The organism is Ruminococcus sp. J1101004sp1_RTP21198st1_B9_RTP21198_201120 (assembly GCF_040924245.1).
GTDB lineage: Bacteria > Bacillota > Clostridia > Lachnospirales > Lachnospiraceae > Blautia_A > Blautia_A faecis.
Window position 1 is genome coordinate 1 of the sequence record NZ_JBCOMI010000007.1, and the last position, 57,671, is coordinate 57,671.

At 43.4% G+C, this 57,671-nt stretch carries 54 protein-coding genes and 1 pseudogene (1 of these 55 running past the window's edge); 9 read left to right on the forward strand and 46 right to left on the reverse strand.

The window, feature by feature from the left end:
- On the forward strand, nt 1–329 hold a 329-nt coding region (locus AB5618_RS05950), incomplete at its 5' end, for an aspartate carbamoyltransferase regulatory subunit (protein WP_347088166.1).
- Nucleotides 330–596: 267 nt separating this feature from the next.
- Here the strand turns inward: AB5618_RS05950 and AB5618_RS05955 are convergent.
- The 4 genes and pseudogenes from AB5618_RS05955 to AB5618_RS05970 all read right to left on the reverse strand — a co-directional run.
- Nucleotides 597–1,379, reverse strand: coding sequence for a ZIP family metal transporter (locus AB5618_RS05955; protein WP_173770888.1), 783 nt, complete (start codon nt 1,377–1,379; stop codon nt 597–599).
- Nucleotides 1,380–1,732: 353 nt separating this feature from the next.
- On the reverse strand, nt 1,733–2,776 hold the full coding sequence (locus AB5618_RS05960; RefSeq protein WP_368366580.1) for a hypothetical protein: 1,044 nt from the start codon (nt 2,774–2,776) through the stop codon (nt 1,733–1,735).
- Nucleotides 2,777–2,867: 91 nt separating this feature from the next.
- The gene (wecB, locus tag AB5618_RS05965) at nt 2,868–3,593 is read right to left on the reverse strand and encodes a non-hydrolyzing UDP-N-acetylglucosamine 2-epimerase (protein ID WP_368356826.1); all 726 of its coding nucleotides are present in this window, start codon (nt 3,591–3,593) and stop codon (nt 2,868–2,870) included.
- A gap of 14 nt (nt 3,594–3,607) precedes the next feature.
- Nucleotides 3,608–3,961, reverse strand: a pseudogene (locus tag AB5618_RS05970) (response regulator transcription factor); the annotation flags it as partial.
- A gap of 326 nt (nt 3,962–4,287) precedes the next feature.
- Here AB5618_RS05970 and AB5618_RS05975 point away from each other — a divergent pair.
- Nucleotides 4,288–4,521, forward strand: coding sequence for an alpha/beta-type small acid-soluble spore protein (locus tag AB5618_RS05975; protein WP_118584211.1), 234 nt, complete (start codon nt 4,288–4,290; stop codon nt 4,519–4,521).
- A gap of 110 nt (nt 4,522–4,631) precedes the next feature.
- Here AB5618_RS05975 and AB5618_RS05980 read toward each other — a convergent pair whose 3' ends face one another.
- From AB5618_RS05980 to AB5618_RS06000, 5 genes are all read right to left on the reverse strand, one after another.
- Nucleotides 4,632–5,372 (reverse strand): hypothetical protein, encoded by a 741-nt coding sequence (locus tag AB5618_RS05980; RefSeq protein ID WP_195409587.1) that lies wholly within the window; start codon nt 5,370–5,372, stop codon nt 4,632–4,634.
- Nucleotides 5,366–6,076: an ABC transporter ATP-binding protein gene (locus AB5618_RS05985; protein ID WP_118584213.1), complete on the reverse strand. Its 711-nt coding sequence runs from the start codon at nt 6,074–6,076 to the stop codon at nt 5,366–5,368. The genes AB5618_RS05980 and AB5618_RS05985 overlap by 7 nt, the downstream gene beginning before the upstream one ends.
- Before the next feature lie 16 nt (nt 6,077–6,092).
- Nucleotides 6,093–6,449, reverse strand: coding sequence for a GntR family transcriptional regulator (locus tag AB5618_RS05990; protein ID WP_195409586.1), 357 nt, complete (start codon nt 6,447–6,449; stop codon nt 6,093–6,095).
- A gap of 175 nt (nt 6,450–6,624) precedes the next feature.
- Nucleotides 6,625–7,875, reverse strand: coding sequence for a DNA polymerase IV (locus AB5618_RS05995; protein WP_173770408.1), 1,251 nt, complete (start codon nt 7,873–7,875; stop codon nt 6,625–6,627).
- A gap of 214 nt (nt 7,876–8,089) precedes the next feature.
- Entirely contained in the window at nt 8,090–9,325 is a 1,236-nt protein-coding gene (locus tag AB5618_RS06000) for a galactokinase family protein (protein WP_195409585.1), read from the reverse strand.
- A 306-nt stretch (nt 9,326–9,631) separates the two neighbouring features.
- Here AB5618_RS06000 and AB5618_RS06005 point away from each other — a divergent pair, with 306 nt between their 5' ends.
- Nucleotides 9,632–10,513 carry an AraC family transcriptional regulator gene (locus tag AB5618_RS06005; RefSeq protein WP_195409584.1) on the forward strand — a complete coding sequence of 294 codons (882 nt, stop codon included), beginning with the start codon at nt 9,632–9,634 and terminating at the stop codon, nt 10,511–10,513.
- A gap of 32 nt (nt 10,514–10,545) precedes the next feature.
- Here the strand turns inward: AB5618_RS06005 and AB5618_RS06010 are convergent, their stop codons facing one another.
- Nucleotides 10,546–11,028, reverse strand: coding sequence for an Ig-like domain-containing protein (locus AB5618_RS06010; protein ID WP_173715589.1), 483 nt, complete (start codon nt 11,026–11,028; stop codon nt 10,546–10,548).
- A 384-nt stretch (nt 11,029–11,412) separates the two neighbouring features.
- Here AB5618_RS06010 and AB5618_RS06015 point away from each other — a divergent pair, with 384 nt between their 5' ends.
- Nucleotides 11,413–11,802, forward strand: a complete 390-nt coding sequence (locus AB5618_RS06015) for a hypothetical protein (protein ID WP_148462567.1) — start codon at nt 11,413–11,415, stop codon at nt 11,800–11,802.
- 93 nt (nt 11,803–11,895) lie between these two features.
- Here AB5618_RS06015 and AB5618_RS06020 read toward each other — a convergent pair whose 3' ends face one another.
- From AB5618_RS06020 to AB5618_RS06030, 3 genes are all read right to left on the reverse strand, one after another.
- Nucleotides 11,896–12,435 (reverse strand): EutP/PduV family microcompartment system protein, encoded by a 540-nt coding sequence (locus AB5618_RS06020; RefSeq protein ID WP_148462568.1) that lies wholly within the window; start codon nt 12,433–12,435, stop codon nt 11,896–11,898.
- Nucleotides 12,436–12,560: 125 nt separating this feature from the next.
- A complete protein-coding gene (locus AB5618_RS06025; protein WP_118578381.1) occupies nt 12,561–12,989 on the reverse strand; it encodes a BMC domain-containing protein in 429 nt (142 codons plus the stop codon).
- A gap of 11 nt (nt 12,990–13,000) precedes the next feature.
- A complete protein-coding gene (locus AB5618_RS06030) occupies nt 13,001–13,366 on the reverse strand; it encodes a BMC domain-containing protein (protein ID WP_118578382.1) in 366 nt (121 codons plus the stop codon).
- 372 nt (nt 13,367–13,738) lie between these two features.
- Here AB5618_RS06030 and AB5618_RS06035 point away from each other — a divergent pair, with 372 nt between their 5' ends.
- On the forward strand, nt 13,739–15,109 hold the full coding sequence (locus AB5618_RS06035; protein ID WP_368366581.1) for an MATE family efflux transporter: 1,371 nt from the start codon (nt 13,739–13,741) through the stop codon (nt 15,107–15,109).
- Between the two features lie 166 nt (nt 15,110–15,275).
- Here the strand turns inward: AB5618_RS06035 and AB5618_RS06040 are convergent, their stop codons facing one another.
- From AB5618_RS06040 to AB5618_RS06105, 14 genes are all read right to left on the reverse strand, one after another.
- Nucleotides 15,276–16,292 (reverse strand): M14 family zinc carboxypeptidase, encoded by a 1,017-nt coding sequence (locus AB5618_RS06040; RefSeq protein ID WP_226814801.1) that lies wholly within the window; start codon nt 16,290–16,292, stop codon nt 15,276–15,278.
- Between the two features lie 257 nt (nt 16,293–16,549).
- On the reverse strand, nt 16,550–18,835 hold the full coding sequence (locus tag AB5618_RS06045) for a hypothetical protein (RefSeq protein WP_226837600.1): 2,286 nt from the start codon (nt 18,833–18,835) through the stop codon (nt 16,550–16,552).
- A gap of 88 nt (nt 18,836–18,923) precedes the next feature.
- Nucleotides 18,924–20,174 (reverse strand): glutamate-5-semialdehyde dehydrogenase, encoded by a 1,251-nt coding sequence (locus tag AB5618_RS06050; protein ID WP_195982832.1) that lies wholly within the window; start codon nt 20,172–20,174, stop codon nt 18,924–18,926.
- Nucleotides 20,175–20,735: a 5-formyltetrahydrofolate cyclo-ligase gene (locus AB5618_RS06055; RefSeq protein WP_173719506.1), complete on the reverse strand. Its 561-nt coding sequence runs from the start codon at nt 20,733–20,735 to the stop codon at nt 20,175–20,177.
- On the reverse strand, nt 20,713–20,934 hold the full coding sequence (locus AB5618_RS06060) for a DUF896 domain-containing protein (protein WP_118578386.1): 222 nt from the start codon (nt 20,932–20,934) through the stop codon (nt 20,713–20,715). Before AB5618_RS06060 ends, AB5618_RS06055 begins: the two co-directional genes overlap by 23 nt.
- An 84-nt stretch (nt 20,935–21,018) precedes the next feature.
- Nucleotides 21,019–21,876, reverse strand: a complete 858-nt coding sequence (gene proB, locus AB5618_RS06065) for a glutamate 5-kinase (RefSeq protein ID WP_118578387.1) — start codon at nt 21,874–21,876, stop codon at nt 21,019–21,021.
- Nucleotides 21,877–22,219: 343 nt separating this feature from the next.
- The gene (locus AB5618_RS06070) at nt 22,220–23,233 is read right to left on the reverse strand and encodes a DUF3048 domain-containing protein (protein ID WP_226814800.1); all 1,014 of its coding nucleotides are present in this window, start codon (nt 23,231–23,233) and stop codon (nt 22,220–22,222) included.
- Nucleotides 23,234–23,604: 371 nt separating this feature from the next.
- On the reverse strand, nt 23,605–24,102 hold the full coding sequence (gene ybeY, locus AB5618_RS06075) for an rRNA maturation RNase YbeY (protein ID WP_226814799.1): 498 nt from the start codon (nt 24,100–24,102) through the stop codon (nt 23,605–23,607).
- A gap of 171 nt (nt 24,103–24,273) precedes the next feature.
- A complete protein-coding gene (locus AB5618_RS06080) occupies nt 24,274–25,293 on the reverse strand; it encodes a PhoH family protein (protein WP_118578388.1) in 1,020 nt (339 codons plus the stop codon).
- Nucleotides 25,294–25,369: 76 nt separating this feature from the next.
- Entirely contained in the window at nt 25,370–26,569 is a 1,200-nt protein-coding gene (locus AB5618_RS06085; protein ID WP_148462571.1) for a sporulation protein YqfD, read from the reverse strand.
- Nucleotides 26,570–26,586: 17 nt separating this feature from the next.
- Complete coding sequence (locus AB5618_RS06090; RefSeq protein ID WP_368356834.1) at nt 26,587–26,661, reverse strand: hypothetical protein; 75 nt, start codon at nt 26,659–26,661, stop codon at nt 26,587–26,589.
- A gap of 17 nt (nt 26,662–26,678) precedes the next feature.
- On the reverse strand, nt 26,679–26,945 hold the full coding sequence (locus AB5618_RS06095; protein ID WP_118578390.1) for a YabP/YqfC family sporulation protein: 267 nt from the start codon (nt 26,943–26,945) through the stop codon (nt 26,679–26,681).
- A 74-nt stretch (nt 26,946–27,019) separates the two neighbouring features.
- Nucleotides 27,020–27,568, reverse strand: a complete 549-nt coding sequence (locus AB5618_RS06100; RefSeq protein ID WP_118578391.1) for a DUF2284 domain-containing protein — start codon at nt 27,566–27,568, stop codon at nt 27,020–27,022.
- A gap of 79 nt (nt 27,569–27,647) precedes the next feature.
- Nucleotides 27,648–28,589 (reverse strand): tRNA-dihydrouridine synthase, encoded by a 942-nt coding sequence (locus AB5618_RS06105; RefSeq protein WP_118578392.1) that lies wholly within the window; start codon nt 28,587–28,589, stop codon nt 27,648–27,650.
- Nucleotides 28,590–28,998: 409 nt separating this feature from the next.
- Between AB5618_RS06105 and AB5618_RS06110 the strand changes: the two genes are divergently transcribed.
- Nucleotides 28,999–30,156: a pyridoxal phosphate-dependent aminotransferase gene (locus tag AB5618_RS06110; RefSeq protein ID WP_195379699.1), complete on the forward strand. Its 1,158-nt coding sequence runs from the start codon at nt 28,999–29,001 to the stop codon at nt 30,154–30,156.
- Between the two features lie 241 nt (nt 30,157–30,397).
- Here the strand turns inward: AB5618_RS06110 and rlmH are convergent, their stop codons facing one another.
- The 13 genes from rlmH to AB5618_RS06175 form a co-directional block, all read right to left on the reverse strand.
- Complete coding sequence (gene rlmH / locus AB5618_RS06115; protein WP_118578394.1) at nt 30,398–30,877, reverse strand: 23S rRNA (pseudouridine(1915)-N(3))-methyltransferase RlmH; 480 nt, start codon at nt 30,875–30,877, stop codon at nt 30,398–30,400.
- Nucleotides 30,878–31,180, reverse strand: a complete 303-nt coding sequence (locus AB5618_RS06120) for a Dabb family protein (protein WP_118578395.1) — start codon at nt 31,178–31,180, stop codon at nt 30,878–30,880.
- Between the two features lie 151 nt (nt 31,181–31,331).
- Nucleotides 31,332–34,493, reverse strand: a complete 3,162-nt coding sequence (locus AB5618_RS06125) for a DNA translocase FtsK (RefSeq protein ID WP_173769122.1) — start codon at nt 34,491–34,493, stop codon at nt 31,332–31,334.
- A gap of 70 nt (nt 34,494–34,563) precedes the next feature.
- The gene (locus tag AB5618_RS06130; RefSeq protein WP_118578397.1) at nt 34,564–35,439 is read right to left on the reverse strand and encodes an undecaprenyl-diphosphate phosphatase; all 876 of its coding nucleotides are present in this window, start codon (nt 35,437–35,439) and stop codon (nt 34,564–34,566) included.
- 271 nt (nt 35,440–35,710) lie between these two features.
- Entirely contained in the window at nt 35,711–37,108 is a 1,398-nt protein-coding gene (gene gltA / locus AB5618_RS06135) for an NADPH-dependent glutamate synthase (RefSeq protein ID WP_148462574.1), read from the reverse strand.
- Complete coding sequence (locus AB5618_RS06140; RefSeq protein ID WP_118578399.1) at nt 37,108–37,995, reverse strand: sulfide/dihydroorotate dehydrogenase-like FAD/NAD-binding protein; 888 nt, start codon at nt 37,993–37,995, stop codon at nt 37,108–37,110. The genes gltA and AB5618_RS06140 overlap by 1 nt, the downstream gene beginning before the upstream one ends.
- Before the next feature lie 199 nt (nt 37,996–38,194).
- The gene (locus AB5618_RS06145) at nt 38,195–38,929 is read right to left on the reverse strand and encodes a ClpP family protease (protein WP_226814796.1); all 735 of its coding nucleotides are present in this window, start codon (nt 38,927–38,929) and stop codon (nt 38,195–38,197) included.
- 53 nt (nt 38,930–38,982) lie between these two features.
- On the reverse strand, nt 38,983–39,711 hold the full coding sequence (locus AB5618_RS06150; RefSeq protein ID WP_118578401.1) for a YebC/PmpR family DNA-binding transcriptional regulator: 729 nt from the start codon (nt 39,709–39,711) through the stop codon (nt 38,983–38,985).
- On the reverse strand, nt 39,681–41,036 hold the full coding sequence (locus tag AB5618_RS06155) for a hemolysin family protein (protein ID WP_173773237.1): 1,356 nt from the start codon (nt 41,034–41,036) through the stop codon (nt 39,681–39,683). The genes AB5618_RS06150 and AB5618_RS06155 overlap by 31 nt, the downstream gene beginning before the upstream one ends.
- 159 nt (nt 41,037–41,195) lie before the next feature.
- Nucleotides 41,196–41,546, reverse strand: coding sequence for a type II toxin-antitoxin system PemK/MazF family toxin (locus AB5618_RS06160; protein WP_021926628.1), 351 nt, complete (start codon nt 41,544–41,546; stop codon nt 41,196–41,198).
- A 211-nt stretch (nt 41,547–41,757) separates the two neighbouring features.
- A complete protein-coding gene (alr, locus tag AB5618_RS06165) occupies nt 41,758–42,924 on the reverse strand; it encodes an alanine racemase (RefSeq protein ID WP_368366582.1) in 1,167 nt (388 codons plus the stop codon).
- A gap of 74 nt (nt 42,925–42,998) precedes the next feature.
- Nucleotides 42,999–44,555: an NAD(P)H-hydrate dehydratase gene (locus AB5618_RS06170; protein ID WP_173773235.1), complete on the reverse strand. Its 1,557-nt coding sequence runs from the start codon at nt 44,553–44,555 to the stop codon at nt 42,999–43,001.
- Nucleotides 44,556–44,634: 79 nt separating this feature from the next.
- Entirely contained in the window at nt 44,635–45,288 is a 654-nt protein-coding gene (locus AB5618_RS06175; RefSeq protein ID WP_173715574.1) for a redox-sensing transcriptional repressor Rex, read from the reverse strand.
- Between the two features lie 278 nt (nt 45,289–45,566).
- Here AB5618_RS06175 and AB5618_RS06180 point away from each other — a divergent pair, with 278 nt between their 5' ends.
- Nucleotides 45,567–47,480, forward strand: a complete 1,914-nt coding sequence (locus tag AB5618_RS06180; RefSeq protein WP_118578407.1) for an ABC-F family ATP-binding cassette domain-containing protein — start codon at nt 45,567–45,569, stop codon at nt 47,478–47,480.
- A gap of 153 nt (nt 47,481–47,633) precedes the next feature.
- Here the strand turns inward: AB5618_RS06180 and AB5618_RS06185 are convergent, their stop codons facing one another.
- The 3 genes from AB5618_RS06185 to AB5618_RS06195 form a co-directional block, all read right to left on the reverse strand.
- Nucleotides 47,634–48,839: an NADP-dependent isocitrate dehydrogenase gene (locus AB5618_RS06185; protein WP_195982829.1), complete on the reverse strand. Its 1,206-nt coding sequence runs from the start codon at nt 48,837–48,839 to the stop codon at nt 47,634–47,636.
- Nucleotides 48,840–48,893: 54 nt separating this feature from the next.
- Nucleotides 48,894–50,285, reverse strand: a complete 1,392-nt coding sequence (locus AB5618_RS06190; protein WP_118578409.1) for a 2-isopropylmalate synthase — start codon at nt 50,283–50,285, stop codon at nt 48,894–48,896.
- Between the two features lie 176 nt (nt 50,286–50,461).
- Nucleotides 50,462–51,298 carry a S8 family peptidase gene (locus tag AB5618_RS06195; protein ID WP_148462581.1) on the reverse strand — a complete coding sequence of 279 codons (837 nt, stop codon included), beginning with the start codon at nt 51,296–51,298 and terminating at the stop codon, nt 50,462–50,464.
- A 241-nt stretch (nt 51,299–51,539) separates the two neighbouring features.
- Between AB5618_RS06195 and AB5618_RS06200 the strand changes: the two genes are divergently transcribed.
- Nucleotides 51,540–52,826, forward strand: a complete 1,287-nt coding sequence (locus tag AB5618_RS06200) for a chloride channel protein (RefSeq protein WP_368366583.1) — start codon at nt 51,540–51,542, stop codon at nt 52,824–52,826.
- Nucleotides 52,827–53,010: 184 nt separating this feature from the next.
- The gene (locus tag AB5618_RS06205) at nt 53,011–54,387 is read left to right on the forward strand and encodes an NCS2 family permease (RefSeq protein ID WP_148462583.1); all 1,377 of its coding nucleotides are present in this window, start codon (nt 53,011–53,013) and stop codon (nt 54,385–54,387) included.
- 230 nt (nt 54,388–54,617) lie between these two features.
- On the opposite strand, the gene eno is transcribed toward AB5618_RS06205, so the two are convergent.
- From eno to AB5618_RS06220, 3 genes are all read right to left on the reverse strand, one after another.
- Nucleotides 54,618–55,916, reverse strand: a complete 1,299-nt coding sequence (gene eno / locus AB5618_RS06210; protein ID WP_148462584.1) for a phosphopyruvate hydratase — start codon at nt 55,914–55,916, stop codon at nt 54,618–54,620.
- 309 nt (nt 55,917–56,225) lie between these two features.
- Complete coding sequence (locus tag AB5618_RS06215) at nt 56,226–57,077, reverse strand: serine hydrolase (protein WP_148462585.1); 852 nt, start codon at nt 57,075–57,077, stop codon at nt 56,226–56,228.
- Nucleotides 57,078–57,191: 114 nt separating this feature from the next.
- Nucleotides 57,192–57,671: the final stretch of an APC family permease gene (locus AB5618_RS06220; RefSeq protein ID WP_202031464.1), read on the reverse strand. 945 nt of this gene lie beyond the right edge of the window; the window shows 480 of its 1,425 coding nt (coding positions 946–1,425); the start codon falls outside the window, past its right edge; its stop codon occupies nt 57,192–57,194.

Sequence of the window (57,671 nt, forward strand, 5' to 3'; positions counted from 1 at the left end):
AGAAGCAGTCCATTGCCCTACTGCAGTCCGTAAGAAGTGAAAAATACGGCTGTAAAGATCTGATTAAAATAGAGGGGCTTACAGAGCCTGAGCGTCTTGAAGTCCTTGGTTATTTAAACGATGGAGTCACTTTGATCGTAATTCGTGATGGAAAGGTGGTAAAAAAATATCATCCTGTTCCGCCAAGAACTTTAAAAAATGTAATCAAATGCAAAAATCCCCGCTGCATTACCAGTACGGAAGCAAACTGCGAGCATATCTTCAAATTGTCCTCCAGTGGAAAATATAGATGTATTTACTGCAACCAGGAAGCTTCCCTCTTAAGATAGAAACTACCAACCCCTCCCTTGTATGTCGCTTAAGAGGAAAATACCCTTTAGGTTTATTTCTATTCCTAAAGGGTATTTAAAAAAATATTTAAATGCATTAGCAGTCATGGCAATAATAGGGATCGTCTTTGCCAGTTCATGGGAACTTCTGCGGATTGCTTTCGTTGCCTCATAGCCATTCATAACCGTCATCTGCAAATAAAGTCGCATACAAGGATCCAATCACACCCGCACCATAAATCAATATTCTCATAAGAAACATTCCTCTTACCCCAGTGCCACATCCAGGATCATCATCAAACTAAATCCAAGTGCAAAGAAAAGCGTACCAATATTCGAGTGCTGTCCCTGAGACATTTCCGGGATTAGTTCTTCAACCACGACATACAACATGGCTCCTGCTGCAAAGCTCAGTAAATATGGTAATGCCGGGATTACCAGCTGTGCAGCAAGAATCGTCATTACTGCTCCAATCGGTTCAACCACTCCTGAAAGTACACCTCCCAGAAATGCCTTTCTTTTACTTTCACCCTCTGCCCTAAGCGGCATGGATATAATCGCTCCTTCCGGAAAATTCTGGATAGCAATTCCAAGTGATAAAGCAAGTGCACTTGTTGCTGTAATCTGTGCATTTTCAGCAAGAAATCCTGCATACATTACACCAACTGCCATACCTTCAGGGATGTTATGCAATGTAACTGCCAACACCATCATCGTAGTACGGCCAAGTTTGCTTTTCGGTCCCTCTGCCTGATCACTTCCAACATGAAGATGCGGAATCAAATGATTAAGTGCGAGCAAAAACAATATACCCATCCAGAACCCAACAACTGCCGGAACAAACGATAAAGTTCCCATATTCTCAGATTGTTTAATTGCCGGAATCAGAAGACTCCAGATTGAAGCAGCAACCATTATACCTGCTGCAACCCCTGCAAGTGCACGTTGCACTGACTTGCTAAGTGTTTTTCTCATAAAAAACACGCATGCTGCACCTAGCGTTGTTCCAACAAATGGAATCAGTATACCTTCAAAAATATTTATTAGCATAAAATTTCCTTTCATATATGCTCGAAAAAATTTATTGGCAAAAGTAATTATCTTCAGCGATATAGTATTTATTCTATAGCTTGTTGATTATATTCCCTAATATCTATTATTCTATAATTTGTCATATTTTTATCGTGTTAGACAAAACTAACTATCTAATTTAAAGGAAACCGTGCAAAAAGCAAGCTGTAATTTCACACGGTTTTCTTGTACTTAAGTATATCATTTACGTAATCATGTAACAATAGAATTTTTTCAACAATGCTTTGATTTTTTTCTGGACAATTGAAGTCATTGTCTAAAGAGTACATATTTAATATTCTGCAGCAATTTACAAAAAGCCGGAAGCCCGGTCAAACCAAAAATCCTGTTTTTATTTTTCTTTCATATAAACTATACAATTTCTCACATTCCATACAAATCCATCCTGCTTCGCCTGTATATAGCGGGTATTTTCGGTTCTCGCAGTATTCTGTTTCATAATTTCTTATCAATTCCAAAAGGTTATTGATATCCCCCATCTGCGCGGCAGCCATTCCTGTCATTGCCCACAAAAAGCCATTTCTTTTTTTATTCAGCTTCTGCCACTGAAACTTTTCCGTAAACTGCTCATATAATATCTTTTGCTTTTTCTTCTCTTTTACTGGAAATTCATAGATCAGCGGATAAATCTGAGCAACTCCATCCGGATAAAAGTCTTTCTGGTGATACAGATCACTGTTTTCGATAATTCTCCATCTTTGATTCGCATCATCCCAGAATAATTTTTCAATCTGCGCCTGTAGCTTTTTACGCATTTCACTGACTGCCTGCATATCTTTTAGTCCTGCATGTTCCAATTCGTACAGGCCTTTCCATACTTCCAGATTATCCATCAGATAAACTGTTGTATTTTCTCCTGAGACCTGTGTAATTCCATCCTGCATCAGGCTTTGAATCTTTTTTAATGCAAGGCTGATTCCATTTTTCCAGTATTCCGGCAGGTCTGTACTTTCTGTCTTTTCCAGATATTTTCCCATAAGAAAAAGATACATACCAAGATATCCGTCTTCGGAATCAGCCTTTTCTTTATAAATAAGTTTCCCACTCTCTTTCCTGTAGATTCCCATTTTTCCATCTGTTTCCAGCAAAATCCCGGTATGCCAGTCCAGATACCTGTTAACAGCTTTTTTCTCTGTTTCAGTAATGAGGCAGTTCTTGGTTTCTGCCAGAAGCCCCAGTGCAGCCATACATGCAAAGTAAGGATTAACATCTCCGGCTTTACTTCCATTCATGTAAAATTCACCCTTAGGGCCCTGATTCTCAAGAATCCACTTTTTTTCTCCGGCCAGGACTGTTTCCAGCCATTTCTGCCGGGCATCTATTTCTTTTCTCAGGTTCTGATAATAAATGAACATAAGTGAAATTCCCACAGTTATGCAAAATATAATAAGTTTCATCACGTTCTTTCGATGTTTTACTTTTCTTCTGCATTGATTGTGTTTATGCTCATGCATCTATATTCTCCAGGATTTTTCTGATTTTGATACTTGCAGTCCCATCACCATAAGGATTTCTGGCCTCACTCATCCTTCTGTAAATTTCAGGTTCTGTAAGAAGTTGCCTGCATTCTCTGTAAATATCCTCCATCTTCGTGCCTGCAAGCTTTAAGGTTCCTGCTTCCACACCTTCCGGACGTTCTGTTGTATCTCGCATGACCAGCACAGGTTTTCCCAATGCCGGAGCTTCTTCCTGAATTCCGCCACTGTCTGTCATGATCAGATAACTGGCTTTCATCAGGTTATGGAATTCTACCACATCTAGCGGTTCGATCAGGTGTATTCTATCACATCCACCGAATTCCTCATCTGCGATTTTTCTGACCTGCGGATTCAAATGTACAGGATAAATAACCTTCACATCTGTAAATTCCTCCACGATCCTGCGTATAGCCCGGAACATATCACGCATGGGTTCTCCCAGATTTTCCCTTCTGTGTGCTGTCACAGCAATCAGTCTGCTGCCTTTTGCCCATTCTGTTTCCGGGTGATAAAAATCATTTCGCACCGTATAGTGCAAAGCATCAATTCCTGTATTTCCTGTGACAAAAATCTGCTCTGGATCCTTACCCTCTTTCAGCAGTGCATCCGCTGCTTTCTGGGTCGGTGCAAAATGCAGGCTGGCAGTAAGTCCAATGGCCTGCCTGTTAAATTCTTCCGGATAGGGAGAGTTCATAGAAATGAATAAGCGCGTCTCAACAATGCCTGTACTTTTGCCGTTAATACATTCAGATCAAACGGTTTCTCTATAAATTCGTCTCCACCCATGTTCATTGCCATCACAATATTCATGTTATCATTCATTGATGATAGAAAAAGAATCGGTACTTTTGAGATTTTACGTATTTCCTGGCACCAGTAAAAACCATTGTAAAATGGCAGTCCGATATCTAAGAGAACAAGTTGAGGAGCAAACTTCAGAAATTCTTCCATTATATTTTTAAAATCTGCAATCTGCTTTGTCTCATAATTCCAACGATTAAAATGCGCTGCAATATTTTTGGCAATAGTATCATCATCTTCTATTATTAAAATCCGGTACATCTTCTTTCACCTCACAATACTTCCATTTCATTCCTGCAAATCTTGTTGATCATAACATCATTTTTTTAATTCAAATTTCATATAAACCGGATCGTGGTCGGAATAGGAACAGCCTGAAAATTAGAGTAAAACAGCTCTTTTCACAATTATTTTATTATAAATTATTATCGAGTACAGCGTCAAGTTAAAACATTTTGCTGTCCGGCATATTTATTGTTGTCTGTTTTTGATCACCCCATTTATTCCCAGTGTATTTTCATTTTCAGAGTACATACTAGCAATGTAACATCAAACAAAACAACAATTAACCAAGGAGGAAAATGATTATGTCAAACAATACTTCTTCTAACAAAGCAGCTGTACCAGAAGCAAAGGGCGCATTAAATCGTTTCAAATTTGAGGTTGCAAATGAGCTGGGTGTGCCGCTTACAGACGGATACAACGGAAACCTTACTTCCAAACAGAATGGTAGTGTAGGTGGTTATATGGTTAAAAAGATGATCGAGGCGCAGGAAAGATCCATGTCCGCAGGACAGAGCGGCCAGAGTGGTCAGTACTAATTCAAAAAACGCCTGATTAAGTAAAAAAATACAGGGTATTACTTACTCCTCAACGAGAAGCAGGTAATGCCCTGTTTTGAAATAGATCTTTTCTGATCCTGTGTTTTTTATTATACGCTTAGCTTCTTCTCCATGATCCAGCCGCTGATTACATACAGCACTGCCGCAATGGCAAATGATGCTGCAATATACAGGACAAAAGTAAGTTCCATACTTTTCAGAACCGGAATGAGATCCAGCAGCTTTCCAATAACAGAAGATATTACCAGGAAGATAAGGAAGCCGGCGATGCCGCTGCCTTTTTTGCCTGCAAGGACACTGGCGGATAAGATCACGGACAGGTCAGCATTCACAATGAAGACGATCCAGCTTGCCAGAAGACCAAAGAAATAGAAAGCTGCTTCTGCCGGAGTAAAAGTCACGGACCAGTTTACTTCCATAAAGGAACTCACCAGATTGATCATCTCTTTCAGACCGCCAATGTAAAGAGTTGCAACTGTCACATCAATGGCTGCCAGCGCTGCAAAAAATGCGCCTGCCATGATAATGGAAATTCCATTTTCCAGGATCTTGGCTCCCAGAATCTGATAGCTGCTCTTTGGTGTGAGAAATAACATATAACTCTGTTTGGTATTCAGGTCACGATGGAGAACATTTACACTCTCTATACCAATGTAGATAACACCAAATATTGTACACATGACCAGGAAAATAATTCCCATTGCCAGAATATTATCCTTTTTCCAAAATACACCTATTAAAAATGCAATTTCTGCAATTGCTGTGATCACTAACAGAACCAGTTTGGAAAATGCGGTTTTCCGAAGCTCATATTTCATCAACTTTAACATACTTCTTCTCCTCCATGTCCATAGATTTCACGGTACAGATCCACTACGGATTTGTGTTGATTAATCCGAAGCTCCTCTACCATGCACTGATTTGCCAAAATACCATCTTTCATAAAAATGGCTGCATCTGCTACACGTTCCAGTTCGTCTACGAGATGACTGGAAACTACCAGTGTCACATCTGGATCTATGGCTTCCAGAATGCTCTTCATGATCTGGTCTCTTGCAAGAAGGTCAATGCCGTTCAACGGTTCGTCAAGCAAGTACAGCCTAGCCTCCCTTGCCATGGTAACTGCAATTTTCAGCTTGGCCATCATACCAGAGGACAGCTTCTTCGCTTTCATGTCCTCTGTAAGCTCCATTCGGGAAATCATCTGTCTGTATTTCTCCATGGAAAAATCTTCGAAAAAGTCCTCATAATATTTTCCCACATCTGAAACTGTCATCCAGTTGTAGAAATAAGGCTCCGTGGACATATAAGCAATTTCTTTTTTACTCTCTTTTCCAATGGGAGTTCCCTGATAAAGGATCTCACCGTTGGTAGGCTTTACAAGTCCTGCCACCATTTTCATCCAAGTGGTCTTGCCGCTTCCATTGGGGCCAAGCATGGCGTATACAAGGCCTGGCTCCAATTGTAAAGATACCTGATTCACAGCAGTCTTACTGCCGTATTTCTTCGTTACTTCTCTGCTCTCTAAGATCATTTTTATACACTCCTCGTCATTCCGACTGTTCTTTCTCCAGAAGTCCGATTGCCTGAGCTCTGGAAAAACCAAGCTGCTCCATTCCTTCCAGGAATTCCCGGATCAGGGCTCCTGCCATCTCTTCCTTCAGCTGATGCACCCGTTCCGGATCTTCTGTCACGAAGGTTCCCATCCCGCGTCTGGTAAAGCAGACGCCTTCCATCTCCAATTCTTTATATACGCGGCTGACCGTATTGGGATTAATGGTATATTCTACCGCCAGATCCCGCACAGATGGAAGCTTCGCACCAGGAGACAGCTTACCTGTTACAATATCCCGCTTTATAGAATTTGCTGCCTGGAGATAAATTGGCAGCGATGAATTATATTCCATGTTTACCTCTCTTTCTGCATTACTGTCATAGTTGTATAGTACACTAGAATTGTGTTTTCGTCAAGTGTTTTTTTATATTTTTTCACATAAGGAACAAAACCGTGTTTCCTGTGCAAAAAAAAGAACATTGCACTTCCCTGCAAAGGAAATGACAATGTTCTCTTTTCTATTTCTTTTAGAATCTTTTTCCATTTTCTTCGTTTTCCATCTGCGCCTTGGCTTTTCGCCCGATTCCTGCATTGCTGTTCATAATGCTGGCCCGGGTGATCTTGTCGTTTCCAAATTTCATGCGGATGGCATCCATCGCTGCATCCAGCTTCTGGCGCTGTTCCTTTTTCGCACAGTCCTCAAACAGGGACATCTGTTCGAATCCGTCCTCAGTAAGTCCGGTGAGTGCCACACCGATCAGACGTAATGGCTGCCCTTTCCAGAACTCTGCGAACAGTTTTCTGGCATTTGCGTAGACTTCATCGGTTACATCCGTAGCACTTCCAAGCTTCATCTGATGGGAACGATTCTTAAAATCCAGAGTGCGGAAGGTGACAGAAATACAGGTACATTTCTTTCCTTTCCGCCTCATTCTGGTGGCTACCACATCGCATTGCTCCAATAAAATAGGCTGGATCTGCTCCATAGATACAATATCATCATTGAAAGTCTTCTCCACGCTGAAGCCTTTACTCTCCTCAGGCACTTCCAAAACCGGAGAATTGTCAATGCCTCTGGCGTACTGGAAGAGCTGATGTCCGGTCTTTTCTCCCAGAAGTGTCTGAATAGTGGACTCCCTTTCCCGAGCCAGTTCCCCTATGGTGCGGATACCGAAATCAACCAGCTTCTTTTCCGAAGCTTTTCCCAGAAATAACAGATCTCTGATGGGAAGAGGCCACATTTTTGCCGGAATTTCTTCCGGGAAAAGGGTGTGCACTTTATTTGGCTTCTCGAAGTCCGAGGCCATTTTCGCCAGCAGCTTATTGGTGGAAATTCCCACATTTACTGTAAATCCAAGCTCCTGATAAATCTTATCCTTTATCTCACAGGCTGTTGCTATGGGATCCGGGTAGATCAGGGAAGTTCCAGTCATGTCCAGAAATACCTCATCAATAGAAAAGGATTCCATTGCAGGAGCATAAGATTTACAAATTGCTTTAAATGCCTGGGAATTCTTCGTGTAAAGGCGAAAATCACTAGGTACCACTACCAGATTCGGGCATTTTCGAAGGGCCATTGCCACGGGCTCACCAGTCTGTACTCCGTATTTCTTGGCAGGAATGGATTTCGCAACTATGATTCCGGTACGTGTCCTGGGATCACCGCCTACTGCAGACGGAATTTCCCGCAGATCCGGCTCACCTGCCTTTACTCTGCTCGCTGCCTCCCAGGAAAGAAAAGCGCTGTTCACATCAACATGAAAAATCAATCTTTCCATCTGATTCTCCTTCTTTCGTATTTTCCTTTATTTCCGAAAATTCTGTGATAGACTCAATATAGCACGTCAGAAGGAAATATGTCCAGATTCTTTATGTATATATTACGCAAATACGGTAACACAAAAAGACTGTAAAAGTTCTAAACTGGCTGTCATAGCGAAAAGCTGCTGCGAAAAAGGTCACCTTTAGTTCAGATAACTCAGAATATTGTCATTATCCAATGTGAACAGCTCCAATTGCGCGGATATCCATTGGATAAACGTTCTCTCTGCCAACATACTGGGAAATGTATTCTACATAATTCTCCATTTCATTTTCCGGTACAACAGCTGCAATAACACCGGCAAATCCGCCGCCATGTACTCGGCAGATACCGCCGCCGATCTTGTTCAGGAACAGCTGGGTAAGAGCAAGAACCAACGGGATCTTCTGCTCGTGGCAGTCTTTCATGCAGTAGCAGTTCTGAAGCAGTTCCCAGGACGATCTTCCGGATTCATCCATCAGCTTCAAAAATTCCTCGTAATCTGCCTTACCAATTGCCTCTGCTGCCCGTTCTACACGGGAAGTCTCTTCAAAGAAGTGAATGGAACGGAGAATTGCTCTGTCGTCCTGAATCTCGTTTACATGTGCAAGCAGATTTTCAAGAGTAGTCTCATGAAGAAGCTCTGCACCAAGTACCTTGGCTGCTGCTTTCATCTCACCTGGAATCTCAGAGTATTCCTGGCTGAGATCTGCATGGCCTTTTCCAGTGTTTACAATTACCAGTTTGTGACCAAATTTTCCATAGGAGAAGTCCAGCTTGCTGTATTTCAGATCATTTCTGTCTGCAAAGTCGAAGAGAACCGGACCACCAACTGCACATGCCATCTGATCCATCATTCCGGAAGCTTTATCCCAGTATACGTTCTCTGCGTACTGACCAATCTTTGCATAGTCTGTGTAAGTCATCTTGCTGTTGTTAAAGAAGTAATCGATGATTACGCAGATCAGCATTTCAAAGGATGCAGAGGAACTTACTCCTGCTGCTGCGATCACGTTGGTGCATACATAGGCATCAAAACCAGCTGTCTGAAAGCCATTCTTCTTCGCACCTTCCATCATACCGGCAACCAGGGCAAAGGTTCCTTTCGGATAGTTGGCTCTGCTGATCTTGTCAAGATCAACTACGATCTCATCTCTGTAGCCTTCACTTGTAATGTGGATCACGTTGGTTCCATTCGGTGCAGCTGCGCCGATGGTATCCAGATTGATACTTCCTGCGATTACCTTGCCACCGTTGTGGTCAACATGGTTTCCGATGATCTCTGTTCTTCCAGGGGAAGTAAAGAAATCTGCATGGTCATGTTTGTAGATTCTGGCAAAGTTGTCTGCAAGACTCTGGAAACGAGCTACGCAGGCACTGCTCTCTCCATAGATTTTCTCAAGTTTTGCTTTTTCTGATAAATTCATGGTCTCATTCTCCTATTTTTGTTAATATTGTTATAATTTTACATTCTGTACTCCAGCTGCCTCAGTGCATATTTTCTGCTTCATCTGTGCTTATCCGGATCTCTCATCAAGTTAATTTCATTTTACATGCATTTCCTTTGCATTACCTTAAATAACTTGCGAAAAACAAGTAATATATTGCGTTTTTATCTTTAACAGATGTATAATACAGGTAAATTTATGCGTTTTATTGTAGTTCTCTATTTTTGAACATATGGAATTCTATACAGTCCACAGGATATGAAATTTTTTCTCGGGAGGTTTGGCATGCAGATCATAACCAATCAGTTTCAAAAAGAATTAAAACAGCACGGCAATGAACAGTTTCCATTTCTGGTCAGCTACCAGAAACTTTCAGAATATGAGTCTGGTTCCTTTATGTGGCACTGGCACCCGGAAATAGAGATTACTTATGTGCAAAAAGGCACTATGTGCTACAAGGTCAACCATATAGTTTACCACTTAAAAGAAGGAGATATTGTATTTAACAACTCCGGTGCCCTTCACTCTGGCACAATGGAAAATCAGAAGGACTGCGCTTATATTCCTGTAACCTTTGATTCCAGGCTGATTTATGGATTTTTCCAAAGCACTGTCAACAGCAAATATGTAGATCCTGTCATTCAGGATTCTATGCTCCCTGCCATCTGTATCGACCAGAGTGAGCCCTGGCACAAGCCTTTTCGCGAATATCTTCTCCGCATTATTGATCTGGATGAAAAGAAACCGGATTTTTATGAGCTGGACATTACCATCTGCCTGCAATCCATGTGGCGGCTTCTTCTGGAGCATATTACCTACGAACCCCAGGCTTCCAGGGAAAACTCTCTGGAATACGACCGAATCAAGAAGATTCTGTCCTACATAGAAGAAAATTATCAAAATAAGATCACCTTAAATGACATCGCCGGACACATCCACCTGTGTGAAAGCGAATGTACCCGGCTTTTTAAACGTCATATGAATACTACCTTGTTTGCCTTTTTGCAGGAATATCGGATCGAGCGCAGCCTGGAGTTTTTGCAGGATGACCAGCCTGTCAGCGCGGTGGCTGACAAGGCTGGATTTTCAGACCCCAATTATTATTCCAAAGTTTTTGCCAAAATAAAGGGATGCAGTCCCCGGGAATATCGAAATCATAGATTTTAAGTTGAACTGGTGGTTGCTAACTTATTTTCCAATTATTGCACCAATATCTGATATAATATGATCGGTGAACCGTCGGTGGGGATTCCTGCTACCCAGGCGGTTCCGGATTTTAAGCCCATAACAGTTCCCGTGTTGGATACCACGATTACGGACGGATCTGTGCTGCCCCAGCTGATATTATCAGAACTACTATCTGTTGTTAATTCTGTGGTTTCTCCTACTGCTATTTCTATTTTAGGAATTGCAATTTCAGGCTCCGGTTCCTCTTCCGGGGGATTCACGCTGTCCCGCCTGACAGCCTCATAGTTTTGATCCAGTAGCCCCACATAATGGTGACCTTCAAAGTTTATCTGAACACTTACATCCAGTCTTCCATTATCTTTAATCACAATAGGACAATATACATATTCCCCTTCTGAAATTTTATACTCGTACCAGTTTCCATTTACTGGAACCTCCTGTGCATCTACCCGAACAGAGCTTGCCTCTGCCCATGCCATTTCTGGTACACACATTAAAACTGCTATTAATCCAATTATCATTCCAAACTTTTTCATCATCCTCAGTTAAAAAATGACATCCAATAGGTTGGATCATTCCGCCTCGATTGATAGAATCGGTATCTTTTTCTGAACAGTCAGGCAAATAATAGTAGTTCTCTACTTTTCCCTTAGTCCTTCTTCCATCCGAATTATAGAAATAGGCTGCTCCCTCTCCATCCGTCAAATAATTCAAAATTGTATAAATCCCTGCATTCGGATAATATCCTTCAAACAATTGCAGAAGATCAAAGTACTGCCCAGGTATTCAAAAATGAGCCTTTAGTGTTTTATTATCGGAATTACTTTTTATCTCTGGTTCAAAACTGCGAGCTTTGGGTACAATGCAGTTCCAATATTATGGATGTGCTGCAGGAGTATCTTACCGGAACCAGTCCTGACAGACTGCAAATCCTCATGGCGCATCCCTGTCCCGGCAGGTATATCACTCCTGGACTTATAAAAAAATATATGAAGGCACCAAACCTGCCTTATGATACCATGTTCCACCTTGTTGAAAGACATTTTTCCGTATTGCGGAACATTCAGAAAAATTATGTAACGATTTTCTCGGAAAAAGGATTGTCAACTTTTATCCAAAATGGAATTCTTCAGGATTTACCGCCCCAATATGTTCCTCCTCTGGAACCTTTGGATGTAAAAATGATGTTAACAGAATTGTATAAAGAAACAGAAAACGGCACGATCACCAGTCTGATCGTCCGAAGGAAGAAACCCTCTGTCTGTTAAAGCGGTACATTTCTTTAATACCGTAATTTACATAAGCAACATACCATATAAAAATTCCCATCCAGATAACAGGAAAATCTGAATGGGAATTTTTTATAGCATATTCTCTTTTTCTTCCGGATAAGCCACTCCCTCTGGAAGAGGATCCCACTCGTTCAGACCAAGGCTCTGTTTGAATTTCGCCTGTTCCAATGTAAGCTTCGGGGTATCCTCCTGCAGATATTCCATCAACTCATCAATTCCCTCTCTGGTCACATTATTCACCATAAAAATGCGTTCACATCCAGCGTTGATCAGCCATTGTCTCACCATAGGGATATTGGCATATGGTGAATCAATTTTTGTGATAATGCCAATAAGAGGACGAAGGATAAAAGAGCGGCAGCTTGCACCAAACAGATTAAATGGCTCATCTGCAGCCTGCACAATTGCCACCACATCTGCCTCAAAGGAAAAACATGCAAGTCCTACACTGAATCTTTTTGACTCTGCATACTCCCCCGGAGAGTCAATGGTATCGTCATTGGAATTGGTATATTGTGTTTTTATATAATGAAGCTCCTCGCCTTTTAGTGCCTGCGTCAGTGAGGTCTTGCCGGCCTCACTTCTTCCCATCAAAAAAATTTTCTTCATCGAATTGTATTTCCCCTGTTTTCAATAAACCTTACTTGTAAAAATACAGCAGTGCAGTATTTTTACATTTGCATATCATAATATCGTATCCATAAGCTGCTGTTCCCGCAGCCATAAGGTATCTGTCAGCTTCTGTGAACCGCGCATGTTTTAAAGCCTAACTCTCTGTCAAAGAAACGTACGACCTCTTCCACAGCAGTCTGCACCTGGGACAATCCTCCTGTAATGATCAGAGAACCGCAAAAACGATCCATAAACCCGATCTGTACATCTGCACTCTTCATGGCAACATCTGCAGCTACCACAACCGCTTCCCAGGGAGTAAAACGGATCAGACCAATGGATTCTCCTGTGTGGTCTTCCCCCTCATGAACTCCAATATGCAGTCCCAGATTTTCATAAATACAAGATTGGGAAGGACTGATCACATGAGCAAGACAAACTTCCTTTCCCGGTACACGCACACGAGTCATACGAAGCTTCTTCCCCTTCAGATGTTCATAATCATCATGGAATAGCATTTCCAGCAGCTCTTCCTTCGTTATTCGCTCCATGCTTCTACTTCCTATCGTTTCGTAATATTGCAGACCACATATCCCAGAGAATCCCGGAAATAATTTACGATTTCAGTCATTGCAGACATTACATCAGAAATCTCTCCTGTAATGATCAAAGTCCCTGTAAACCGATCTGCAAATCCAAGATAAACATTACCGCTCTTCACCGCAATATCAGAAGCGATAACTGCGGATTCCGGAGGTGTCATATTCATGATTCCAATTGCAGAGGAACGATAATCCAGCTGCGGATTCAACCCAAGCTTCTGATAAATGATCGGTGCCGGTCCTCCCATTACATGGGCAAAAGTAATCTCCTTACCAGCCACAGTCTCCTGCACGATTCTGATCTGTTCTCCATGTTCATTTGCCATTTATATGAATGCCTCTCTTTCAAAAAAATATCTTCACGTTATATTTGATTTTACCATTTATGAGAGCAAATAGCAAGCAAAACCAACATATCAGTCAAAATTCCTAAACATTTTTTGAGAAAAAGTGTGGTTTCTTGAACATTATGGCATTAAATGCCTTTAAAATAGTCAAAAATAAAATAGTGACAGATAATCCGCAGTGTGATAAAATAATTTTCGCTTCCAGAGTATGTAAAAAAATGCAATCTGCAAAATGTGCGTTATATTTTGTGGGAATGATTTTTCAAACAGACTCTGATACACTCTAATATGTAAGTAATTTAGTAACACTTTTTATTTACGATTTCTATATTTCTCAATAAGGAGTTTTTTATGGAAAAAGATATGACAAAAGGCCGGCCTTTGCCGGTAATCCTGAAATTTATGCTTCCTCTTATTATTGGAAACATTTTTCAGCAGCTCTATAATATGGCAGATACGATTATTGTAGGACGCTATGTAGGCGCGGATGCCCTTGCGGCAGTCGGATCCACCGGAACGATCATGTTTCTTACTGTGGGCTTCTCGCAGGGAATCACAGCTGGTTTCTCCGTACTCACCGCTCAGCGCTTCGGTGCCAAAGATACCGAAGGGGTAAAGATCAGTGTAGCTAACGGAATTCTTCTTTCCCTGATTTTTACCGTAATCATCAGTTCTTTAAGTTTGCTGGGCATGCGCCCTCTTCTGAAGCTGATGAACACACCTGACAACATTTTTCAGGATGCATATACCTACATTATGATCATCAGCGCCGGAATCATCGCCACTATTTTTTACAACCTGTTTTCCTCTTACCTGCGTGCAGTTGGAAACAGTAAGATTCCGCTGGTATTTCTTGTATTTTCCGCAGCTTTAAATGTAATTCTGGATCTGGTACTGATTATCAATTTTAAAATGGGCGTTGCCGGAGCAGCATGGGCAACCATTATTTCTCAGGGCGTTTCCGCAATGCTCTGTTTGGTCTACATCTATATACGTATGCCTTCTCTTGCCCCAAACAGAAGACATTGGAGGCTTCACGGCCAGGAGAGCCGTAACCAGCTGGCTATGGGAATTCCTATGGCATTGCAGTTTGCAATTACAGCTTCCGGTACTATGGTCATGCAATCTGCCATCAATCTTTTCGGTTCCGATGCCGTTGCCTCTTTTACGGCAGCCAGCAAGGTGCAGAACCTGGTAACCCAGGGAATGATGGCTATGGGACAGACTATGGCGACATATAGTGGACAGAACTTCGGAAAGGGTGATATCAAGAGAATCCGCCAGGGTGTTAAAGCGTCTCTGGAAGCTTCTGTTGTATATGCTCTTGCAGCAGCCGTGCTGGTTTGTATTCTTCTGAAACCAGCTCTTGGACTTTTCTTCACTGGAAATGTGGATATGAACAGCATGCTTCCATGGGCAAAAACTTACATTTATATGAGTGTGATCTTTTACATTCCTTTAAGCAGTATTTTCGTATTCCGAAATACCATGCAGGGCTGCGGATATGGATTCCTGCCTATGATGGGTGGTGTTTCTGAATTGGTTGCACGTCTGGTTGTAGCAATGATTTCCATGGCGGTAGGAAGTTATGCACTTGCATGCTTCTGTGACCCGGCAGCATGGGTTACAGCAGCAGTATTTACTGGTGTTTCCTATCTTTTTGTGATGAAAGATATCCGCAGGAAATACGAAAAACCGGAAACAGCTGCTTCTGAAAAATAATCATTTCGGATGCGCATGGCAATCTTCTCTGCGTTTCGTAAACGTCTAAAAACAAATCATATACTAAAAGGAGATGTTTCGATTATTTCGGACATCTCCTTTTATGGTTACCGGCCAGCTTTCTCCGGTAATTATTTTACAAAAGCTCACCTGCAAACAATAACATTTAATTGTCTAATGAAAATATATATTCCAATGGAAGCAAATGTATTTCCTCATATACTGCTTTTTTATCCTCTTCAACGCCTCTTCCATTTCCACTTTGAGCTGGTACTTTAATACGAAATGCCGGCTGTTTTTTCGTTTGAATATAGTATTGTTCCGGGGTTCCCATTCCCTTAAATTTTTCCCTGGCCGATTCGGTCATCTGTTCCCTTTCCAGATGATAGGAAGAAGATTTCTGCATATGTCTTGCCAGCCGGTAGGATTTCGGAAGACTTCCCACTCCCTGCTGACAGTGATAATAAATGATTTCCCTTCCGGATTGAGCAAACGTCAAAAGTCCTCTTCCATCATATTCCTGAATGATCCGGATCAATGCCTTTGTCTCATTCTCGCTGGCTGGTTCCTCTCCCATACGTGAACGGATATAATGAACCGTTGGAAAATTATGTGAAATATCCATTCCACGGGCATTATATCCAAAATCCTCAGCAGGAATGCTTTGCATACGAAGCATTTGACGGTAAACTGGATTTCGAATAGCACCAAAGCCATTCTGGCGGATTTCATAACCATCCGGGTTTAGAATCGGAATCAGACAGATCCTTATTTTATCAAGGAGTTTTTTCACTTCATAAAATTCATCCAGCTTCCAGCCGCATTCGTAGGCCCTGCAGTATTCTCCTGCCATTTTCAGAAGAAGTTCCGGCAAAAGAGCCTGAGTTCCATTAATTCCAGCCACACAGAAGATCATCTGTGCCCCGGTGCCAACTTCCAGCATTGGGATCATTCTCTCGTCATGACTGTTTCCAATCACGCGAAACTGGCAAAAGCTGCTGTAGCGTCCAGCTATTTCCCATAAAGAATAATATATGTTTTCAAATGACAGCGATGTTTGTACCATATCTGCATCTGTCGGTTGTACTTTCTTTTGTATATTTACCTTCGGCATGTCACTGACAGCCGTTTTATTCTGTGGGAACAATTCTTTTCTGACTGACAATACGCTTTCTGACAACATATTTTACCTCCTGCAGCAGGAAAAAACTCAGGCGGCATTTCATCTCTAGAGCGTGTTTGAAAAATCATTCCAACAAAGTGTAACGTACATCTTGCAGAAGGCCTTTTTTTACACGCTATAGCCTGTCCCCCCGCTGCCTGTATTATTATATGCAAAAAGGCAGGTCAAAAGACCTGCCTAATGTATGTTTCTTATTATTTTGTTGTCAGAAAAACTTCTGATCAAAATGCATGGTTATTCATATGCCATAGATTTTCTTAGATTTCTTTTTTTCTCTTTCTGACGATAACATAACCTCCAGCTACCAGAGAAAGACTTGCAAGCATCATCATAGTGGCAATCGGGGAGTTATCGGCTGTTCTCGCGTTTGTTGCAGATGTAGAACCGGTATCGCTGTCTGTTCCGTCATGGTTCTCTGCATCATCGCCATCTGTTCCATCTCCATCGCCGCTACCTGTTCCGTTATAATCATAACCGCCGGAACCAGAACCGGCTGTTGCAGTTGGCGTGATTGTGCCGGATGGAGTTACTGTGAAGTCGATTGCCTTGGACTTAAATTCTGTAGGGAGAGCTTCCTTCACGCCGGTAGCTTCCCATTCGGATCCATTGTATATGTACTTCTGGAAGAAGATATACATTCTAAAGGTCTTCGCCTGCTTGATACCATTTACATTTCCGATAGACCAGCTCTTCTGATATCCGGTGTCAATGTTCTTCGCGGACATGCTCCAGCCATACGGGATCCACTTGGTATCACCTTTAACCGGGTTTGTATTGTCAGTTCCGGCGCCAGTTACTGTGAAATTGTACATCTGCTTCGGGTAGAATGCCAGTGCTTTTTCAAGACCGGTTACCTTGCTTTCGCTGACAGACGGGTTAATGGTTGCACGAGTGGTTGGCGTCGGTGTGGTAGTAGCCGGAGCTTCTGTGGGAGTACTTGCTTTCGCCTTTAATGTGAGTACAAGTGGCGCAACTGCTTCAAGTCCCTTGGAATCCTCAGCATATACAACTACTTTAATGGCTGTATCATAAGCTACATCTGTCAACTGTACGCTTGCAGAGCTAGCAATATCTCCAGAGCTCTTATAATTGCTCTTTACTGCTTCGAATCCAGGTGTAGAATCAGATTTCTTCACCCAAGTCACATAATATCTGCCTCCAACACCAGCATCATTGGTATGGAAAGTCAGATCAACAGTATGCTCATACGCCTTGTTCCAGGAAATAGAATCTGCGGTCAGCGTCATAGTACTAACAGGAGCTGTAACAGACTCAAGTGCTCCAGTCTGGCTGTTAATGGTATACTCTGTAGTGTCCAGATAATGAACATGTGCCAGAATATTCTCCATAGTAGTAAGTGCAGTACCAGTCGCATCCGTACCGACCTTTACAATAATCTTTCCGGCAGCTGCGTCACTTCTTCTTACCTGAAGGTCTGCTGTTTCAGCAAGCTGGCCAATTGCTGCGATACATGCGTTATCACCGCCTAAAACAATACTGTTATCATTAAGACCATCGTCCTTGTTATCCTTTACAATTACAGCACCGGAAACACGGATCTCGCCCAGACTGTAAATAGCTCCACCTGTAATTTCAGCAGCTTCATTTACAATACCTTCAGACTGGTTTCCTGTGATAGTACCACCTGCCAGTCCGATGCTTCCGCCAGCATTACAGATTGCAGCTCCCGGCGCACTGGTTCTGTTTCCTGTCAGAGTTACACCATCGGACATTCCGAAGTAACCGCCCTCCACAGAAATAATAGAGCCTGTTGCATCCCCCTGGTCAAGTGCTCCTGTTACAGTCAGATTTAAAACAGTCTCACCATCCTTGCCTGTACCAAACTGGAAAGAAGTGGACTCATCTTTTACTTTAAACATATCTCCTAAAAATCCGGCTGCACGTTTAATAGTAGTTCCATCCGCAGCTGCTGCAATGGAGATATTCTTATTCTGATCGATCACAACAGTCTCACTGATCTCTACAGTTCCGGTTACAAGGATCTGGGTAACTTCACCATCCTTGCCAATATTAACCGGTGCTACCGCAACTGCCTCTGCCAATGTGGAATAGGATGTCTGGGTTCCATCTGCTGCCTTCAGGATAATCTGACCAGTGGTCTCAGGAGTAGGAGTAGGTGTAGCACTCTCCTCTTTCTCCAAAGTCAGCTCAGCAGTATCTCCGCTGTTAAAGCCATCATCCACAACCGCATCCGCTGCCTGAGTTGGTTCTGCCGCCGGTGTGTCAGCAGCTGCCTGGGTTGGTTCTGCTGCTGGTGTATCTGCAGCTGCCTGGGTTGGTTCTGTGGTCGGCGTATCTGCTGCCTGTGCAGGTTCTTCCACAGGTGTATCAGCTGCGGTATCTGAAATATCCTGCACTGGTTCAGCTGTTGCTTCTCCTTCTTCTGACTCTGCGGCAACAGCTACTGTGTCCTCTATTGTCACGGTCTGGGTATCTGCCTCTGCAAATGCCATTGTCACCGGAGACATTCCGGCTGCAAGGCTTCCCGCCATAATGAATACCAAAAGTTGCTTTTTCTTCATTTTAAAAAGTCCTCCTTATAAATGAGTCCCCCATATTAAATATTAACATCGAAGTCTAGTATAACATATCTCGGTTCAAAAATCAAACCTAAGGACGAATCTGTCCGTTTCCATAAATGATATATTTTGTGGAAGTAAGTGCCAGAAGTCCCATGGGGCCACGGGCATGAAGCTTCTGGGTACTGATTCCGATCTCGGCACCAAAACCAAACTCAAAACCATCCGTAAATCTTGTAGAAGCATTCACATATACAGCAGCTGCATCTACTTCATCCAGGAATTTCTGGGCATTATTGTAATCTCTGGTAATAATTGCCTCTGAATGGCCTGTATTGTAGCGATTAATGTGGCGAATCGCTTCATCTGCAGATCCGACTACTTTTATAGAAAGTATATAGTCCAGATATTCTGTACCCCAGTCTTCTTCAGTGGCAGTAACTGCGTCCGGAATCAAAGCCTTCGCTTCCTCGTCAGCACGCATCTCCACATTCTTTGTCCGAAGGCGCTCTGCAAGAACAGGAAGGAAAGCATCCTTTACTTTCTCATGCACCAGAAGAGACTCACAGGCATTGCAGACACCCACCCGCTGTGTCTTGGCATTCATTACAATGTCTGCCGCCATCTGAAGATCTGCGCTCTCATCCACATAAATATGGCAGTTTCCGGTACCTGTTTCGATTACAGGAATCGTGCTGTTATTTACTACTGCTTTAATAAGACCTTTGCCCCCTCGTGGAATCAGCACATCCACATATTCGTTCATCTTCATGAATTCTCCGGCAGTCTCTCTTGAAGTATCAGAGATCAGCTGGATCGCATCTTTCGTAATTCCATTCTCATCCAGGGTTCTGCGGATGCAATCCACAATAGCAGTATTGGAATGGATGGCATCACTACCACCCTTTAAGATCACCACATTGCCTGTTTTAAAGCAAAGGGCAAAAGCATCTGCTGTCACATTTGGTCTTGCCTCATAGATGATTCCGATCACTCCAAGAGGGACTCTCTTCTGTCCGATGAGAAGTCCGTTGGGACGTTTTTTCATCCCGGTCACTTCTCCGACAGGATCTTCCAGTGCCGCAACCTGACGAAGCCCCTCTGCCATACTTGCAATTCTGGCTTCTGTCAACATCAGACGGTCCACTAGTCCTTCTGGCATCTGATTCTTCCTGCCATTCTCTACATCAATGGCATTTGCTGTAAGAACTGCTTTCGAATCTGCAACAAGGCTGTCTGCAACAGCCTCCAGCACCTGATTTTTCTTAGCTGTATCAAGGTTTCGAAGAACGATTTCTGCCTCTTTGGCATTCCTGCCAAGAGTTTCCAGCATTTCATTCATTTATAAGTCCTCCCTCCGGTAAACTTTACTCTGTGTCACAATGATCTGAGGACAAATGTCCGTAGGTTCTGTGGGCACCAGATCAAGGATCTGAAAATCAAAAGCCACTGCCAGTCTGGTAATATCAGGATGTTTTTCTAAAAAGCGGTCATAAAAGCCGCCGCCATATCCCACTCTGTTGTTCTCAGGATCAAAAGCTACACCAGGCATGACCATAAGAGCATCCTCCCACTTCACGATCTCGCCTCTGACAGGCTCCGGAATTCCAAAATATCCAGGCTCTAGCTGAGAAAAATCAGTAAGGCGGTAAAAAACCATATCCTTTCCCACAACCTTCGGGACTGCCACTTCTTTTCCGGCTTTCCAGGCCTCCTCAATGATATATCTGGTCATTACTTCATGATTGTAATCTGCATAAGCCAGAATATGATTAGCCTTCATAAACTCTGAGAGTTTCAGCACCTGATCTGTAATCTGATGGCTCCATTCTTCTACCTGTGCATCACTGCACTGCTTTCTGGCTGCAAAAATCTGCTTTCTAATGAGTCTTTTTTCTTCCATATCTTTCTCCAAGATTTACAACCGTACCATCGGCTTCCTTTACATCAATATTGTCCAGCTGATTTCTAAGGTTCATCTTAATGGTGGCAATGTACTCCTTGCGCAGCTCTGCCTGTTCTTTTTTCTCTTCTTCTGTAAGGCCTACACTCTGTGCCTTATGGTGAAGGGTGTTGATTCTGTCGATTTTTGTGCTGTCCATAATATACTCCTCCTGAGAATGTTCTGTGTAATTTTAATTTATACAAAAACTTAAAGCAATTGTAACCGTGAAGATGCTGAACAGTTACAGCAATTTTTCAATATAATCGATCAGGAAAAACTCTTCCTTTTTCTTTCCGACAAACAATGTACCGCAGGGGTCGCCCTCCACAATGCGGTGAATATTATGAAAATCGCCGCCATTGGCAATTACCATGTCGGTACCGGCAGCTGTGGCAATTCTGGCAGCTGTAAGCTTGGTAGCCATTCCTCCAGTGCCCACTTTGCTTCCGGAGGAGCATTTTCCCATGTTAAGAAGTTCATCGTCCAATGTTTCTACCGTGTCAATAAATTTCGCATCTGGATTTGTATTCGGATCATCTGTAAAAAGTCCGTCTATGTCTGACATAAGGATCAGAAGATCTGCCCCTATAAGAGCAGCTACCACTGCAGAAAGGGTATCGTTGTCTCCGAATTTTTCCAGAGACTGAAGCTCATAGGTGGAAATAGAGTCATTCTCATTAACAATAGGGATCACACCCATGGATAAAAGCTCATTAAACGTGTTCTCTGCATTTTTGCGGTTGGCGTTGTTTACCATGGTATTTTTGGTCATCAGGATCTGACCTGCCATCTGATTGTATTCTCCAAACAGCTTCTGGTAAATCATCATAAGTCTGGCCTGTCCAACCGCTGCACATGCCTGTTTCTGACGAGGCTCCTGTGGCTTCTCTTTAAATCCAAGAGCTGCTGCTCCAACAGCGATGGCACCTGAAGATACCAGAACCACATCTTTACCCTGATTTCGAAGATCGCCCAATTCCCTTACCAGAATCTCCAGTTTCCGAAGATTCAGCTTGCCAGTTTCAGCATGGGTAAGAGAGGAACTTCCAATCTTGATTACAATACGTTTTTTATCTTTCAGTCTTTCCCGATCATTCATTTTATTTGTCAACTCCGTTATTATGTTTCCATGTAGTTTTTCATACATATCAATTTCTTATCTTACATCATTTTTTTCATTTCGTCCATGGTTTCAGGTAAACAGTTCTTAATTTCAGAAAAATTTCACATTTTAACGTGTAGAATTATTGTTTCTGTAAAATATTGCATAATCTGAAAGAGCTCTACCGTGTTTTGATCGTCCTATCACTTTTGCAAATCAAGTCAAAACGCGTTCATTTGCATCATGCGCTCGTGCAGACAGGCTCTAGAGCATGTTTTTCACGTAAATACAAAAGAGGAACGCCTTATCTTATGACGTCCCTCTCCATTTTTAATTTATTTTACTGTAAAGACACAGAACCTACAGAATCATTCAGCACGATCTCGACCCATGTTTTTCCAGGATTCAGCTGAATCTCCTGATTATTGGAATCATAATAATGAGTGATTCCCCACTGGGAATCCTTTGTCCAGTGGATGTCGATTGCCTTGCCTCTGGTGATGTATTTGCCCTCACCTCCGGACTGGGTATCTACGTTCAGATAACCATTTGGATCATATGGAACATAGTTGGAATACTGTAAAATAATATTCTCACATGTCAGCTGATTACCTGTGTTCTGGTCAATATGCGGTGCATTAAACTGGAAGCGGCTGTACTCCTTAGTCTCTGCATTGTACTCAAACCACGGATGGTTATAGGCGAAATTATCAAGCTTCACAACATTTGCAGAAACTCCGTCATCCAGGGTTGTCTCAGTTCCTTCCGGTGCAAACTGGAAATGACCATTATAGTCCTCTTTATAATCCTGGCTATAGCCCTGGCTCTGGATTCCTGCCTGAAGATGGGAGAAATCAGTGTAAGCATTGTGCGGTGCTACACGGTCTGTGCTGCGATAGTAAGCATTTCCAAGTGTAAGTCCGTTCAGATTGTCGATCAGGTGCTGGTCCAGATACTGAAGTGCATATACAGCCTGTCCATAATGAGAATAGATGGCATCATACTCATTTGCATAGAACAGGAAGTAATCACGGCAGCTTCGCACAGAACCGATCCTTGGAATATTGTCATAGTCCTCGATGATCGCCATGAGACGGGTGATGCTTCCCTCTACCGGTGCTTCATAAATAACTCCTGCGTTCTCAGTTCCGCTCTGTGGAGCGCCATTGGTATCGTTGCCAAGCATAACTGCGATGGGACGTCTGTGGCCAATGCCGACAGATACATCCTCTCCGGTAAGATAACTCTTCACGGTATCTGTCCCGGCTTCCTCTGCCTGTACCGCTACTGTGGATCCTGCAAGTGCGCAGGAAAGCAACATTCCTGTGAGAAGTTTAAATATTTTTTTCTTCATGTCTTCTCCTCCTTATGCATATATATTTAACCTTCTAACTGAACAGAAACTGCAGAAACCGCCACTTATAAATACATCCGGAATGGTAATGCCACCTGCTGATGACATCACCTTATATGAAAATCAGTCGCTTTGCAACTGCCATCCGGAACTTTCATAGTAACTTATTCACGGCAAACGTTACTGTTCACTCCGTTCACAGTAACGCGCTTCGCGATGCACAGAAATCATGCTTTGCATGATTTCGCGCCGCAACTCTCGGGTTTTCTGTGAACTTTGTTCACAAAAAACACCTCGCGGAACGTTACCAGTGAACAGTAACCGGCAAACAGCAAAAGCCTCTCCAGTTATAGGGTCATGCACAAAAAAATTTAACGGGTAATTCCAAGTTCCTCCAGTGCCTTCGCCTGGCGTGCTTCCATATCTGCGGCTTCCTCCGGAGTCATGTGATCGTATCCCAGAAGGTGTAGCATACTATGTGCAACTAGGAAGCAAAATTCCCTCTTTACACTGTGTCCATACTCTTCTGCCTGGGCAGCAACACGTTCTGCAGAAATCATAATATCTCCCAGAAGAAGCTCTCCACTGTCAAGATCAAAGCAGGACTCATCATCTTCAGCCACAGAATAATCTGCCGGTGTTTCAAATGGCAGCATTGGAAAAGAAAGAACATCAGTAGCTCTCTCAATGCCACGGAACTCTGTATTTACCCTTTTAATCTCTTCATTATCTGTGAGAACCAGATTTACCTGTGCATCCCATGGACATTTCTCCATGTCAAGCACCTTCTCTGCAACCATCTTCGCAAGCGCCGGACAGTCAAGTCCAAGGTCAAAATCGGTCTCGCATTCGTATTCTATTGTTACCAAAACTTATTCCTCCTGTATGACATCTGCCTGATTTCTCAAACAGGCGACACCATATGTTCAATTTTACTATTTTGTTTGAATTATTCTGTAAAATTCACATTTCAGTTTCAAATTAATCTTCCCACAGGATATTGATTGTCATTTACTGAAAATTTTGTCCTGGCTTCCCAATTACCGGCTTGTCCTCCGAACTGCCCGCTTCTGGGTCTTTTCCTGGGCTTTCGCTTCCTCTTTCTCAAATGCTTTAACAATGTCCTTCACGATCTTGCAGCGGACAACATCACGGTTCGTCAGGGAAATAGTAGCAATATCGTCTACATTTTTCAAAATAGAAGCACACTTCTGAAGTCCGGAATCCGTCTCTTTGGAAAGGTCGATCTGTGTTACATCGCCGGTAAGAATCATCTTAGAACCAGTACCAATACGGGTAAGTGCCATTTTCAAAATAGGAAGTGTGGCATTCTGGCTCTCATCAATGATGATCATACTGTTATTCAAAGTACGGCCTCGCATATATGCAAGAGGTGCAACCTCAATGATTCCCCGTTCTCTTAACTTCGCAGCCTGATCCGGCCCGAATACGTCATTTAGTGCATCGTAAAGCGGCTTCAGATAAGGATCAACCTTCTCCTGTAAATCTCCCGGGAGGAAACCAAGCTTCTCGCCCGCTTCAATGGCCGGACGGCTGAGAATGATTCTCTCAATCTCGTCATTCCGGTACAGCTCTGCCGCATAAGCAACTGCCAGGTATGTTTTACCTGTACCGGCAGGTCCGATACAGATAGTAACCGTATTGTTCTTCAAAGCAGTGATATAATTTTTCTGTCCGATTGTCTTAGTTCGAATTGGAATATTCTTATAATTCAAAGTCACTGCATCCCCCAGCACCTTGCGGGTGCTGTCTGCAATATCCTCCTCGCTGTCATCCTCTTCCTCGGTCTCATCCAGAAAACGATGGATCATATCCACGGAAAGCTGCTGCTGTTTTTCAAGAGCTTCCTTCATGGCTTCAATAATATTCACAGCTGAATGTATCCTGCCGTCATTAGTCCCACTTACGGTAATGCAGGAATTTCTCTGGGTAATGGATACGCCAAGACGATTCTCAATCACCTTGATCAGCTTATCATTGATTCCAAAAAGCTCCTGTAAAATATCTAATGAGTCAATCTCTATATTCGTGGATTTCAAAAACTGCTCCTCCTTGTGTCTGTTCAAAAATATCTCTGGGTAAAAGTATACCACTCTAAAGATTGTTTTTCAACACTTATGATTCCTGACTGAATTCTATATTCTGCTTCTTTCCGCTTTTTTCGTCTACTGTCAATGTACCCTGCACAGTACAATTTGTACTGTCAAATGTGACTGACAACCGGGAATCTGCAATCCGGATTCCTTTATTCAGAAGTTTTTGTTCATATATTCTCAGCTGCTGTACTGCTTTCTTCTGAGCCTGTTCTTTCGTGTAAACTGTGCTCTGTATCTTATAAGGTGTTCGGGTGATTTTTCCCAGGGAAAAAGGAAGGACGAAATTCTCGGTAAGTTTCCAAGGGATTTCTTCCGTTGAGGTTATATATCTGGATTTTTTTCCTGTATCTGCGCCAAAAACGAAGTCACCAACACGAAAATACCAGCTGGTTTTTGAAGTGCCGCTTTGAACCTTTTTTTCATAGGAAAGGGGGACCTCCTGATAATAGGCAATCTGATGACGCACATAGATGTCTGCGTCTGCCGGAACGTATTCCACACGTACAACTTCCTGACTGTCGTTCAGGATCGGCACCTCGCCAGATACCAGAATATCACCCTGTTTGCAAATGTCTCCAGTTTTAACAAGTGGAGTTCCATTTCTGATAACCATATTCACAATTTTTCCATCCAGGTCGGAAATCAGATTGCATGGGGAGTTGGTTTGCTGGATATCTTCTGTGAGGTTTTCTTCCTGAATGGTAAGAAGAAGCCGGGTACCCTGAACCCTGGCAGAAACAAAAGTAATATCCGGGTAGTTTTTCCTGAGAAGGTCGGCAATCCGGGTACAGTTAACCTGATTTTTACGGATCCCATGAGTAATTCCCTGCTGGTCCAAAAATTCCAGAAGCTGAGGGGTGGAATTTTTTACATTTCCATCAATGTGGATATTCCAGATGTGGCCAGAGAGCCAGAGCAGCAAGACCACACAGAGAAGGAACCCGGCTGTAAAGCACTTGCGTTTTTGGATTCTGAGCAGCAAAAACGGCAAACCTATTTTTTTCAGAATATGGATACGGACTCTGGTCTTTCTATGTATGGGAAGGAGTTTTCGGAAATCATTTATGGAAATGCGAGTTGTTATCTTTTTTTCTGACAGATAACGGATTCTTTCCAAAGAGACAGCTCTGGCGTGGCACAAATTCAGGAAGCGTTCCAGCTGGTCACCGGATACTGAAAGTTCTAAAAATCCATGGAGTATTTTTTCGGGGTTATTCATTTTAATCTCGCCTCCATTTATATTGGATTTACGATGTACTGCCGGACGGCAACCGAATTTAGGTGAAATATACCGCAAACCGGAGCTTGCAGACTGCGGGAATGATTTTTCAAACACGCTCTAACATTACCGACAAAATCTGCCCTTTTATTTCCATTTCCCAAGTAGTGTAATGAAATATTTCCAGATTTTTCCCTTGAAGGATCACGCGTCCCTGGCAGGTAACCACGATTAATTTCTCGCTTGTATAGGATAAGATGCTTTTATAATTTTCAATCTGTACCTGCGACGGTCCGGTAATCGTTATAATAGGGGCTTTACAGGACAGGTCACCAGGAAGTTCCATAGCTGTCATAAAACGTTCTGATACAGACATAAAAAAAGCCTCCCGGTCTTTATCTCTAGCTTATGCGGGAGGTTTTCTTTTCATTCTGATTTACAGTTAACAGATCACGCTCTCTGGCGAAAAAGCACCAGAGAAAACCACAGAATGGTATTTCCGCCAAGATTATATTCCATGGAATGATGCTCTACCAGCTCATTTACCACTACACCGTGACTTTCCAGGCAGGGATGCATTTTCTCAGGGAAGCGACAGGGCTTTCCGTCTAAATAGGCACAATGCTCGCAAAGATCGCAGGATTCAGTGGACAGGGTAAATGTCTCAAATCCCTCCCCTTTTAAAAATCCGGCTACCTCTGTAGTCAGCTCCTCGTGAGCATCTCGGGTGGCAAGCATTTCCGCCATGTTCATCACATCAGAAACCTCTGCCACACTGGAAAAAAGAATTCCATTTGGATAACTGTGGATTCGCTTCCCACATTCTTCCAGGCTGCCCACAGCAGGGGGACAAGCCCAGGTGGTGCCATAGCGCTCACACTCCTGTTTGCAGATGATCCGCACCCGCTCCCTTACCTCTATTTCAGCAGTATCCACAAGGCGGTATTCATAAATGGGATACTGAGATATAAATTCTTCAAAACGATCGGTATTTAACATGTCATTCCTCTTTCGAATTATTTATTGCTATTTAGCCCGCCAAGGGGGATCCTTTCAGCGTTCTAAATATCCAAAATACTTAATCTATCAAATCCTGCTCTGCAAATAAACTGGATACCACAGACGAATACTCTGACAGATGCTGGGATTTCTTGATTTTCTTGGCATATTTCTCATAATTTGTAAAATTAACGGCCATATAGCTCCATAATTCTTTCATACGGAACAGCACATTCCGTTCGCCGGAAAGAAGTTCCCGATACTCTTCGAAAAGACAATCATGGAATTCTCTTACTGTCTTTTTATTCGGACGAATGCCTTCCCGGATCTCAGTTACCAGCCCCGGATTCGTGATCAGCCCTCTTCCATACATGAAGCAGCAAGTGTCTGGAAAACGCTCTGTAATCCGCTTATAATCAGCTGCAGAAAACAGATTCCCATTATAGCAAAGTGGCATTTTCAGACGGTTTACAGCCTTCTCATAAGCTCCGAGCCGCGGCACTCCGCGATACATATCTGTCTGAATCCTTGGGTGGATGATCAGTTCATGAATGGGATATTTTTCATAAATGGCCAGCAGATACTCCCAGTCTTCCTCGTAGTGAGTTCCAATTCTGGTCTTTATGGAAATTTTCATATCAAGTTTCGAAAAAATCTGATCCAGGAACTGATCCAGCTTCTGGGGCTCTGCCAGAAATCCGGCACCCTTTCCCTTCGCTGTAACTGTTCCAGAAGGACAACCAAGATTCAGGTTCACTTCCTGGTGTCCGTAATCATCTTTCAAAAGCTGGGCAGTACGGATAAAATCATCTGCATTGCAGGTCAGGATCTGGGGAACCACGTACATTCCCTCATTCCGCTCCGGTGACACCTCGCAAATTTCCTGGAAGCTCAGGTTTTTCTTCGGCTTGGCAGAAATAAACGGAGTAAAATATTTATCCATGGGATGATAAAACCGGTGATACGTCCGGCGGTATACAAAGTTTGTCACGCCCTCCATAGGGGCCATGTAGTCTTTCATTTATATCCTCGCATGTCTTTTTATTCAAATCAAGGGGGGGATTTTCTCAGCTGCTTTATTCAGAGCTTTCACCATGCAAAAAATTCCTTAAATTCTTCGAGAAACTTCTTCATTTTCTTTTCCTCCCTTGGTTTGATATAGCCAATTATACACGTTTCTCTATTTTTAGACAATGCCCTCTTAAGTGTCTGCTGCTATTTTTTTCTAAAATTTATACAAAAAAGAACTTTACCCCTAAATCTGGCAGTGCACGGCAGCCATCCATTTTCGTTTGCTATTAGCAATACAAATGTCTTTCCCGAAAATACATTTTTGTCTTGCACTCTGTTGTAGTACTGTGATAAAATAAACAGGATTTTAGCATAAACCTATTGGTTTGGCATTTTGAGAGAAAGAAGGCTTACTTACGATGAATTTTTCCAAAAGACTGAATTTATTTGGAGATGAAATTTTTGCCGCGCTCAATGAAAGGCGGCTTGAACTTGAGAAACAGGGAAAGAAGATCTACAACATGAGTGTTGGAACGCCGGATTTCCATACACCGGATCATATTAAGAAAGCACTGATGGAAGCTGCTGCTGACGATCAGAACTGGCGTTACAGTCTCCGCGATCTGCCTGAGCTTCTGGATGCGGTCTGTGCATATTACAAGAAGCGCTTCCATGTGGAAATCACACCGGATATGGTAATGTCCGTTTATGGCAGTCAGGAAGGCATGGGACATCTTGGCATGACTTTATGCGACGAGGGAGACGTGGTTCTTCTTCCAGATCCGTGCTATCCGGTTTTCGCAGCAGGAAGCAAATTAGGAGGCGCAGTTCCTTACTACTACCCGCTTGTAGCAGAGCATGATTTCTTGCCATATGTAAAGGATATTCCAGAAGATGTGGCTCGCAAATCCCGTTACATGGTAGTCTCTCTTCCATCCAACCCGGTAGGAAGCATTGCCACACCAGGACTTTATGAAGAAATTGTTGCATTTGCAAAAAAATACGATATTTTAATTATCCATGATAATGCATACAGCGACATTATCTTTGATGGTGTGGAAGGTGGAAGTTTTCTTGCCACTCCTGGTGCGCGGGAGGTTGGTGTTGAGTTTTTCAGCCTTTCCAAATCCTTTAACGTAACCGGCGCCAGAATCAGCTTTCTCATTGGAAATCCAGAAATCATCTCTGCTCTAAAAAAGCTTCGCAGCCAGATCGATTTCGGTATGTTCCTGCCAATCCAGAAAGCTGCTATCGCTGCTCTTGAGGGACCTCTTGACAGCGTAAAAGAACAATGCAGACAATACCAGGCACGCCGTGATGCTCTATGCGACGGACTTGCTTCCATTGGCTGGGAGAAGCCAAACGGCAAAGGAACTATGTTCGTATGGGCAAAGCTTCCGGGAAAACGCACGGACAGCATGGCATTCTGTATGGAATTAATGGAAAAAGCCGGTGTCATCGTTACTCCTGGCGCAAGCTTTGGTCCTCATGGGGAAGGATATGTGCGCTTCGCGCTGGTACTTCCACCAGAGAAAATCAAAGAGGCTGTGGAATCTATCCGTACAAGTGGAATTTAAGTACCACTTCCAAATTTATCTTCAAATATATTGCAAGCTTTAACAAACCGTACACCACACGTTTTGCGCGTTATGGCAGCAATCGCCAGAAACTTACACAAACGTCGGCTTTAGGTTTTGACTGATTGCTCGTGTAAACTAATAAACTCCCGGATGTTAGCTGCCTCGAACATGCTCTAACATCTGGGAGTTCTTGTGTCTGTAATTATCATTTATGGAACTTTACAAAAATGAAATCTCATTATTTATGATAAGGCTCATGATTCATAATCCGATATCCCCTGTAAATTTGTTCCAACAGAATCATCTGCATCAATTGATGCGGAAACGTCATTCTTGAAAAACTGAGCTTATAATCTGCCCGTTTCAAAACAGCATCAGAAAGCCCAAGTGATCCTCCGATCACAAAGGCAATGCTGCTTTTTCCCTGAACGCCTAATCTGGCAATCAGGTCAGAAAGCTCTACAGAATCCAGCATTTTACCCTCTATAGCAAGTGCAATCACATAATCTGTATCGCGAATATGGCTAAGAAGCCGATTGCCCTCCGTCTCTTTGATCTGACGGTTCAGCGCATCGGAAGCTTTATCCGGAGTCTTCTCATCTGGCACCTGGATAAAATTCAACTTACAGTAGCGGCCAAGGCGCTTGGCGTACTCTGCAATTCCGTCATTCAGGTATTTCTCTTTAATTTTTCCAACTGTGATAATACGAATTTCCATTTACACCTCAAAGTCCATTGCTACACGGTCGCATACATTTGGTCTTACGTAAGTGTCCGCAACATGAACATGATTCGGATTTACTGCATAGGCAGCCAGTGCCTCAGCGCTCTCCAGCTCAGTGATCAGGCACAAATCACGTGTGCTGGATGGAAGAAGGTCTGTAACAACCTCTGCCTTAATGAGCCCTGGCACAACACCAACCAGACCTTCAAGATGTTCTTTGATCTGTGCTTTTAATTCAGGCTTCTTCTCCTCAGGAATCTCTTCTTTAAATGACCACATTACCATATGTTTTACCATTTTTATTGTCTCCTTTACATGTATTATATTTTCTTAACTATTACTCCAATTCATACTTCTGATAATCCGTCCTCATAGTTTATTTTAAACGTATTTAGACAGGCTCTGTGCTATTATTCATATACAAATTTTCATAACATGAATTAATTTCCTATAAATGTTCTTCCACATATGACTGGAATTCCTCCATAGACATAAGTACCTTACGTGGCTTGGTGCCCTCTTCCGGTCCTACAACCCCTGCATCGCACAGCTGGTCCATAATACGGGCTGCGCGGTTAAATCCAATCTTATACATTCTCTGCAGCATACCGATGGAAGCCTTTTCCTTCTCAATAATGAACTTACCCGCCTGCTCGAAATAGACATCCCGCTCATTGCCGCCGGAGCTTCCGCCAGCTGTAAGAACCGCATTGTTCATCTGCTGTTCAATCTTATTGTCGTAATCTGTCCGTGGATTTTTATCTGCAAGGAAATCCACAATATTACTGACTTCGTCATCTGAAACAAAGGCTCCCTGCAGTCTGGCAGGCTTCTGGTAGCCCTGCGGATAAAACAGCATATCTCCTTTACCAAGAAGCTTCTCTGCGCCGTTCATATCCAGAATGGTTCTGGAGTCCACACCGGAAGTGACAGCAAAGGCAATACGTGACGGCATGTTCGCCTTAATAAGACCGGTAATAACATTGACAGACGGTCTCTGGGTAGCAATAACCAGATGGATGCCTGCAGCACGGGCCAGCTGGGCCAGACGACAAATAGCGTCCTCCACATCCCCTGGTGCAACCATCATAAGGTCTGCAAGCTCATCTACGATAATGACGATCTGACACATTTTCTCAGGGCGCTGCTCTCCCTCCGGGAACTTCATCTTCTCAATCTTGCGGTTAAACTCTTCCAGATTTCGTACCCCATACTCTGCAAAAGTATTGTAACGGTTACTCATCTCATTTACTGCCCAGTTCAGAGCCCCCGCAGCTTTCTTCGGATCTGTGACAACCGGAATGAACAGATGCGGGATACCATTATAAACACTAAGCTCTACCACTTTCGGGTCAATCATGATCAGCTTAACCTCGTCTGGCTTGGCTTTATATAAAATACTGATAATAAGTGTATTGATACAAACAGATTTACCAGATCCGGTGGAACCTGCGATTAGAAGGTGGGGCATCTTGGCAATATCTGCCACGATCGTCTTACCCTCAATATCTTTACCAGCAGCAAAAGCCAGCTTGGATTTGGCATTCATAAACTCCGGACTCTGGATCAGATCACGGAGCATAACCGCACTGTGTTCTTTATTTGGTACCTCGATACCTACAGCTGCTTTACCCGGGATCGGAGCTTCGATACGGATATCCGGCGCGGCAAGATTCAGCTTGATATCATCAGAGAGACCTACGATCTTGCTTACCTTTACACCCATTTCCGGCTGCAGCTCATACCTGGTAACTGTAGGTCCGCAGCTTACGTTTGTAACCTTGGCATTTACTCCGAAATTATACAGGATTTCCTGTAATTTCTGAGCTGTCTTTCGAAGATGGGAATCAGAATCTCCCTGGGATTTCCCATTTCCACGTTTCAGAAGATTCACAGGCGGATACTGATATTCCTTTTTCACCGCCGCTTCCTGGGTTTTGATCTCATGCTGGATATTTACAATTCCGTTGGCAATCTCCTGCCTGGAAGACTTAGGATTCTTCGCCGACTGACGGGAAGTAGTTTCATCCGAAACTCCATTCCCCGCTGCCATTTCGTCAGAAGCTTCAGAAGAGTGGAAGCCAGAAGTTGCCGGAGATCCATGGGCAGCGCCACCTGCTGCGCCAGAAGTATCTCTCGTCAAAGCAACTGCATTCTGCATGGTAGCCATAGCTTCATTAAAATCCACTCCATCATAACTGTTTTCTTCTTCCTCTGCCTCAGCTGGTTGGTCACTGCTAACTGGATTTTTCATATAGACAGTACCGTCCTCTTCCGTGGTATCCTTTTCCATAGAATATGGCTGTACAGGATCATCTTGTCCGGAGGAGGCTCTCGTATTCAGATCTGGCTCGTCTGACTGCTCTGGCTCAGAACGGTGAATTGCAAACTGCAGCTGTGTTTCCTCCTGTGATGATCTGTCATCAATTGACAAATCATCATCCTGAACCCGATACTCACTGATATCCACATACTTTCCTGTATTAATCGGAAGATTCTGAGCAGAAGCACTCTCGGAAAATTCTCCATTCACTGTAGTCATATTCTCCAGTGATCCTGCATCTCCCGGATTCATGGCATTCTCTGGATTTAAAGGAAATTCCTGATCCACAGATTCCCCGCTTTCCTCGGAATTTCTATCTTCAAATAAATCTGTCCCTGCAAGAAAGCTTGTAGAATCCAGGTTTTCTCCTCTTCTGCCCCGGGTCTGGTTATTTCCACGCATTCTCATCCGGGAATTTGCCCTGGAATCATTTCCAGCTGTCCTGGAAGCCTTTTTCCCTTTCTGTTTGGCTGCCTTTTTCTCAAAACGGGATGGTTCTTCCACCATATCTGAAGCAATCCCTTCTTCGGCAAGTGCAGCTTCCAGCTCCTGCATCCTTTTCTCACGGCGCTCCTGGGCTGCCAGCTGGCGCTGCTGGACTTTCAGCTGCTTCTTCAGCTGACGCTCCGGTGCTCCCTCCTGATAGAGCGCCTGCTGCCCCTTCACAGCTTCCAGGATCTTATCATAAACCTTATACAAAAATCCCAGGAAAGAATGCTGCGTGATCAGGATCAAACATACCAGGATCACAAGTACAATGATCACATAAGCACCGATGGTTCCAAATGCGGAGATTGTAGAAATACAGATTGCGCCTCCAATGGCTCCGCCACCAGTACGATACTCAGAACTGATCCTGTAATATTCTGCAAGAGTTGTACTCTCTGTATAGCCTTCTGTAAAAAGCTGTGCCAGTCCACAGCAGATCAGAAACAGAACTGCGGCGGCGGCTGTTTTTTTATAAGCAAGCACATTTCCCTTATTGGAGATCAGAAATGCTGCCATAATAAAAAGTACAACGGGAAAAATATAAGCCATCAGTCCCATTACTCCCATGAGTACCTTGCTGATGCTTCCTCCGACATTTCCACCAAGTCCGACACAACTTACCATAAGAATGATCGCTGCCGCCATCAGCACCAGAAGTATGATTTCCGTCTGAAAGCCGCTGGATATTGACTGCTTTCCTGCTGTATTCTTTTTAGACTGGGTACGTGCGGAAGATTTTTTCTTCGCGGATGTACCACGTTTGGTTGTTGATTTCTTCGGCGTATTAGACGCTGCCATTAAAAAGTTCCCCCTTCATCAGGCAAATTTGTAACCGATCCGTGTTTCTGTAAGCTTTCCTGCCGGACAGTTATGCAAAATTGCTAATAAGCGCTATGGCTCCTGCCACAAAACAGTAAAATGCGAAATAGCGCAGTTTCGCATGCTGCAAAATGCGGAGCAGATTGCGTATCATAAAATATCCAACTACTCCCGCCACGATCATACCAAAGACATAGGTAAATCCAAGAGACACACTCATCTTTGGCGTGGTAAACTGTCCAAGCTCCAGAAAAAGAGAGCCCAGAACTGCCGGAATGCTGATAAGATAAGAATATTTCACTGCAAATTTCCTGCTGAAACCGCATAATAAGCCTGCACAAATCGTCATTCCACATCTGGATATACCTGGAAATACGGAAATCCCCTGACAAATTCCAATCCACATGGCATTGTCATAAGTCACATCTTTCGGTGTCTTGATTCCACCGATATTACTGAGGTCTGTCACAAGAAGAAACACTCCTGTCACAAGGATACATGCTCCTGGAAGAAGCGGGGAAATCGCCGCTCTTGTCACCAGTCTTCTGCAAATGTATCCAAGCAATGCTGTGGGAATAAATGATACAGCCATAATCGCTGTAAATTTACGGTATGTTCCGTGCACCACTCTGGCATAGTGGAGATTCTCACCGGTTTTCCTGTTGTGAAAATAGATATTTACATTCCCGATTATATCCATGATCATGCCCAGAAGCTCCTCTCCGATCCGGCGAAGATCCTCATGGAATGCAAAAAAAACTGCCACCATCGTGCCTATGTGAAGAAGCACTTCAAAAAGGACTGCAGTGTTTCGTGTAATTCCCATTGCATTTTCTATGGCTGCCAGATGTCCGAAACTGCTCACAGGAAGAAACTCCGTGATTCCCTGAACAATTCCTAATAAAATCGCCTGTAAAACTGACATATTCAATATTTCCTTTTCTTTGGGATAAGACGGACCGCGAAAACCCGTCAAGCGTACTTATTATACCACAAAGCAGGCAAAGATACAACTTTAATCGAACGACTGTTTTGTCTGCAGATTGCAGGAATGATTTTTCAAACACGCTATAATATATAGAAAAAACCCTGCCTGAGATTTCAAACCGAAATCCCAGACAGGGAACTCATACCTTCTTACTTCTCAGAAAAAAGGTGCATATATTTGTTACTGTCCATTTTGAGGCCAGCAGCTTTTATTTTGCATATTTGCTCTTAATATACTCATCGATGCCGCGTGCACCTGCTTTACCTGCTCCCATAGCAAGGATAACAGTGGCAGCACCTGTAACAGCATCTCCACCAGCATATACGCCTTCTTTTGAAGTCTTACCAAACTCTTCGTCAGCAATGATACATTTTCTCTTGTTTACATCAAGACCGATGGTTGTAGAAGAAATCAGCGGGTTCGGGCTTGTACCAAGGGACATGATAACAGTATCAACGTCGATGGTAAACTCAGAACCAGGAATCTCAACAGGGCGTCTTCTTCCGGAAGCGTCCGGCTCGCCAAGCTCCATACGGATACATTTAATACCGGTTACCCAGTCTTTGTCATCTGTAAGGATCTCAACAGGATTGCAGAGAAGATCAAACTGTACGCCCTCTTCTTTTGCGTGATGAACTTCCTCTTTACGTGCAGGAAGCTCTGCTTCTGAACGACGATAAATAATATGTACCTCTGCGCCAAGACGAAGTGCAGTTCTTGCAGCGTCCATAGCAACGTTACCACCACCAACAACAGCAACCTTCTTGCCATGTGCGATCGGAGTATCATAATCCTCACGGAATGCTTTCATAAGGTTGTTACGTGTCAGGTACTCGTTAGCGGAGAATACACCGTTAGCCTGCTCACCCGGGATTCCCATGAACATAGGAAGTCCGGCACCGGATCCGATAAATACAGCCTCAAAGCCCTCATCTTTAAGAAGCTCGTCGATTGTTACGGATTTACCAATGATAACGTTGGTCTCAATCTTAACACCCAGAGATTTTACGTTCTCAACCTCTGCTGCAACTACTTTGTCTTTTGGAAGACGGAATTCCGGAATACCATAAACAAGAACTCCACCAGCTTTGTGAAGTGCCTCGAAGATTGTTACATCGTAACCCATCTTTGCAAGATCTCCGGCGCAGGTAAGTCCGGAAGGGCCGGAACCGATCACTGCAACTTTATGTCCGTTCTTCTGTGCAGCCGGAACTGGTTTGATACCATTCTCCTTCGCCCAGTCAGCAACGAAACGCTCCAGTTTACCAATGGAAACAGCTTCCCCTTTCAGACCGCGGATACATTTACCCTCGCACTGTGTCTCCTGAGGACATACACGTCCGCAAACAGCCGGAAGAGCACTGGACTCACCGATGATCTGGTAAGCTTTTTCAAAGTTTCCTTCTTTTACTTCATGAACGAAGCCTGGGATATTGATAGATACCGGGCATCCTTCCATACATTTTGCTTTCTTACAGCCAAGGCATCTGTTTGCTTCTTCCATTGCCTCTTCTTTATTGTAACCAAGGCAAACCTCTTCAAAGTTAGTAGCACGAACCTTAGGAGCCTGCTCTCTGACTGGTACTTTCTTTAATACATCTGCCATTATTTGTCACCTCCACAATGTCCGCATCCGCCGTGATGGGTATCGCCTTCCTGAAGCTTCAGAAGAGCACGTCCCTCTTCGGTCTTATACATCTGCTGTCTCTTCATGGCAAGGTCGAAATCAACTTTATGTCCATCAAATTCCGGTCCGTCTACGCAGGCAAATTTCACTTCGCCGCCAACCATTAAACGACAGGCTCCGCACATACCGGTTCCGTCTACCATGATCGGGTTCATGCTGACAACTGTAGGAATGTTCAGTTCTTTTGTTAACAGGCAGACAAATTTCATCATGATCATCGGTCCGATTGCAACGCAGAGATCATACTCTTTGCCCTGATTCTGCACAAGGTCACGAAGTACATCTGTACCCATACCTTTACGTACATAAGAACCATCATCTGTAGTAACATACAGATTACATACTTCTTTCATCTTGTCCTCAAGAATAAGGAGATCCTTTGTCTTGGCACCAACGATCGCATCAGCGGTAATGCCATGCTCGTGAAGCCATTTCACCTGAGGATATACAGGAGCTGTACCAACACCACCTGCTACGAAAACGATTTTTTTCTTCTTAAGCTCTTCGAGATCTTCATGGCAAAGCTCAGATGGCTGTCCCAGAGGTCCAACAAAATCTTCGAAGTAATCGCCTGCTTTCAGCTGGGCCATTCTGGTTGTTGAAGCACCAGCCGGCTGGAAAACGATTGTTACAGTACCTTTCTCTGCATCATAGTCGCAGATTGTAAGCGGAATTCTCTCTCCTACTTCGTCCATTTTCACGATGACGAACTGGCCAGGCAGACAATGCTTAGCCACACGAGGAGCTTCCACATCCATAAGAAAAACATTTGCAGAAAGTTTCTCTGCGTTGAGTATCTTATACATAGTTCCCTCCTGAAGTACTATATTTGTTGCTGCTCACTCCGCGGGCAGTAACCTATATTTAACCGTCACTTCATGTATATGTCCGCTGTATGGACACTTGTGTCGGTCATATCCTATAACACTATAGCACAAAAAGACAGGTTAGTAAAATAAAATTCTCCTGTTTTTCTTATATTTTTTCCAAAAAATGTATAATTTTTCATTTTTCAAGGGATTTGCTTTTCTCTTTCCCAATTAAATCATATAATTTCCCAAGAGCTTCTTTCATTCCTCCAACTTCATCGATTAGACCTTCTTTCACTGCCTCCGGACCTTCTAACATAGTTCCCACATCTTTTACCAGCTGCGTAGTGTCCAGCATTAGTTCTTCCAGTCTTTCCTGGGACATGTGAGTGTGACTGGAAATGAAGGTGGTGATCCGGTCCTGGATTTTCTCCATGTTGCGGTAGGACTGGGCGACGCCAATAAACATGCCATTTGTGCGAACAGGGTGGATCACCATGGTGGCACTGGGAACTACAAAAGAATAATCTGCAGATACAGCCATGGGAACACCAATGGAGTGACCGCCTCCAAGTACCAGGGACACTGTGGGCACGCTTAAAGAGGCGATCATCTCTGCAATGGCAAGACCAGCTTCCACGTCACCGCCCACAGTATTAAGCAAAACCAGAAGCCCGTCCACAGACTTGTCATCCTCGATCATGGCAAGCTTTGGCAAAACATGCTCATATTTGGTAGTTTTGCTGTGAGACGGCGCCGATTCGTGCCCCTCTACCTCACCGATGATCGTCAGAAGTTCCACTTTGTATTTATTGGAATTCTCATTTAAAATAACCTGTCCCATATCACGGATCTGCTTATTTTGCTGTTCTTCTTTTTCTACAGATTCTTTTTTTTCACTTTCTGCTTCATTATCCTCTCTTTGCTGCATAAAAAATACCTCCACACAATCGTATGGAGGTAGTATCTGCAAATCTGATTAAATTATTCGTCCCAGTTATGCCATACATCTGTTACATCGTCGTCATCATCCAGAAGATCAAGGATTCTCTGGATATCCTTAAGGGATTTCTCATCTGTCAGTTCAACAGTTGTCTGCGGGATCATGGCAACCTGTGCCTCAAGAAGCGGAACACCTGCGGCCTCAAGAGCCTCGCGTACTGCACCTAAATCATCCGGAGCAGTGAGAACTTCATAGCTGTCCTCTTCTTCGTTGAAATCCTCAGCACCTGCATCAAGAGCGGTCATCATCAGTTCGTCAGCGTCCATCTCGCACTCTTCCTTGTCGATGATGATCTGACCCTTCTGATCGAACATATAGGATACACAGCCCTGGGTTCCAATGCTTCCGTTACCCTTTGTAAAAGCGTTTCTTACGTTGCTGGCTGTACGGTTCTTGTTATCAGTCAGAGTCTCAACGATGATGGCAACACCATTCGGACCATATCCTTCGTATACAGCTTTCTCATAACTGTCTGCGGAATCAGCACCGGCTGCTTTCTTAATACCACGCTCAATGGTATCGTTTGGCATGTTGTTTGCCTTTGCCTTTGCAATAACGTCACGAAGCTTACCATTGTTGTTCGGATCCGGACCACCTGCTTTAACAGCCATTACAATCTCACGACCGATGATGGTAAAGATTTTTCCTTTTTTAGCATCGTTTTTTTCTTTCTTGTGCTTTATGTTTGCGAATTTTGAATGTCCTGACATTTCTTATCCTCTCCTTTTGGTTCTTTTTTTATCTTTTCGGCCCGCACCTTTCCGATGGTTTTGTTGCCAAGGGAAAGAATTCTGAAACGGTAGCCGTTTACAACAATTTCTTTATCCAGATCATCTTCTGTGGGAATATGTCCAAGAAGATTCGTCAGATAACCATTTAAGGTCTCAAATTCCACTTTACCGAAATCAATTCCAAGCTCTTCCGCTACATCTTCCAGATACGCCAGTGCGTCAATGATCACACTGTTATCCTTCTGCGTCCGGAACGTACTGTCGTCTTCATCGTATTCATCCAGAATATCTCCTACGATTTCCTCCAGAATATCTTCCATTGAGACAATTCCTGAAGTCTGTCCATACTCGTCCACTACCACTGCCATATGAATTTTCTTCATCTGCATGGATTTGAAAAGATCACTGATTCCCCTTGTCTCCGGAATAAAAGAAGCTTCTCTGATCAATCCCGGCAGATCCTTAAGGGGTTTGAACTTCGCCCAGGAATTCCTGGTGAGAAATTTCAAAGCATCTTTATAATGAATAATTCCTACTATATTATCTATCGTCTCTCTAAATACAGGATAACGGGAATTTCCTTCCTCAAGCATGGTATCCACAATGGTCTGAAGATTGTCCTCCTCATCAAATGCGATCACATTCTTGCGATGCGTCATAATGTCCTTGGCTTCAGTGTCCGTAAACTCCATGATATTCTGGATCATCTCTGCTTCGTTTTCCTCAATGACCCCCTGCTCATGGGCTTCATCTACAATGGAAATGATCTCTTCCTCCGTCACCGGATCCTCTGACTGATTAAAAGCAACACCAAATGGCCTTGCTGCCAGCTTGGCAATAAAGGTTACGCACATAGTAAAAGGATACAGGATCCTGGTAAAAAATCCTACAATCTTCATATACCGATATGCATATTTTTCCGGGTGATAGGTTCCGATTCTCCTGAATGTAAGAATACCAAGAGACGCAAGCAGAATGATCACCAGTGCAAGCACCAGGATCAATGCAGCCAAATGCTTTATGTAGGGATGAAAGGTCTCGGCAGCCCATGGAACGATAAATGCTCCGAAACAGACTCCGGAAGCCATAACAATCAGCGGAATCGCATTGACAAATGAAACAGGATTGTTGATCAGGGAAAGAAGAAAGACTGCTTTCTTATCTCCTTCCTGCGCCCGTTTCTCCACTTCGTTTTCGCTCAGATTGTGCACTGCAGCTGAAAATCCATAAAAAATACCATTCAGCCACAAAAGCAATAATAAAATGACAAAGCCCGCCAGGGGCATACTACTGCCAGATTCCATATATTAAACCTTTGTTCCTCCTAGACAGCGTTACTGCTTATTACCTTCGCAGTAACGAAAGCATACTGCTGCTTCCTTATTCCACAGCAGCACGAATGTGCAATTGCGGCAGTCAATGCCGCTGAGACTTTACAACTATATCACTAAAGTTTCTTTTCGTCAAGAGAATGTAAGCTCCAGGCTGATTTCAAGAGCATGGTTCACCTTGTCAAGCATAGGACCGTCCAGGTGACATACTTTATCTTTTAATCTTCTCTTGTCAATGGTGCGAAGCTGTTCTAACAAAATTACAGAATCTTTTTCAATTCCATAGGCCGATGCATCAATCTCAATATGGGTGGGCAGCTTCGCCTTGTTCATTTTGGATGTAATCGCTGCGCAGATCACGGTAGGACTATGTCTGTTGCCTACATCATTCTGAATAATAAGTACCGGTCGGATACCTCCCTGCTCGCTTCCCACCACGGGCCGAAGATCCGCATAAAAAATATCCCCTCTTTTAATTACCACACAATTCACACTCCGTTTTACTTTTACTTTTCTGAAAATAAGTATTTCCAACTTTTTTCATGTGTATACATGTGTGGTATTTTTCCCGTAATTCGTTACGGGTTCTTATAAAAGCCGGTAACGGAACCATTTCCGTCTGTATTGTTCTTACCTGACGCATACCTGCAAAAGGCTTTCCAAAGGATACGCGTCACAATTTGTCTGGGTATGCTCAGTCAAAATGTGTCAGCTCGCCACACTCTTTCCCATCGCGGATATAGATTCTTGGCACACGTTTGCTGATATTACATACAAATTCATAAGAAAAACGGCCGGACAGATCTCCCAGTGTATCTGCACTGATAACCTCATCCCCATCTTTTCCAAGCAGTGTCACTTCATCCCCTGTCTTTACATCCGGGATTTCTGTCACGTCTACCATAAACTGATCCATACAGACTCTGCCACAGATCGGCGCTTTTTTTCCATGAATCAGAACCCAGCCTTTATTAGAAAGCATTCTTGGGTATCCATCTGCATATCCAACAGGAATCGTCGCCATCTTTGTAACATGATCTGTCGTGTAGGTTCCACCGTAGCTTACCTGAACCCCCGGCTCCACATCTTTCACGTAGGAAACATGACTCTTTAGGGACATTACAGGTTTCAGCATTACAATGTCTTTTTCTACTTCCTCAGAGGGATAAATTCCATAAATGGTAATTCCGGCACGGACAATGTTCAGATTGGCTTCCGGTACACGGATTATTCCGGCACTATTGGAACAGTGATGCAGTGGAATATGGATTCCATTTTTTTCCAGAAGATCCGCAAAATCAAGATATCGTTTCAGCTGAACCATTGCCGGGGTGCGGTCGTATTCATCTGCTCTTGCAAAATGAGTGAATAAACCTTCAATTTCCACATTGGGAAGAGCTGCAATCCTGCGGATTTCCTCCAGACTCTCTTCTCTGTCCTTAAATCCGATCCTGGTCATGCCTGTATCCGCAGCCAGATGGATCAGACCTTTTTTGCCCGCTGCTTCAGCAGCTTTGTTAAATTTCCTGGCAGTCTCATAATCACAGACGGCCATGCGCACATCATTTTCGGCAAGTTTCTTATAATATTCTTCAAATACCAGTCCCAGGATCAGAATCGGTCTTGTGATCCCGGCTTTTCGAAGCTGTAATGCCTCCTGGGCTGTAGCCGCAGCAAATCCCCATATATAATCAAATTCCTCAAGCATTCTCGCAATAGGTACTGCACCGTGACCATATGCATCCGCTTTGATCACTGCGATGATCTTTGTTCCCTCTTTTATGTTCTTCTTCATCTGTTCAAAATTATATCTGATTGCATCAAGAGAAATCAATGCTTTGATTCTGCTGTATTTTTCCATAACATTTTCCTCGATTTTCTAAATTTATCAGAGCATGCCTCAAAAGGCGTTCTGCAAAATGTACGTCACAATTCTCATACTTTACTTTGAACTTCTGCCAGTTTCAAAACTTCCGGCAGGGCTTCGATCATATCCTTCGCCGTCATGCCGTGAGATCCTTTTTTCTCTCTGGCAATATCACCGCAAAGACCGTGAATATACACTGCCAGGGCAGCTTTATAGGAAAGTTCCTGTTCTTCCTCACAGCTTAAATACATGCAGAGAACAGCTGCGATAATACCGGAAAGTACATCTCCGCTTCCTGCTGTGGCCATTCCCGAATTACCAGAAAGATTCAGATACAGCTTTTCATTCCGGTCAGTCACTACTGTACATGCGTCTTTCAGTACCAGAACACCGCCACTTTTCTCTGCATACTGATAAGCACGGGCTACAGGGTCTTCCTTTAGTTCTGATACATCCAAGCCGCAAAGACGGCTCATCTCGCCCATGTGGGGTGTGAGAATGGTCTGTTCCCCTATTAATTTCATCCACTGTGGATGCATTGCCAGAATATTCAGACCATCTGCATCCAGTATAACAGGCTTTCCTGCTTTTGCTCCGTTTTCCAGGAACCAAAGCATTCTTTCCTTTCCTGAGCCTTCTGTTCCAAGTCCTGGACCGATCACCAGCACATCACACCAGTTTAAATTTTTCCTATTGGCTTCCTCATCAAATTCGCTGGTCAGCATTGCCTCAGGCAAAAGGCTCTGTAAAGGAATCCGGTTCTCTTCCACAGTCTGGATCTTCACCATCCCGGCACCTCCATGAAGTGCTGCACTGGCACTCAGGCAGGCTGCTCCGCACATTCCCTTCGAACCCGCTACAAGAAGGACCTTGCCAAATGTTCCTTTATTTCCCCATGGTTTTCTTGCCGGAAGAGTTTTCACGTCAGATTTTTCTATATACCAGGCAGCCTTGCTTGCAAGCTCACTGCCATCACGGTCCCGGTCATAAATCCCAATATCCGCCACCACAGTTCTGCCAGCATAAGCTCTTCCAGGATACAGACAAAGTCCACGTTTTTTATATGCAAATGTTACGGTAAGATCTGCCTCAAAAGCAGTTCCAAGAACAGCTCCCGTATCTCCATGAATGCCAGACGGAATATCCACCGCTGCTTTATACGCAGGAGCTTCATTCATATGGTCAATTATCTCTTTGTAATTCCCGGTAATCTCCCTGGAGAGTCCAACGCCGAAAATTCCGTCTACTATAACAGTATATTCATCCCATACAGGGTTATTCATTACCGGTACCTGGTAGCTCATGGCAATGTCCCACTGGTGTCGGGTTTCTTCTGTCATTTTATCCGGATTTCCTGCAAGATAAATCTCAGAACGGATCCCTGCCAGATGCAGAAGTCTTGCAATGGCAATGCCGTCACCTCCGTTATTGCCAGATCCGCAGACGGTCAGAATCCGTTCTTTTTTCAAATTTCCAGAACCGTTTTTCTTTTCCAGATATTTCCGGATCTCTTCTGCTGTGGCAAGTGCTGCCCTCTCCATGAGAACCAGAGAGGGAACATGCATATTATGAATGGTGCCATGGTCAAGCAGCTTCATCTGACTACAGGTTACAACTTTTTTCATAAGACCACTCCTAATGCAAAACTGCCGCCCGGTCTCCTGTAAATCCTTCAGCGAGACAAGCAGCAGTCCTCTTTGACTTTTATTCTTTGTTTTCTTTATGTTCGTTACGATACTGGCTTAAATTGTAAGACAGAGCCATCAGGCTCTCGGACAGATGAACATTCTCCACGATCACATCCTCCGGGGCGTCAAGATCTGTATGGGCAAAATTCCAGATTGCCTTGATTCCATTGTCAATAAGAACCTTCGCCATCTCCTTGGCCTTATTCTTCGGCAGGGTTAAAATAGCAATCTCCACCTGATTCTCCCTGATAAATTCCGGGAGACTGTTGATCATCCGAATCTCAATCCCGCGAACAGAAATCCCCTCCAGAACCGGGTTTATATCAAAAATTCCAACCAGACGGAAGCCACGTTTTTCGAAGTCTCCATAATTGGCAAGTGCCTGTCCCAGATTACCTGCGCCCAGGATGATCATGGGATGAATGGTGTCCAAACCCAGTATTTTACCAATTTCTGTATAAAGATATTCTACATTATATCCATATCCCTGCTGTCCAAAACCGCCAAAATTATTTAAGTCCTGTCGGATCTGTGAAGCAGTCACATGCATTTTTTTACTCAGGTCGTTGGAAGATATACGTTCCACCTTCTCTTCCATCAGCTCCCCCAGATAGCGATAATATCTTGGCAATCTCTTAATTACCGCCTTTGAGATCTCTTTTGCATCCAAAATGTTCCCCTCCTTGTTTCCGCTGCCTGTATTTTTCCGCTAAAAACGCATCGCGGAACATTACCTGTAAACGGCAGCCCGCGTAACACTATGTCAATTATACCGAAATGTTATTTTCTTGTCAATTAAAGTTGTGCAGAATTACAAATTTTTGCAAATTTTTTTGTGATTTGACAATTATTCTTTCAAAAAATAAATTTTTCAAGTATAATATACTATTGAACATTCTAATAATGCTGTTTCTGTGTATACAGAACCGCCTTTTTAAGGAGGAACTTATGATTTTATCATGTCAGAGCATCTGCAAATCTTTTGGGGAAAAGGTGATCCTGCAGGATGCTTCTTTTCACATAGAAGAACGGGAAAAGGCCGCTCTCATCGGCAATAACGGTGCGGGGAAAACAACTCTTCTTCGTATTATCATGGAGGAGATTTCCGCGGATTCCGGTCAGGTGGTCATTGCCAAGGATAAGAAGATCGGTTATCTGGCCCAGTACCAGGATATCCACGGTCATCACACTATTTACGAAGAACTGATGACCACCAAGCAGTACATTTTGGATATGGAGGACAAGATCCGTTCTCTGGAGCAGGAAATGAAATACGTAGCAGGAGACAAACTTGAGAGCCTGATGAACAGCTACACCCGCCTGACTCACCAGTTTGAGCTGGAAAACGGCTACGCTTATAAAAGTGAAATCGTAGGTGTTTTAAAAGGTCTTGGATTTGAAGAAGAAGACTACGGCAAACAGATTGAGAACCTTTCCGGCGGTCAGAAAACCCGGGTTGCACTTGGCAAGCTTCTGATTTCCAAACCGGATATTCTCCTTCTGGACGAGCCTACCAACCATCTGGATATGGAGAGCATTGCATGGCTTGAGACCTATCTTCTCAACTACCCGGGTGCTGTATTTATCGTTTCCCATGACCGTTATTTTCTGGACAAGGTAGTTACCAAGATCGTGGAGATCGAGGCTGCCCAGATGAGAATGTACGAAGGCAACTATTCCGCTTATGCCCTGAAAAAAGCGCAGCTGCGTGACGCCCAGTACAAGGCTTACCTGAACCAGCAAAGAGAGATCAAACATCAGGAGGCTGTTATCACCAAGCTCCGCTCCTTTAACCGTGAGAAATCCATTAAGCGTGCTGAGAGCCGTGTAAAAATGCTGGACAAGATCCAGCGCATTGAGAAACCAATTGAAATTGATAACCAGATGCGTATTTCCTTGGAACCACGTTTTATCAGTGGAAATGATGTACTTACTGTAGAAGGACTTTCCAAGGCTTTCCCAGGACAGACTTTGTTTACAGATATTAATTTTGAAATCAAACGTGGGGAGCGTGTTGCCCTGATTGGCAACAATGGTACTGGTAAGACCACAATTTTGAAGATTCTCAATGGAATTGTGGATGCTGATGCAGGACGCTTTGCCTTGGGTTCCAAGGTTCAGATCGGATACTATGATCAGGAACACCATGTTCTGCATATGGAGAAAACTATTTTCCAGGAGATATCAGACACATATCCGACTCTCACTGAGACTGAAATCCGCAATATGCTGGCTGCTTTTCTTTTTACAGGAGATGATGTGTTTAAGCTGATCTCCTCTCTCTCTGGTGGTGAACGTGGCCGTGTTTCCCTGGCGAAGCTGATGCTCTCAGAAGCCAACTTCCTGATACTGGATGAGCCTACCAACCATCTGGATATTGCATCCAAGGAGATTCTGGAGGAAGCACTGAACAGCTACACAGGAACTGTCCTCTACGTTTCCCATGACCGTTATTTTATTAACCAGACTGCTACCCGCATTATGGATCTGACCAACCAGGCCATTGTCAATTATATCGGTGATTATGATTACTACCTGGAAAAGAAGGAGGAGATGACCCGGATTTATGCTCCTGTTCAGGAGACCGCCGCTCAGGAAGTTAAGGAAAACGTCTCTGAAACCAAACTCACCTGGCAGCAGCAGAAAGAGGAACAGGCTCTGAAGAGAAAACGGGAAAATGAGCTGAAGAAAGTGGAAGCACGGATTGAAGAACTGGAAACAAGGGATAAAGAAATTGATGAAACCATGGTTCTGCCAGATATCTGTACGAATGTGGCAGAATGCACGAAGCTCAGCCGGGAAAAAGCTGCTATAGCAGAAGAACTGGAAGGACTTTATGAGAAATGGGAGGAGCTGGCATAAATTACCAGTAACCTGTTCTTTTGAGCCTTACATTTCATATTTATTTCAAAAACAGGAACGAATTTCGAATATAAATATCCGAAACCGTTCCTGTTTTTTTATAACAATATTAACATTTTTACTTTAAACAACTTATTAAAGCTGTCTGTTTTATTACATGGCCTCAAGTTTCTCTCTGATTGCAAGAATAAACTCGCGGCTGTTAAGGACTTTTACATCTTTTAAAGAAGTAATCAGTGCCAGGTCTTTGGTCATCTGTCCGCCTTCGATAGTGGAAAGGGTTGCTTTCTCCAGTTTATCTGCGAACTCTATAAGCTCCTGATTCTGATCCAACTCACCTCTTTTTCTCAGAGCACCGGTCCAGGCGAAGATTGTTGCTACAGAGTTGGTAGAGGTCTCCTCTCCTTTCAGATGACGATAGTAATGTCTCTGTACAGTTCCGTGAGCTGCCTCATACTCATAATATCCATCCGGAGAAACCAGTACAGAAGTCATCATTGCCAGAGAACCAAATGCAGAGGAAATCATGTCACTCATAACATCTCCGTCATAGTTCTTACAGCCCCAGATAAATCCGCCTTCTGCTTTCATTACGCGGGCTACTACATCATCAATCAGACTATAGAAGAACGTAATGTCTGCTGCCTCAAATTTATCCTTAAACTCAGCTTCATAAATATTATGGAATATTTCTTTAAATTTGCCATCGTATGTTTTGGAAATGGTATCCTTGCCGCCAAACCACAGATCCTGTTTCGTATCTAAGGCATAATTAAAGCAGCATCTTGCAAAGCTGGTAATGGATTTGTCCAGGTTATGAACACCCTGGATCACGCCTGGAGTATCAAAGTGATGGATCAGCTCCGTTCTCTCCTCGCCGTCTTCTCCTTTGAATACCAGCATAGCATCTCCTGGTTTGTCAATGTACATCTCGGCATTCTTATATACATCGCCGTAAGCATGACGGGCAATGGTGATAGGTTTCTTCCAGTTCTTCACACATGGCTCGATTCCCTTTACCACAATGGGAGCACGAAAAACAGTTCCATCCAGGATTGCACGAATAGTTCCGTTAGGGCTTTTGTACATTTTCTTCAGATTGTACTCAGACATTCTGGCTTTATTCGGGGTAATGGTGGCACATTTAACAGCAACTCCGTATTTCTTGGTGGCTTCCGCTGCATCTATAGTTACCTGGTCATCAGTCTCATTTCTGTATTCCAGTCCAAGATCATAGTATTCTGTCTTCAGATCAATAAAAGGAAGAAGAAGCTCATCCTTGATCAACTGCCACAGAATTCTGGTCATCTCGTCCCCATCCATCTCAACAAGAGGGGTCTGCATTTGAATTTTACCCATTATTACCTCCTAGTATATGTTTTGTGGTAACTGTGAACTATGTCCGCAGCAACCCTATTTTAACGTAATTCCAAGTCTCTGGCAAGTCTCTGCTACAATTGCTTCAAGTTCTGTATCACAAAGCACAGTAACACGGCCATCCTCATACTGCTGGTCAACCCAGGACTTGATCATCTTTACAAGCTCGCTGTTCTTATCAACCTTCTGGTCGCCCTTCAGGCGATAATGGCTGTCGATCCAGTGTGCGATTCCGGCAGCTCCGGAAGTATTGGAAACGGCAACCTCAACCGGGCGGTTCAGGAATTTCTCGGTATCAAATACATTATAGATTTCCTCATTTTTCAGAAGTCCGTCGGCGTGGATACCAGCTCTTGTTACATTGAAGTTCTTTCCAACGAAGGGAGTTCTTTCCGGTATGTGGTAGCCAATCTCTTTCTCATAGTACTCAGCAAGCTCTGTGATAACAGTTGTATCCATACCTCCAAGGTTTCCGCGAAGCTGTGCATATTCAAATACCATTGCCTCAAGAGGTGTATTTCCGGTACGCTCTCCGATACCAAATAAAGAAGTATTAACACCACACGCACCATACAGCCATGCTGTTGTAGAGTTGCTGACTGCCTTATAGAAGTCATTATGTCCATGCCACTCGATCAGTTCAGAAGGAACGCCTGCATGAACCATAATACCATAAATAATACCAGGTACAGAACGAGGGATCACGGCACCAGGATAGTTAACACCGTAGCCCATGGTATCACAGCAGCGAACCTTAACCGGAATGCCGTACTGCTGGCGAAGCTTCATCAGCTCAAGGCAGAATGGGATAACATAGCCATAAATATCAGCTCGTGTAATGTCTTCAAGATGGCAACGGACAGAAACACCGATTTCCAGACATTCTTTTACAATGCTTAAATAATGCTCCATCGCCTGTTTACGTGTCATTTTCATCTTATAAAAAATATGATAATCGGAACAGCTTACCAGGATACCGGTCTCTCTCATACCCATATCACGGACAAGCTGGAAGTCCTTCTTATTTGCACGGATCCAGCTGGTAACCTCAGGGAACTCATAGCCTCTCTCCATACATTTCTCAACAGCATCACGGTCTTTCTTACTGTAAAGGAAAAATTCAGAAGCACGGATCCTTCCTTCCGGTCCGCCCAGCTTATGAAGGTAATCATAAATCCTTACGATCTGCTCAGTGCTGTATGGTGCTCTGGACTGCTGGCCATCACGAAATGTCGTGTCGGTGATCCAGATATCATCTGGCATATGATGTGGAACAACTCGGTCGTTGAATGCAATTTTCGGTACTTCAGAATATGGAAAAAGATTTCGGAATACATTGGGAGTTGCAACATCCACAAGCGGATACATATGCTCCTCTAACTGAAGCAGGTTTGTGTGGCGATTCATAGAAACACGTCTGTTTTCCATAGATATTTCCTCCTCATCTCTTGGAACTCTTGCTGTCCATTTTACTCACTTAAAGCGACTTCGTCAAGTGCTTTTATACTGTAAAGTGATAATTCTTTATCAAAGTTTGTGTATTCTTTTTCGTACATTTCTTCAAATCACTTAAGCAGAAATCCTTTTCACACAATTGGCTGCTTTTACATTTTCAGAAACTTTCTGCGGTTAAATTTCCCCCACCCTTGCAGGTTTTGAGGCAGTCCCATATCCTCTGCGCTATTCATCAGCATAGTTTTGATATCCGTATTGGTAAGTGCAGGATTTTTTTCCAAAGCACAGGCAATGGCACCTGTCACCAGAGGCGTAGACATAGAGGTGCCGCTTTTCACACCATAGGAATAAGGTTTTCCAGGCACGCAGGACATAATTTTATTTCCAGGTGCCACAATATCCGGCTTGCACACGCATTCCGCCGTTGGTCCTCTCCCTGAAATAGCACTGCGCCCTTCCAACAAATCGCTGGAGCCCACTGTGATCACTTTTTTGCTGCTTCCTGGAGCTGTGATACTGCCCGGCCTTGGTCCCTGGTTTCCGGCAGCTGTGACCACTACCACTCCTTCATCCCACAGCTGCTCCACACTTTCCAGAAGCCTGGCATGGTTTCTTTTTGAGTTACAGGTAGTTCCCACAGAAATATTTACCACCCGGATCCTGTACTGCTGCCTGTATTCCCGAATCCACCGAAGAGCCCGAAGCACGTCATCCTGACTTCCATTTCCATAACGGTCAAGCACTTTCAGCGCAATGATTCCGCAGCCAGGTGCTGCGCCTCTGTATTTTCCCATGGAAGCAGTGCCATCTCCTGCCACCAGCCCGGCTACATGGGTGCCATGTCCATTATCGTCATAAGGTCTCCTTTTAAAATCCAGGAAATCATAAAAAGTCCAGATCCTGCCAGTAAAATCTATATGCTCATAAATCCCGGTATCCAGAATACACACACCGATTCCTTTTCCGGTATAAAAAGATTTTTCCATTATTTTCCCCGATAAAAAGAAACTTATAATAAATTATGTTTCCATTTTTCAATCTGCTTTAAAATTATAGACAATTTTTGAAATTCTCAAAAATTTTTGTCGCTTTTTCTGAGCGTATATAGTATAATAAAAATACGCATAAATTCGTATTTATAAAAGGAATTTTCCAGTAATATCAAACAATTATTTCAGGTGACAAAATGGAGTAAGTCACAACTATACATGAGAGGACGAAAATAATATGGAAAAAGACAACAGGCAGACTCCGGAGGACAAATTTCGCTATTATTCCGGAGCTATCAGACGTGACATGGGGAACCTGCTTAAGTGGCTGCTTCTGGCAGTGGTGGTAGGATGTATAGCGGGAGCTTTTAGTACTTTGTTTTCTTTTGTGCTGAAGGCAGTGACCGGTTACCGCAAGGCACATCTGTGGACCTTTTTTCTCCTGCCCCTGTTCGGACTTTGCATCGTATTTCTTTATGAGAAATTCGGAAAAGACGATGGCGGCACGAATCAAGTCCTTTCTACAGTCCGTTCCCAGGATGATGTGCCCTGGAGATCCGGTCCGCTGATTTTTATTTCGACTGCATTGACACATCTTGCCGGTGGTTCAGCAGGACGTGAGGGTGCAGCTATTCAGCTGGGTGGCAGCATTGCCAATCTTCTTGGCAGATGGATCCATCTTGATGAGGAAGACCGTCATGTGATCGTTATGTGTGGTATGAGTGCTGCTTTCTCTGCACTATTTGGCACACCAATGGCTGCAGCTGTTTTTTCCTTGGAAGTAGTCAGTGTAGGGGTTATGTATTATACAGCTCTTATGCCCTGTATGATCGCATCTTTGATCGCATCCCATTTTGCGGCTGGTATGGGCGTTACGCCGGAAGCTTTTCACGTAGTAAATATTCCTGCACTTTCCCTGGAAACAGGGCTGAAAATGGGCGTTGTAGCCCTTGGATGTGCAGTGATCAGTATTGTCTTCTGTATTATTTTAAATGAGACAGCCAGATTCTACGGCCGGTTTTTTTCTAATAAATATGCACGGGTAGTGGTCGGTGCCGTTCTGGTTATTTTTATTACACTGATTCTTGGAACTACGGATTACATGGGAGCCGGTGCTGAGCTTATTGAGAAAGCAGTGGAGACCGGAGACACCGATTATATGGCTTTCTTCTGGAAAATGCTCCTTACCGCACTGACTATGAAGGCTGGTTTTCGCGGAGGCGAAATCGTTCCGTCTTTCTGCGTAGGCGCCACTTTCGGATGCATGGCAGGACAGCTGATAGGGCTTTCTCCCTCCCTTTGCGCAGCCTGCGGAATGGCTGCTGTTTTCTGTGGTGTGACGAACTGCCCGATTACTTCTATTCTGATTGCCTTTGAAATGTTTGGCTTTAAGGGAGTGTCCTTCTATCTGATTGCCGTTTCTATCAGCTATGCGGCTTCCGGATATTATGGACTGTATAAAGATCAGACAATTGTATATTCTAAATACAAAGCCAAATATATAAACAAACACACAAAGATGTGACAAGCCCTGAAATGATAATATTCATTTTGCAGAGATTTTTTCGAAGCTCTATCCTCTGTCAAATGTTCACTACCTGAAATTTGCAGGAATCCGCGTTGCGGGCGTGGCAAAGCAACATCCAAAACATTCCTGTAAAATATAAAAAACGGCACACAAGCTGCCGTAAAAAGAAGGGGGTACATTTATGAACCTTGAAAAACTTTTTCACCTGAAGGAAAACCACACTGACGTGAAGACCGAAATCATGGCCGGTATTACCACATTCATGACCATGGCTTACATCCTCGCTGTCAATCCCAACATCCTTTCCGCAGCCGGAATGGACCGCGGTGCAGTCTTTACTGCTACTGCACTTTCATCCTTCATTGCAACCTGCCTGATGGCACTGTTATCCAATTACCCGTTTGTCCTGGCACCCGGTATGGGACTGAATGCATACTTTGCATATACCGTAGTTCTTGGCATGGGTTATTCCTGGCAGCAGGCTCTGGTTGCTGTATTTGTGGAAGGTATCATCTTTATCCTGCTTTCCCTTACCAATGTTCGTGAAGCGATCTTTAACTCCATTCCTATGACACTGAAACACGCAGTTTCTGTTGGAATCGGTCTTTTCATCGCATTTATTGGTCTGCAGAATGCAAAGATCGTTGTAAACAATGATTCCACACTGGTAAGCATGTTCTCCTTTAAGGGCTCCATGTCAGATGGTTCTTTCAATTATCTTGGAATCACTGTTCTTCTTGCCCTGATCGGCGTACTGGTTACCGGCATTCTTCTTGTAAAGAATGTAAAAGGTGGTATCCTGTGGGGCATCCTTATTACATGGGCGCTTGGAATCCTTTGTCAGTTTGTGGGGCTTTATGTTCCAAATCCGGATGCAGGTTTCTACAGTCTTCTCCCGGATTTTTCCAATGGAATTTCCGTACCGAGTATGGCTCCTACCTTTATGAAAATGGATTTCGCAGGAGTTTTCTCACTTGACTTTATCGTTATCATGTTTGCATTCTTATTTGTAGATATGTTTGATACTCTGGGAACTCTGATCGGTGTTGCTTCCAAGGCAGACATGTTGGACAAAGACGGTAAGCTTCCAAAAATCAAAGGTGCTCTTCTTTCCGATGCTGTTGGCACTACTGTAGGTGCTATGTGCGGTACTTCTACTGTTACCACATTTGTTGAGAGCGCTTCCGGTGTTGCAGAGGGCGGACGTACAGGTCTTACTTCACTTGTTTCCGCTGTTTTGTTCGCACTTTCCCTGTTCCTTTCCCCGATCTTCCTGGCGATCCCTTCCTTCGCCACAGCTCCGGCTCTGATCGTGGTTGGATTCCTTATGCTGACCTCTGTTACCAAGATCGACTTTGACGACCTTACAGAAGCGATTCCGGCATTTATCGCAATCATTGCAATGCCGTTCCTGTACAGCATTTCCGAAGGTATTGCACTTGGTGTTATCTCTTATGTTATTATCAACGTCTGTACTGGAAAAGCTAAAGACAAAAAGATCAGCCCGCTTATGTATGCACTGGCTGTTATCTTTGTTCTGAAATATGTATTCCTGTAAAAACAGAATGAAATAATTGTACGATTTGCAGTAACATTATTCACGGAACATCACCTGTAAATCGCAATAAATAATCCTAAAAATTCCCCTGCCATGGAACCACGCTTTCCTGGCAGGGGAATCTTTCTATAACACTACTTAAGGGGGGGGATAAGGTAGATTACATCTGTGAAATCATCTCGTAAATCTGTCACTGTTCACTTTGCAGTTAGTAACCGCTTCGCGGAACATTAGCGTTTTACATTGAATGCGCTCATTCCAGGATATAGTGCTGCATCTCCAAGCTCTTCCTCGATGCGGAGCAGCTGATTGTATTTTGCAACACGCTCTGTTCTGGACGGAGCACCGGTCTTGATCTGGCAGGTATTTAATGCTACTGCAAGGTCAGCAATCGTAGTATCCTCTGTCTCGCCTGAACGATGGGAAGAAATTGCTGTATAACCAGCCTTATGAGCCATCTTGATTGCCTCAAGAGTCTCTGATACAGATCCGATCTGGTTCAGCTTGATTAGGATGGAATTGCCGCATCCAAGAGAAATACCTTTGGAAAGTCTCTCTGTATTTGTTACAAACAGGTCATCACCTACCAACTGCACTTTATCTCCCAGTTCTTTGGTAAGCTTCTTCCATCCTTCCCAGTCTTCCTCATCAAGCGCATCCTCGATGGAGATGATCGGATACTTGTCAACCAGCTTTTTCCAGTGGTCGATCAGCTCGTCAGATGTGTAAACAGTGCCGGCCTTTGGAAGCTTGTACTCGCCAAGTTTACCAGTCTTCCACTCAGAAGAAGCTGCGTCCATAGCGATCATAAAATCTTTTCCTGGCTCATAGCCTGCATTCTTAACAGCCTCAAGAATTGTCTCAATTGCTTCTTCGTCAGATTTCAGAGCTGGTGCAAAACCACCCTCATCACCAACAGAGGTTGCAAGTCCTCTTGATTTCAGAATAGCTGCAAGAGCATGGAAAACTTCTGCACACCATCTTAAGCACTCTTTGAAGCTTGGTGCTCCAACTGGCATGATCATGAACTCCTGCACGTCAAGTCCTGAGGAAAGTGCATGGCAGCCGCCGTTTACAATGTTCATCATCGGTACTGGCATACGGTTTCCGGAAATACCACCGAGGAAACGATAAAGCGGGATATCAAGGGCTGTTGCAGCTGCACGGCAGCATGCGATGGAAACAGCCAGGATTGCATTTGCACCAAAGTTTGATTTGTCCTTGGTTCCGTCAGCTTTGATCATCGCCTTGTCAATTGCATAAATATCGGATGCATCCATTCCTGAGATTGTGTCATTGATGGATGTATTAATGTTCTCTACAGCCTTTGTAACACCTTTTCCAAGGTATCTGTTCTTATCATTATCTCTAAGCTCCAGAGCCTCAAATTCGCCTGTAGAAGCGCCGCTGGGAGCAGCTCCTCTGCCGATGGTTCCATCTACCAGATAAACCTCTGCTTCTACTGTAGGATTTCCTCTGGAATCCATAATTTCTCTTCCAGTGACTTTCTCAATTTCTAAGTAATCCATGGTATGTATACTCCTTTCATTTTTCAAAGGAACTCCTTCGCGAACTGCTTCCCGGAAAAGTCCAGCCGCAATCCGCATCATATTATGTCAGCGGTCTTTCTGCCATAATAAGGAGTCCAAATGATTTACACCGTTAGGTTAGCCATTCCTAACTCTGTAATTAGTATAAACTAACTATAACGAGATTGCAAGAGAAATAGGTGATAATATTTTTCATGATGTGTACGTGGTTTGTTTTCCGGTCACACTTCCACGATGTATTCTGATAACCGAGAAATAACAGGCTCCAGAGCCTGTTTCAAACGCGCTCTAGTTCAGGTAATTATACACTATACTGAAAATTTCCTTGATTCCATTTATGCCCGTATATTCATTTGCCATGGAATATATCACGATCACATAATCCGTCTTCTTGCCATATACGATTGCAGCATCATGCTGGTAATTGTCTGTCTCCCCTGTTTTATTTCTTGATTTCACACCAGAAGGCAATCCTGCAGGAATCTTGTAGCGGCGCTCCTGATTCAAAAGCAGATTTAACATCTGCCTGGAGCAGGATCGGGAGACAGCTTTATTTTTATATATTTTTTTCAGCAGTTTTCCCACGTCTTTCGCAGAACTTCGATTACTTCCAAGGCCATCGTTCTGATAATAACTGTTGCTTGGATGAAGAGAATGATGCACTCCAGTGCCCGTATACCCCTGCTTTTTCAAATACCTGTTAATATAATTGCACCCTGATGAAAAACTGACATTTCCAAGTGTCCTTACAAGCTCATTATAGCACTCATTGTCACTGACCGTGATCATACTGTTCAGAAGACTTTTCACTGTTCCATTCAGGTTGATCCGCTTCTTATTGCCGCTGGCATAAACTGCTTCCATAACAAAAAGCTTGATCACACTGGCTGGATACATACTGGTTTCATTAATAGACAAAATATCCCCTGTTTTCAGATTTTCCACATACACAGACCAGTTGCCGCTGTACCCATTTACGGTGGACTGGAGTTTCTTCTTCAGTTTTCCCAGACGTACCTCTTCTTTGGCACATTTCCTGCCCTCTTCATTTACATACACATTCTCTGAAACCATCTGACTTGTAGCGATTGTTCCGTTGGCTGTAAGATAATAACCCTTATACCAACGGTTTGTGTACAATTTTCCATTTTTATTTAATGCCAGCTTTTTCCCTTTAATGGTAATCCAGCCTGCATTCTCTTTCCCATTTTTCTTCCCCTGTATAAATAAAACGAGATAGAACTTAACTTATTCTCACTCTATAAGATTCGCAAATTTATCGCCATATTTCTTTTTACTAATATACGCCATTATAATTCCTAAAAGAATCCATCCACCGACAATAATCCATTCCTGCCAGACCAATGTACAATTCGTCTCCGGAATAATATACATGGCGGACATGGTTCCTGACATAATAACTGCAACTATTCCTACAAATTTGTAGTGTTTTACCTTATATGGTCTCCTCATATCAGCTTCTTTCCTTCTTAAAACTATAAAGGACAGTGATACAATGCAATAAGCAAAACAGCAGGCAAAATTTCCTGCATCAACAATCCACACAAGCATTGACCGGCCAAAAAACGGGGAAATAACTGATAATGCCCCAATTAACAGCAATGAATTCACAGGTGTATTGTATTTCTTATGTAGTACAGCAAATTTCCTGGGAAGCATATAGGAAACAGACATAGAATACAAAGCTCTGCTCCCGCCAATCAGGAACGAATT

Bases quoted from the DNA above. Each gene is read 5' to 3' on its own strand.
- AB5618_RS05955 (WP_173770888.1), bottom strand. From the start codon at position 1,379: ATGCTAATAAATATTTTTGAAGGTATACTGATTCCATTTGTTGGAACA.
- AB5618_RS05960 (WP_368366580.1), bottom strand. From the start codon at position 2,776: ATGTTCATTTATTATCAGAACCTGAGAAAAGAAATAGATGCCCGGCAG.
- wecB (WP_368356826.1), bottom strand. From the start codon at position 3,593: ATGAACTCTCCCTATCCGGAAGAATTTAACAGGCAGGCCATTGGACTT.
- AB5618_RS05975 (WP_118584211.1), top strand. From the start codon at position 4,288: ATGTCAAACAATACTTCTTCTAACAAAGCAGCTGTACCAGAAGCAAAG.
- AB5618_RS05980 (WP_195409587.1), bottom strand. From the start codon at position 5,372: ATGTTAAAGTTGATGAAATATGAGCTTCGGAAAACCGCATTTTCCAAA.
- AB5618_RS05985 (WP_118584213.1), bottom strand. From the start codon at position 6,076: ATGATCTTAGAGAGCAGAGAAGTAACGAAGAAATACGGCAGTAAGACT.
- AB5618_RS05990 (WP_195409586.1), bottom strand. From the start codon at position 6,449: ATGGAATATAATTCATCGCTGCCAATTTATCTCCAGGCAGCAAATTCT.
- AB5618_RS05995 (WP_173770408.1), bottom strand. From the start codon at position 7,875: ATGGAAAGATTGATTTTTCATGTTGATGTGAACAGCGCTTTTCTTTCC.
- AB5618_RS06000 (WP_195409585.1), bottom strand. From the start codon at position 9,325: ATGAATTTATCAGAAAAAGCAAAACTTGAGAAAATCTATGGAGAGAGC.
- AB5618_RS06005 (WP_195409584.1), top strand. From the start codon at position 9,632: ATGCAGATCATAACCAATCAGTTTCAAAAAGAATTAAAACAGCACGGC.
- AB5618_RS06010 (WP_173715589.1), bottom strand. From the start codon at position 11,028: ATGTGTGTACCAGAAATGGCATGGGCAGAGGCAAGCTCTGTTCGGGTA.
- AB5618_RS06015 (WP_148462567.1), top strand. From the start codon at position 11,413: ATGGATGTGCTGCAGGAGTATCTTACCGGAACCAGTCCTGACAGACTG.
- AB5618_RS06020 (WP_148462568.1), bottom strand. From the start codon at position 12,435: ATGAAGAAAATTTTTTTGATGGGAAGAAGTGAGGCCGGCAAGACCTCA.
- AB5618_RS06025 (WP_118578381.1), bottom strand. From the start codon at position 12,989: ATGGAGCGAATAACGAAGGAAGAGCTGCTGGAAATGCTATTCCATGAT.
- AB5618_RS06030 (WP_118578382.1), bottom strand. From the start codon at position 13,366: ATGGCAAATGAACATGGAGAACAGATCAGAATCGTGCAGGAGACTGTG.
- AB5618_RS06035 (WP_368366581.1), top strand. From the start codon at position 13,739: ATGGAAAAAGATATGACAAAAGGCCGGCCTTTGCCGGTAATCCTGAAA.
- AB5618_RS06040 (WP_226814801.1), bottom strand. From the start codon at position 16,292: ATGTTGTCAGAAAGCGTATTGTCAGTCAGAAAAGAATTGTTCCCACAG.
- AB5618_RS06045 (WP_226837600.1), bottom strand. From the start codon at position 18,835: ATGAAGAAAAAGCAACTTTTGGTATTCATTATGGCGGGAAGCCTTGCA.
- AB5618_RS06050 (WP_195982832.1), bottom strand. From the start codon at position 20,174: ATGAATGAAATGCTGGAAACTCTTGGCAGGAATGCCAAAGAGGCAGAA.
- AB5618_RS06055 (WP_173719506.1), bottom strand. From the start codon at position 20,735: ATGGAAGAAAAAAGACTCATTAGAAAGCAGATTTTTGCAGCCAGAAAG.
- AB5618_RS06060 (WP_118578386.1), bottom strand. From the start codon at position 20,934: ATGGACAGCACAAAAATCGACAGAATCAACACCCTTCACCATAAGGCA.
- proB (WP_118578387.1), bottom strand. From the start codon at position 21,876: ATGAATGATCGGGAAAGACTGAAAGATAAAAAACGTATTGTAATCAAG.
- AB5618_RS06070 (WP_226814800.1), bottom strand. From the start codon at position 23,233: ATGAAGAAAAAAATATTTAAACTTCTCACAGGAATGTTGCTTTCCTGC.
- AB5618_RS06085 (WP_148462571.1), bottom strand. From the start codon at position 26,569: ATGAATAACCCCGAAAAAATACTCCATGGATTTTTAGAACTTTCAGTA.
- AB5618_RS06095 (WP_118578390.1), bottom strand. From the start codon at position 26,945: ATGTCTGTATCAGAACGTTTTATGACAGCTATGGAACTTCCTGGTGAC.
- AB5618_RS06100 (WP_118578391.1), bottom strand. From the start codon at position 27,568: ATGTTAAATACCGATCGTTTTGAAGAATTTATATCTCAGTATCCCATT.
- AB5618_RS06105 (WP_118578392.1), bottom strand. From the start codon at position 28,589: ATGAAAGACTACATGGCCCCTATGGAGGGCGTGACAAACTTTGTATAC.
- AB5618_RS06110 (WP_195379699.1), top strand. From the start codon at position 28,999: ATGAATTTTTCCAAAAGACTGAATTTATTTGGAGATGAAATTTTTGCC.
- rlmH (WP_118578394.1), bottom strand. From the start codon at position 30,877: ATGGAAATTCGTATTATCACAGTTGGAAAAATTAAAGAGAAATACCTG.
- AB5618_RS06120 (WP_118578395.1), bottom strand. From the start codon at position 31,180: ATGGTAAAACATATGGTAATGTGGTCATTTAAAGAAGAGATTCCTGAG.
- AB5618_RS06125 (WP_173769122.1), bottom strand. From the start codon at position 34,493: ATGGCAGCGTCTAATACGCCGAAGAAATCAACAACCAAACGTGGTACA.
- AB5618_RS06130 (WP_118578397.1), bottom strand. From the start codon at position 35,439: ATGTCAGTTTTACAGGCGATTTTATTAGGAATTGTTCAGGGAATCACG.
- gltA (WP_148462574.1), bottom strand. From the start codon at position 37,108: ATGGCAGATGTATTAAAGAAAGTACCAGTCAGAGAGCAGGCTCCTAAG.
- AB5618_RS06140 (WP_118578399.1), bottom strand. From the start codon at position 37,995: ATGTATAAGATACTCAACGCAGAGAAACTTTCTGCAAATGTTTTTCTT.
- AB5618_RS06145 (WP_226814796.1), bottom strand. From the start codon at position 38,929: ATGCAGCAAAGAGAGGATAATGAAGCAGAAAGTGAAAAAAAAGAATCT.
- AB5618_RS06150 (WP_118578401.1), bottom strand. From the start codon at position 39,711: ATGTCAGGACATTCAAAATTCGCAAACATAAAGCACAAGAAAGAAAAA.
- AB5618_RS06155 (WP_173773237.1), bottom strand. From the start codon at position 41,036: ATGGAATCTGGCAGTAGTATGCCCCTGGCGGGCTTTGTCATTTTATTA.
- alr (WP_368366582.1), bottom strand. From the start codon at position 42,924: ATGGAAAAATACAGCAGAATCAAAGCATTGATTTCTCTTGATGCAATC.
- AB5618_RS06170 (WP_173773235.1), bottom strand. From the start codon at position 44,555: ATGAAAAAAGTTGTAACCTGTAGTCAGATGAAGCTGCTTGACCATGGC.
- AB5618_RS06180 (WP_118578407.1), top strand. From the start codon at position 45,567: ATGATTTTATCATGTCAGAGCATCTGCAAATCTTTTGGGGAAAAGGTG.
- AB5618_RS06185 (WP_195982829.1), bottom strand. From the start codon at position 48,839: ATGGGTAAAATTCAAATGCAGACCCCTCTTGTTGAGATGGATGGGGAC.
- AB5618_RS06190 (WP_118578409.1), bottom strand. From the start codon at position 50,285: ATGGAAAACAGACGTGTTTCTATGAATCGCCACACAAACCTGCTTCAG.
- AB5618_RS06195 (WP_148462581.1), bottom strand. From the start codon at position 51,298: ATGGAAAAATCTTTTTATACCGGAAAAGGAATCGGTGTGTGTATTCTG.
- AB5618_RS06200 (WP_368366583.1), top strand. From the start codon at position 51,540: ATGGAAAAAGACAACAGGCAGACTCCGGAGGACAAATTTCGCTATTAT.
- AB5618_RS06205 (WP_148462583.1), top strand. From the start codon at position 53,011: ATGAACCTTGAAAAACTTTTTCACCTGAAGGAAAACCACACTGACGTG.
- eno (WP_148462584.1), bottom strand. From the start codon at position 55,916: ATGGATTACTTAGAAATTGAGAAAGTCACTGGAAGAGAAATTATGGAT.